At 69.2% G+C, this 54,835-nt stretch carries 61 protein-coding genes, 1 tRNA gene and 1 pseudogene (1 of these 63 cut by a window edge); 36 read left to right on the forward strand and 27 right to left on the reverse strand.

The window, feature by feature from the left end; all coding sequences use genetic code 11:
• From ACWDX9_RS04635 to ACWDX9_RS04655, 5 genes are all read left to right on the forward strand, one after another.
• Positions 1 to 344, forward strand: a 344-nt coding sequence (locus ACWDX9_RS04635; RefSeq protein WP_449949050.1) for an ATP-binding cassette domain-containing protein, incomplete at its 5' end; no start/stop codon positions are given.
• A complete protein-coding gene (locus ACWDX9_RS04640) occupies positions 341 to 1,333 on the forward strand; it encodes a putative FMN-dependent luciferase-like monooxygenase (RefSeq protein WP_449949053.1) in 993 nt (330 codons plus the stop codon). The genes ACWDX9_RS04635 and ACWDX9_RS04640, both read left to right, overlap by 4 nt.
• Entirely contained in the window at positions 1,330 to 1,920 is a 591-nt protein-coding gene (locus tag ACWDX9_RS04645; protein ID WP_449949056.1) for a CMD domain protein, read from the forward strand. The genes ACWDX9_RS04640 and ACWDX9_RS04645 overlap by 4 nt, the downstream gene beginning before the upstream one ends.
• Positions 1,917 to 2,492: an alkylhydroperoxidase domain protein gene (locus ACWDX9_RS04650; protein WP_355191013.1), complete on the forward strand. Its 576-nt coding sequence runs from the start codon at positions 1,917 to 1,919 to the stop codon at positions 2,490 to 2,492. Before ACWDX9_RS04645 ends, ACWDX9_RS04650 begins: the two co-directional genes overlap by 4 nt.
• Positions 2,489 to 3,109 (forward strand): VOC family protein, encoded by a 621-nt coding sequence (locus ACWDX9_RS04655; RefSeq protein WP_449949060.1) that lies wholly within the window; start codon positions 2,489 to 2,491, stop codon positions 3,107 to 3,109. Before ACWDX9_RS04650 ends, ACWDX9_RS04655 begins: the two co-directional genes overlap by 4 nt.
• A 49-nt stretch (positions 3,110 to 3,158) precedes the next feature.
• Here the strand turns inward: ACWDX9_RS04655 and ACWDX9_RS04660 are convergent, their stop codons facing one another.
• The 4 genes from ACWDX9_RS04660 to ACWDX9_RS04675 are packed head-to-tail and all read right to left on the reverse strand — an operon-like array spanning position 3,159 to position 5,470.
• Entirely contained in the window at positions 3,159 to 3,605 is a 447-nt protein-coding gene (locus ACWDX9_RS04660; RefSeq protein WP_449949062.1) for a hypothetical protein, read from the reverse strand.
• A 37-nt stretch (positions 3,606 to 3,642) separates the two neighbouring features.
• Positions 3,643 to 4,398, reverse strand: coding sequence for a MauE/DoxX family redox-associated membrane protein (locus ACWDX9_RS04665; RefSeq protein WP_449949063.1), 756 nt, complete (start codon positions 4,396 to 4,398; stop codon positions 3,643 to 3,645).
• Between the two features lie 15 nt (positions 4,399 to 4,413).
• A complete protein-coding gene (locus tag ACWDX9_RS04670; RefSeq protein ID WP_225963969.1) occupies positions 4,414 to 5,010 on the reverse strand; it encodes a cell wall protein in 597 nt (198 codons plus the stop codon).
• A gap of 10 nt (positions 5,011 to 5,020) precedes the next feature.
• Positions 5,021 to 5,470 carry a hypothetical protein gene (locus ACWDX9_RS04675; RefSeq protein WP_449949064.1) on the reverse strand — a complete coding sequence of 150 codons (450 nt, stop codon included), beginning with the start codon at positions 5,468 to 5,470 and terminating at the stop codon, positions 5,021 to 5,023.
• 169 nt (positions 5,471 to 5,639) lie between these two features.
• On the opposite strand from ACWDX9_RS04675, the gene ACWDX9_RS04680 reads away from it, so the two are divergent.
• The 9 genes from ACWDX9_RS04680 (at position 5,640) to ACWDX9_RS04720 (ending at position 13,477) form a co-directional block, all read left to right on the forward strand.
• On the forward strand, positions 5,640 to 6,473 hold the full coding sequence (locus ACWDX9_RS04680; RefSeq protein WP_449949066.1) for an alpha/beta fold hydrolase: 834 nt from the start codon (positions 5,640 to 5,642) through the stop codon (positions 6,471 to 6,473).
• 100 nt (positions 6,474 to 6,573) lie between these two features.
• Entirely contained in the window at positions 6,574 to 7,449 is an 876-nt protein-coding gene (locus ACWDX9_RS04685; protein ID WP_449949069.1) for a siderophore-interacting protein, read from the forward strand.
• A gap of 18 nt (positions 7,450 to 7,467) precedes the next feature.
• On the forward strand, positions 7,468 to 7,752 hold the full coding sequence (locus ACWDX9_RS04690; protein WP_449949071.1) for an iron chelate uptake ABC transporter family permease subunit: 285 nt from the start codon (positions 7,468 to 7,470) through the stop codon (positions 7,750 to 7,752).
• Between the two features lie 10 nt (positions 7,753 to 7,762).
• Positions 7,763 to 8,188, forward strand: a complete 426-nt coding sequence (locus ACWDX9_RS04695) for an iron chelate uptake ABC transporter family permease subunit (RefSeq protein WP_449949074.1) — start codon at positions 7,763 to 7,765, stop codon at positions 8,186 to 8,188.
• 129 nt (positions 8,189 to 8,317) lie between these two features.
• The gene (locus ACWDX9_RS04700) at positions 8,318 to 9,703 is read left to right on the forward strand and encodes a family 2B encapsulin nanocompartment shell protein (RefSeq protein WP_449949077.1); all 1,386 of its coding nucleotides are present in this window, start codon (positions 8,318 to 8,320) and stop codon (positions 9,701 to 9,703) included.
• 38 nt (positions 9,704 to 9,741) lie between these two features.
• Positions 9,742 to 10,908: a family 2 encapsulin nanocompartment cargo protein terpene cyclase gene (locus ACWDX9_RS04705; protein WP_449949080.1), complete on the forward strand. Its 1,167-nt coding sequence runs from the start codon at positions 9,742 to 9,744 to the stop codon at positions 10,906 to 10,908.
• Between the two features lie 17 nt (positions 10,909 to 10,925).
• Positions 10,926 to 11,771 carry a geranyl diphosphate 2-C-methyltransferase gene (locus ACWDX9_RS04710; protein WP_350728557.1) on the forward strand — a complete coding sequence of 282 codons (846 nt, stop codon included), beginning with the start codon at positions 10,926 to 10,928 and terminating at the stop codon, positions 11,769 to 11,771.
• 78 nt (positions 11,772 to 11,849) lie between these two features.
• Positions 11,850 to 12,350 (forward strand): SigE family RNA polymerase sigma factor, encoded by a 501-nt coding sequence (locus ACWDX9_RS04715; RefSeq protein ID WP_350728558.1) that lies wholly within the window; start codon positions 11,850 to 11,852, stop codon positions 12,348 to 12,350.
• Positions 12,347 to 13,477 (forward strand): hypothetical protein, encoded by a 1,131-nt coding sequence (locus ACWDX9_RS04720; protein ID WP_449949082.1) that lies wholly within the window; start codon positions 12,347 to 12,349, stop codon positions 13,475 to 13,477. Before ACWDX9_RS04715 ends, ACWDX9_RS04720 begins: the two co-directional genes overlap by 4 nt.
• 42 nt (positions 13,478 to 13,519) lie before the next feature.
• On the opposite strand, the gene ACWDX9_RS04725 is transcribed toward ACWDX9_RS04720, so the two are convergent.
• The 3 genes from ACWDX9_RS04725 to ACWDX9_RS04735 all read right to left on the reverse strand — a co-directional run bounded on the left by ACWDX9_RS04725 (position 13,520) and on the right by ACWDX9_RS04735 (position 15,677).
• On the reverse strand, positions 13,520 to 14,617 hold the full coding sequence (locus tag ACWDX9_RS04725; RefSeq protein WP_449949085.1) for a hypothetical protein: 1,098 nt from the start codon (positions 14,615 to 14,617) through the stop codon (positions 13,520 to 13,522).
• The gene (locus ACWDX9_RS04730; protein ID WP_363962615.1) at positions 14,614 to 15,120 is read right to left on the reverse strand and encodes a SigE family RNA polymerase sigma factor; all 507 of its coding nucleotides are present in this window, start codon (positions 15,118 to 15,120) and stop codon (positions 14,614 to 14,616) included. Before ACWDX9_RS04730 ends, ACWDX9_RS04725 begins: the two co-directional genes overlap by 4 nt.
• A gap of 122 nt (positions 15,121 to 15,242) precedes the next feature.
• Positions 15,243 to 15,677, reverse strand: coding sequence for a CBS domain-containing protein (locus ACWDX9_RS04735; protein WP_449893749.1), 435 nt, complete (start codon positions 15,675 to 15,677; stop codon positions 15,243 to 15,245).
• Positions 15,678 to 15,793: 116 nt separating this feature from the next.
• On the opposite strand from ACWDX9_RS04735, the gene ACWDX9_RS04740 reads away from it, so the two are divergent.
• The 3 genes from ACWDX9_RS04740 (at position 15,794) to ACWDX9_RS04750 (ending at position 18,155) form a co-directional block, all read left to right on the forward strand.
• A complete protein-coding gene (locus ACWDX9_RS04740; RefSeq protein WP_449949087.1) occupies positions 15,794 to 16,141 on the forward strand; it encodes a hypothetical protein in 348 nt (115 codons plus the stop codon).
• A gap of 12 nt (positions 16,142 to 16,153) precedes the next feature.
• A complete protein-coding gene (locus ACWDX9_RS04745; RefSeq protein ID WP_449949090.1) occupies positions 16,154 to 16,996 on the forward strand; it encodes a universal stress protein in 843 nt (280 codons plus the stop codon).
• A 118-nt stretch (positions 16,997 to 17,114) separates the two neighbouring features.
• Positions 17,115 to 18,155 (forward strand): cellulose binding domain-containing protein, encoded by a 1,041-nt coding sequence (locus tag ACWDX9_RS04750; protein WP_449949093.1) that lies wholly within the window; start codon positions 17,115 to 17,117, stop codon positions 18,153 to 18,155.
• Here ACWDX9_RS04750 and ACWDX9_RS04755 read toward each other — a convergent pair.
• The 5 genes from ACWDX9_RS04755 to ACWDX9_RS04775 form a co-directional block, all read right to left on the reverse strand.
• The gene (locus tag ACWDX9_RS04755; RefSeq protein ID WP_449949096.1) at positions 18,152 to 18,637 is read right to left on the reverse strand and encodes a YbaK/prolyl-tRNA synthetase associated domain-containing protein; all 486 of its coding nucleotides are present in this window, start codon (positions 18,635 to 18,637) and stop codon (positions 18,152 to 18,154) included. The two genes, ACWDX9_RS04750 and ACWDX9_RS04755, sit on opposite strands and share 4 nt — an antisense overlap.
• The gene (locus tag ACWDX9_RS04760) at positions 18,627 to 18,929 is read right to left on the reverse strand and encodes an ArsR/SmtB family transcription factor (protein ID WP_185071156.1); all 303 of its coding nucleotides are present in this window, start codon (positions 18,927 to 18,929) and stop codon (positions 18,627 to 18,629) included. Before ACWDX9_RS04760 ends, ACWDX9_RS04755 begins: the two co-directional genes overlap by 11 nt.
• Positions 18,930 to 18,965: 36 nt before the next feature.
• Positions 18,966 to 19,628 (reverse strand): AIM24 family protein, encoded by a 663-nt coding sequence (locus tag ACWDX9_RS04765; RefSeq protein WP_363962621.1) that lies wholly within the window; start codon positions 19,626 to 19,628, stop codon positions 18,966 to 18,968.
• A gap of 76 nt (positions 19,629 to 19,704) precedes the next feature.
• The gene (locus ACWDX9_RS04770) at positions 19,705 to 20,343 is read right to left on the reverse strand and encodes a hypothetical protein (RefSeq protein WP_350728567.1); all 639 of its coding nucleotides are present in this window, start codon (positions 20,341 to 20,343) and stop codon (positions 19,705 to 19,707) included.
• A gap of 48 nt (positions 20,344 to 20,391) precedes the next feature.
• Positions 20,392 to 20,781 carry a response regulator transcription factor gene (locus ACWDX9_RS04775; protein WP_350728568.1) on the reverse strand — a complete coding sequence of 130 codons (390 nt, stop codon included), beginning with the start codon at positions 20,779 to 20,781 and terminating at the stop codon, positions 20,392 to 20,394.
• Between the two features lie 116 nt (positions 20,782 to 20,897).
• Between ACWDX9_RS04775 and ACWDX9_RS04780 the strand changes: the two genes are divergently transcribed.
• The 6 genes and pseudogenes from ACWDX9_RS04780 (at position 20,898) to ACWDX9_RS04805 (ending at position 24,006) form a co-directional block, all read left to right on the forward strand.
• A tRNA-Arg gene (locus ACWDX9_RS04780) sits at positions 20,898 to 20,969 on the forward strand.
• Positions 20,970 to 21,429: 460 nt separating this feature from the next.
• Positions 21,430 to 21,840: a hypothetical protein gene (locus ACWDX9_RS04785; protein WP_449949100.1), complete on the forward strand. Its 411-nt coding sequence runs from the start codon at positions 21,430 to 21,432 to the stop codon at positions 21,838 to 21,840.
• A gap of 175 nt (positions 21,841 to 22,015) precedes the next feature.
• On the forward strand, positions 22,016 to 22,186 hold the full coding sequence (locus ACWDX9_RS04790) for a hypothetical protein (RefSeq protein ID WP_449949102.1): 171 nt from the start codon (positions 22,016 to 22,018) through the stop codon (positions 22,184 to 22,186).
• The gene (locus ACWDX9_RS04795; protein ID WP_449949105.1) at positions 22,170 to 22,682 is read left to right on the forward strand and encodes a toll/interleukin-1 receptor domain-containing protein; all 513 of its coding nucleotides are present in this window, start codon (positions 22,170 to 22,172) and stop codon (positions 22,680 to 22,682) included. Before ACWDX9_RS04790 ends, ACWDX9_RS04795 begins: the two co-directional genes overlap by 17 nt.
• A gap of 41 nt (positions 22,683 to 22,723) precedes the next feature.
• Positions 22,724 to 23,065 (forward strand): annotated as a pseudogene (locus ACWDX9_RS04800) (transposase); the annotation flags it as partial.
• A gap of 503 nt (positions 23,066 to 23,568) precedes the next feature.
• Positions 23,569 to 24,006 (forward strand): winged helix-turn-helix domain-containing protein, encoded by a 438-nt coding sequence (locus ACWDX9_RS04805; protein ID WP_449949304.1) that lies wholly within the window; start codon positions 23,569 to 23,571, stop codon positions 24,004 to 24,006.
• 55 nt (positions 24,007 to 24,061) lie between these two features.
• Here ACWDX9_RS04805 and ACWDX9_RS04810 read toward each other — a convergent pair whose 3' ends face one another.
• From ACWDX9_RS04810 to ACWDX9_RS04835, 6 genes are all read right to left on the reverse strand, one after another.
• Positions 24,062 to 24,979 carry a DUF4231 domain-containing protein gene (locus ACWDX9_RS04810; RefSeq protein WP_449949108.1) on the reverse strand — a complete coding sequence of 306 codons (918 nt, stop codon included), beginning with the start codon at positions 24,977 to 24,979 and terminating at the stop codon, positions 24,062 to 24,064.
• Entirely contained in the window at positions 24,970 to 25,575 is a 606-nt protein-coding gene (locus tag ACWDX9_RS04815; protein WP_449949111.1) for a TIR domain-containing protein, read from the reverse strand. The genes ACWDX9_RS04810 and ACWDX9_RS04815 overlap by 10 nt, the downstream gene beginning before the upstream one ends.
• A 45-nt stretch (positions 25,576 to 25,620) precedes the next feature.
• The gene (locus tag ACWDX9_RS04820; protein WP_449949114.1) at positions 25,621 to 26,454 is read right to left on the reverse strand and encodes an AlbA family DNA-binding domain-containing protein; all 834 of its coding nucleotides are present in this window, start codon (positions 26,452 to 26,454) and stop codon (positions 25,621 to 25,623) included.
• A gap of 272 nt (positions 26,455 to 26,726) precedes the next feature.
• On the reverse strand, positions 26,727 to 27,353 hold the full coding sequence (locus ACWDX9_RS04825; protein ID WP_449949307.1) for an IS630 family transposase: 627 nt from the start codon (positions 27,351 to 27,353) through the stop codon (positions 26,727 to 26,729).
• Positions 27,263 to 27,805: a winged helix-turn-helix domain-containing protein gene (locus tag ACWDX9_RS04830; protein ID WP_449949117.1), complete on the reverse strand. Its 543-nt coding sequence runs from the start codon at positions 27,803 to 27,805 to the stop codon at positions 27,263 to 27,265. Before ACWDX9_RS04830 ends, ACWDX9_RS04825 begins: the two co-directional genes overlap by 91 nt.
• A gap of 431 nt (positions 27,806 to 28,236) precedes the next feature.
• A complete protein-coding gene (locus ACWDX9_RS04835; RefSeq protein WP_449949120.1) occupies positions 28,237 to 31,449 on the reverse strand; it encodes a BTAD domain-containing putative transcriptional regulator in 3,213 nt (1,070 codons plus the stop codon).
• A 102-nt stretch (positions 31,450 to 31,551) separates the two neighbouring features.
• Between ACWDX9_RS04835 and ACWDX9_RS04840 the strand changes: the two genes are divergently transcribed.
• Positions 31,552 to 32,193 (forward strand): hemerythrin domain-containing protein, encoded by a 642-nt coding sequence (locus tag ACWDX9_RS04840; RefSeq protein ID WP_449949123.1) that lies wholly within the window; start codon positions 31,552 to 31,554, stop codon positions 32,191 to 32,193.
• A 42-nt stretch (positions 32,194 to 32,235) separates the two neighbouring features.
• The gene (locus ACWDX9_RS04845; protein ID WP_449949126.1) at positions 32,236 to 32,646 is read left to right on the forward strand and encodes a DUF4267 domain-containing protein; all 411 of its coding nucleotides are present in this window, start codon (positions 32,236 to 32,238) and stop codon (positions 32,644 to 32,646) included.
• A 53-nt stretch (positions 32,647 to 32,699) separates the two neighbouring features.
• Here the strand turns inward: ACWDX9_RS04845 and ACWDX9_RS04850 are convergent, their stop codons facing one another.
• On the reverse strand, positions 32,700 to 32,879 hold the full coding sequence (locus ACWDX9_RS04850) for a hypothetical protein (protein WP_449949129.1): 180 nt from the start codon (positions 32,877 to 32,879) through the stop codon (positions 32,700 to 32,702).
• Between ACWDX9_RS04850 and ACWDX9_RS04855 the strand changes: the two genes are divergently transcribed.
• Positions 32,869 to 34,179: an FAD-binding protein gene (locus ACWDX9_RS04855; protein WP_449949132.1), complete on the forward strand. Its 1,311-nt coding sequence runs from the start codon at positions 32,869 to 32,871 to the stop codon at positions 34,177 to 34,179. The two genes, ACWDX9_RS04850 and ACWDX9_RS04855, sit on opposite strands and share 11 nt — an antisense overlap.
• Before the next feature lie 293 nt (positions 34,180 to 34,472).
• Here ACWDX9_RS04855 and ACWDX9_RS04860 read toward each other — a convergent pair whose 3' ends face one another.
• From ACWDX9_RS04860 to ACWDX9_RS04880, 5 genes are all read right to left on the reverse strand, one after another.
• On the reverse strand, positions 34,473 to 34,874 hold the full coding sequence (locus ACWDX9_RS04860) for a DUF1801 domain-containing protein (protein ID WP_449949135.1): 402 nt from the start codon (positions 34,872 to 34,874) through the stop codon (positions 34,473 to 34,475).
• 284 nt (positions 34,875 to 35,158) lie between these two features.
• Positions 35,159 to 35,983 (reverse strand): phosphotransferase enzyme family protein, encoded by an 825-nt coding sequence (locus tag ACWDX9_RS04865; RefSeq protein ID WP_449949138.1) that lies wholly within the window; start codon positions 35,981 to 35,983, stop codon positions 35,159 to 35,161.
• A 371-nt stretch (positions 35,984 to 36,354) separates the two neighbouring features.
• Positions 36,355 to 36,522 carry a hypothetical protein gene (locus ACWDX9_RS04870; RefSeq protein ID WP_449949141.1) on the reverse strand — a complete coding sequence of 56 codons (168 nt, stop codon included), beginning with the start codon at positions 36,520 to 36,522 and terminating at the stop codon, positions 36,355 to 36,357.
• A 1-nt stretch (position 36,523) separates the two neighbouring features.
• Positions 36,524 to 37,285 (reverse strand): hypothetical protein, encoded by a 762-nt coding sequence (locus tag ACWDX9_RS04875; protein WP_449949144.1) that lies wholly within the window; start codon positions 37,283 to 37,285, stop codon positions 36,524 to 36,526.
• Positions 37,282 to 37,995 carry an ABC transporter ATP-binding protein gene (locus ACWDX9_RS04880; protein ID WP_449949147.1) on the reverse strand — a complete coding sequence of 238 codons (714 nt, stop codon included), beginning with the start codon at positions 37,993 to 37,995 and terminating at the stop codon, positions 37,282 to 37,284. Before ACWDX9_RS04880 ends, ACWDX9_RS04875 begins: the two co-directional genes overlap by 4 nt.
• A gap of 160 nt (positions 37,996 to 38,155) precedes the next feature.
• Between ACWDX9_RS04880 and ACWDX9_RS04885 the strand changes: the two genes are divergently transcribed.
• On the forward strand, positions 38,156 to 39,274 hold the full coding sequence (locus ACWDX9_RS04885; protein WP_449949150.1) for a sensor histidine kinase: 1,119 nt from the start codon (positions 38,156 to 38,158) through the stop codon (positions 39,272 to 39,274).
• A 4-nt stretch (positions 39,275 to 39,278) separates the two neighbouring features.
• Positions 39,279 to 39,926: a response regulator gene (locus ACWDX9_RS04890; RefSeq protein WP_449949153.1), complete on the forward strand. Its 648-nt coding sequence runs from the start codon at positions 39,279 to 39,281 to the stop codon at positions 39,924 to 39,926.
• 74 nt (positions 39,927 to 40,000) lie between these two features.
• Here ACWDX9_RS04890 and ACWDX9_RS04895 read toward each other — a convergent pair whose 3' ends face one another.
• Positions 40,001 to 40,417, reverse strand: coding sequence for a RidA family protein (locus ACWDX9_RS04895; protein ID WP_449949155.1), 417 nt, complete (start codon positions 40,415 to 40,417; stop codon positions 40,001 to 40,003).
• 131 nt (positions 40,418 to 40,548) lie between these two features.
• Between ACWDX9_RS04895 and ACWDX9_RS04900 the strand changes: the two genes are divergently transcribed.
• Positions 40,549 to 40,929, forward strand: coding sequence for a winged helix-turn-helix transcriptional regulator (locus ACWDX9_RS04900; RefSeq protein WP_350728579.1), 381 nt, complete (start codon positions 40,549 to 40,551; stop codon positions 40,927 to 40,929).
• A 64-nt stretch (positions 40,930 to 40,993) separates the two neighbouring features.
• On the opposite strand, the gene ACWDX9_RS04905 is transcribed toward ACWDX9_RS04900, so the two are convergent.
• Together ACWDX9_RS04905 and ACWDX9_RS04910 are read right to left on the reverse strand one after the other, a co-directional pair.
• Positions 40,994 to 43,897 (reverse strand): tetratricopeptide repeat protein, encoded by a 2,904-nt coding sequence (locus ACWDX9_RS04905; RefSeq protein ID WP_449949157.1) that lies wholly within the window; start codon positions 43,895 to 43,897, stop codon positions 40,994 to 40,996.
• A gap of 211 nt (positions 43,898 to 44,108) precedes the next feature.
• Entirely contained in the window at positions 44,109 to 45,113 is a 1,005-nt protein-coding gene (locus tag ACWDX9_RS04910; protein ID WP_449949160.1) for a LacI family DNA-binding transcriptional regulator, read from the reverse strand.
• Between the two features lie 196 nt (positions 45,114 to 45,309).
• On the opposite strand from ACWDX9_RS04910, the gene ACWDX9_RS04915 reads away from it, so the two are divergent.
• The 7 genes from ACWDX9_RS04915 to ACWDX9_RS04945 form a co-directional block, all read left to right on the forward strand.
• On the forward strand, positions 45,310 to 48,855 hold the full coding sequence (locus ACWDX9_RS04915) for a hypothetical protein (protein WP_449949164.1): 3,546 nt from the start codon (positions 45,310 to 45,312) through the stop codon (positions 48,853 to 48,855).
• Positions 48,856 to 49,037: 182 nt separating this feature from the next.
• Positions 49,038 to 49,955 carry an NAD-dependent epimerase/dehydratase family protein gene (locus ACWDX9_RS04920; protein ID WP_449949167.1) on the forward strand — a complete coding sequence of 306 codons (918 nt, stop codon included), beginning with the start codon at positions 49,038 to 49,040 and terminating at the stop codon, positions 49,953 to 49,955.
• Positions 49,952 to 51,217, forward strand: a complete 1,266-nt coding sequence (locus tag ACWDX9_RS04925) for an enolase C-terminal domain-like protein (protein WP_449949170.1) — start codon at positions 49,952 to 49,954, stop codon at positions 51,215 to 51,217. The genes ACWDX9_RS04920 and ACWDX9_RS04925 overlap by 4 nt, the downstream gene beginning before the upstream one ends.
• Positions 51,218 to 51,261: 44 nt before the next feature.
• On the forward strand, positions 51,262 to 52,626 hold the full coding sequence (locus tag ACWDX9_RS04930) for an ABC transporter substrate-binding protein (RefSeq protein WP_449949173.1): 1,365 nt from the start codon (positions 51,262 to 51,264) through the stop codon (positions 52,624 to 52,626).
• A 149-nt stretch (positions 52,627 to 52,775) separates the two neighbouring features.
• Complete coding sequence (locus ACWDX9_RS04935; protein WP_449900969.1) at positions 52,776 to 53,615, forward strand: carbohydrate ABC transporter permease; 840 nt, start codon at positions 52,776 to 52,778, stop codon at positions 53,613 to 53,615.
• Positions 53,612 to 54,508 (forward strand): carbohydrate ABC transporter permease, encoded by an 897-nt coding sequence (locus ACWDX9_RS04940; protein WP_397373429.1) that lies wholly within the window; start codon positions 53,612 to 53,614, stop codon positions 54,506 to 54,508. The genes ACWDX9_RS04935 and ACWDX9_RS04940 overlap by 4 nt, the downstream gene beginning before the upstream one ends.
• 36 nt (positions 54,509 to 54,544) lie before the next feature.
• Positions 54,545 to 54,835, forward strand: the 5' end (the start) of a protein-coding gene (locus ACWDX9_RS04945) for an acetylxylan esterase (protein ID WP_449949176.1). It continues 678 nt past the right edge of the window; the window shows 291 of its 969 coding nt (coding positions 1-291); it begins with the start codon at positions 54,545 to 54,547; its stop codon lies off the right edge, out of view.

The following is a 54,835-nucleotide window of genomic DNA, read 5'->3' on the forward strand; positions in this document are numbered from 1 at the left end:
GCAGGCCGCGCGAGCTGTCCGGCGGGCAGCGGCAGCGGGTGGCCGTCGCCCGCGCGCTGGCGGCCGGGCCCGAGGTCGTCGTGCTCGACGAGGCCGTCTCCGCCCTCGACGTCACCGTGCAGGCGCAGATCCTCGACCTGCTCGAACAGCTCCAGCGCGACCTGGGGCTGACCTATCTCTTCATCTCGCACGACCTGGCCGTGGTGCGGCAGATCTCGCACACCGTCTCCGTCATGAACAAGGGAAGAATCGTGGAATCAGGAACGACCCGGCGGGTCTTCACCGACCCCCGGCACGAATACACCCGCGAGCTCCTGGCCGCCATCCCGGAGCCCGCGATATGAGGCTCGGCTTCTTCACCCGGCTGCTGGACGACGTTCCCGCGGGCGAGCGCTACCGGCTGGCCACCGAGCAGATCGCGCACGCCGAGGCGTACGGGTTCGACACGGCCTGGGTCGCGCAGCACCACTTCGACGGCGCGGAGGGCGGCCTGCCCGCGCCGCTGGTCTTCCTCGCCCACGTGGCCGCCCGGACCAGCCGCATCAGGCTCGGCACCGGGATCATCACGCTCCCGCTGGAGCAGCCGGTGCGGGTGGCCGAGGACACCGCCGTGCTCGACCTGCTCACCGGCGGGCGGCTGGAGGTCGGCGTGGGCAGCGGCGGGACGCCCGCGTCGTTCGCGCCGTTCGGGCACGACAGCGCGGAGCGCTCGGCCGTCTACGCCGAGCATCTGGCGGTGCTGCTCAACGCCTGGTCCGGGGGCGACCTCGGCGGCGGCAACCGGCTCTACCCGCCCGCGCCGAGGCTGCTGGAGGCGGTCTGGCAGGCGACGTTCTCGGTCGGCGGCGGCGTACGCGCCGGGCAGGCGGGCCACGGGCTCATGCTCTCGCGCACGCAGCCCCGCCCGGCCGACGACCCGCAGGCCACGCTGGCCCAGATCCAGCGGCCCATCGTGGACGCCTACCTCGAACACCTGCCTGCCGGCACGGCCCCGCGGATCATGGCCTCCCGGACCGCGTTCGTGGCCGACAGCCGGGCCGAGGCGCTGCGCTACGCCGAACTCGGGCTCGGGCGGGGGCGGCTGCCGTTCGAGCTGCCGGACAGCGACCTCGACCGGCGCATCGCCGCGTTCGACGTGCACGTGGGCACGCCGCAGGACGTCATCGAGAGCCTCAAGGCCGACCCGACCCTCGAACGGGTCACCGACCTGGTCCTCCAGGCGCACTCGGTGGACCCGCCGCATCCGCTCGTCCTCCGCTCGATCGAGCTGCTGGCGACCGAGGTCGCGCCCGCGCTCGGCTGGGTTCCCTCCACAGAATTGAGCACCACATGATCGCCGACGTCATCGACCACCTGGCGGGCATCCAGCCCGGCTCGTCGCTCGACCGGCTGCGCGCCCGCCGGCCCGCCGCCCGCGAGCACGCCCAGCGCAGCTACGACGCGCTGTTCAGCCCCGAGACGGAGGAGGAGATCACGCTCGTCGAGCGGGACGCGGTCGCCGCCTTCGTGGCCGGGCTGCACGACGACCCCGGCATCGCGCGCTTCTACGCCGACCGGCTGGCCGAGCTCGCGCCCGGGCTGCTCGCGGCGGTCGAGTCGGAGGTCTCGGCCGGGGCCACGACCGGGCCGTACGGGGTCTACCCGGGCGAGGGCCCGCTGTCGGTGGAGAGCGACGAGGGGCTGCGCTACCGGGTGCGGCGCCCCGGCGACCTCGGCGTACGGCTCGCCGCCGCGTTCGAGCACGCTCACCTGCTCGTGTTCCGCCCCAGGGAGGCCGGCCGGGAGTCCCTGGACGCGCTGGCCAGGGCGGGCTGGAGCGCCACGGGCGTCGTGACGCTGTCGCAGCTCGTCGCCTTCCTCACCTTCCAGATCCGCGTGGTGGCCGGGCTGCGTCACCTGCAGAACGGAGTGACCTCATGACCCCATTGGCGTTCACGCGGGATCAGCTCGGGTGGGAGCCGTGGCTGACGCCCCTGGAGACGGACGAGCTGACCGACGAGCACTACGAGGCGCTGGTCGACAAGGCCCGCGCGAAGTCGCCGTACTTCCTGCTCCTGGCCAGGGACCCGGCGATCCTGCAGGCCAGGACGAGGACCGACAACGACATCTTCTACAACGCCGACGGCGGGCTGCCGCGGGCCGGGCGCGAGCTGGCCGCGACGGCGACCTCGCGCCGCAACGGGTGCGTGTTCTGCGCCTCGGTGCACGCCCGTTTCGCCGCCCACTACTCCAAGCGGGCCGACGACGTGCAACGGCTGCTCGACGAAGGGGTCAACGCGCCCCAGGACGGGGAGTGGCAGGCGATCATCGACGCCTCGGTGGCCCTGGCCGCCACCCCGGCCGAGTTCGGCGCGAACCACGTGGAGGCGCTGCGCGCGGCCGGGCTCGACGACCTGGCGATCAGCGACGTCATCCACGCGGCCGCGTTCTTCAACTGGGCCAACCGCCTCATGCTCTCGCTCGGCGAGCCCGTCGAGGAGCCGGCGTCATGACGGCGGAGCTCGACCACCTCGTCTACGCGGTGCCCGACCTGGCCGCGGGTGTCATCGCGTTCGCCGAGGCCGCCGGCGTGACTCCGGCGCCGGGCGGCAGCCACCCGGGCGGAACCGCCAACTACCTGGTCGGCCTGGGCCCCACCGCGTACCTGGAGATCATCGGCCCGGATCCGGCGGCGCCGGGCGCGCGGCCACGCGCGTTCGGCCTGGAGACCCTCACCGCGCCCCGGCTCGCCGGGTGGGCGGTGCGGCCCGCCGACATCGACGAGACGGTACGGCGGGCCCGCGCGCTCGGCGTCGACCCCGGCGAGGTCCAGCCGCTCTCGCGCCGCACGCCTGCGGGCACGCTGCTGGAGTGGCGCCTGACCAGGTGGGCCGACCCGGCGGCGATCAACCCGGTGCCGTTCCTCATCGACTGGGGCCGGACGGCGCACCCGGCCGCCTCGGGGCTGCCGCAGCTGGGGCTGGCCTCCTTCACCGCCACCCACCCCGACCCCGACGCGCTGCGCCGCGAGCTGGCCGCGATCGACGCGGAGCTGGAGGTCTCGAAGGGGCCGGAAGCGGCGTTGCGGGCGGTGCTGGACACGCCCCGCGGCTCCGTGAACCTGATTTGACGATCACCCGTGCCCGTCCCCGCGCGGACGGGCACGGGTGTCTCATGGCTCAGGGCACCTTGTACTCGGCGGCCCTGCCGCAGTAGCTGATCCCGACCGGGGTGCTGCTGAACCGGCACACCTGCACGACCACGCGATTGATGGCCGCGACCCCCGCCGGGTCGGACAGCGCGAGGGCGATCGTGAACTGGCTGTCGTCCGCCTTGACCACCTCGGAGTCGACGAGGGTGGTGCCCTTGTAGGCGAAGAAGGTGGCCTGCGAATACATCTTGTCCGGGGCGCACGACGAGATCGACGCGTCGTCGGCCAGGAAGCCGTCCACCTTGACGACGGGCTCTTCGGCCCAGTCCAGGGTCCCCTCCGTGACCCCGCGCAGGCACTGGTCGCCGGAGTCGGCGTGGAAGGGGACCGCGGCCTGGGCCGCGATCGCGGGTTGAGCCGTCAGCAGGCCGGCGGCGAGCACCGCCCCTGACGCGAGCCAAGCTCGTAATCGCATGGCGTCGACCTTTCGGGTGATGGATGGTGGTGCCGGGTCACGCGCCCACGAGGGTGACCAGGACGCGCGAGGGGTCGTTCCCGGCGAGGGGGACGGCGAAGACCGCCGTGCGCTCGCGGGCCCCGAAGACGACGAACCGCAGGCCGTCCTCGTCCCAGGTGTCCTGGACGTCGGAGGTGATCTGCGCGGACGCCGAGCAGTACGCGGGGCTGCGGTAGAGCAGGTGCAGCGAGGCGCCCAGCGGGATGTGCTCCGACGGTTGCACGGCGAGCGGGCCGCGCAGCCGTACGCGCAGCTGCCGCAAGGGGGTGAGCCAGTAGCGGTCCAGCTCCGCCGAAAGGGCCATCAGGGCCACGGCCTCCGCCAGGCCGAGCGCCACCAGGGGCGGGCCCGGGTCCGCCGGGACGGCCAGCAGGCTCGCGGCCAGCAGGAGCCCGGCGCGGGCGAAGGCCCGCACGTCCACCGGCTTGGAGTGGGCGCCGAGGCAGCCGCACGACGCGGTGGGCGCGGCCACGTACGAATAGGTGAGATACGCCAGGAACCCGGCGGAGAGCAGCGCGGCCACCGCACCCTCCCAGGGCGAGACGGGCGGCAGCAGCAGGACGGCGGCCACCGCGAGCTCGGTCACCCCGACGATCCGGAGCGCCGGGACCGCGCGCGCCGCGCCGACCAGCCGGGCCAGGGCGGTCTGCCCCGCCTGCACCCGCATCCGCCGGCTGAACAGCTTCGTCAGGCCTGCCCAGGCGAGGAACAGGGCGATCACGTACGGCTGCGTCGCGGCGATCCCGTGCATGCTCAATGCTCCTTCCTAGTGCGGGGAGAAGACGGTGGCGATGTCGACCTCGTTCGTGTCGGGCCGCCAGGCGCCGAGGATCTGCACGTGCTGGGCGACCCTCAGCATCGACAGGTCCGAGGTGGCCGGCGACTCGGAGTGGATCGCGACCGACTTGCCGGCCACGACGTGGCACAGCACCTCTTTGCCGTTGTGGTCGAGGTGGATGGTCTTGTCGGTGATGTTCTTGATGTGGCCCTTGATGTTGACGATGTTGAGCCAGACCGACTCGGCGGCGAGGGTGCCGTCCGGCATCCGCACGCCGCGGGCGTACAGGCCGTCGCCGGGCTTGGCCGCGTCGAACGCCACGGGGCCGAGCTTCCACAGGCTCGTGCCGTCCACGACCTTGATGTTGTGGATGACCATGTTCGAGCCGAGGACGAGCAGCGTGTTGTCCTTGATCGAACGGATCCGGCCCTCGGCGAAGTTGGGGTCGGGGGCGCCCGGGTCGACGTCGAGCGCGGTGTTGGCGAAGGCCGCCTCGGGGCCGAGCGAGCCCATCGCGCTCGCGGCCACGACCGTGGCGCCGCCGCCGAGCAGGGCGGACCTGAGCATGTCTCTTCTGCTGGTCATCGTCGTCCCCTCACGCCGCGTCGATCGAGCAGGGACGCAGGCCGGTGGAGAGGCTGGCGATCTTGCTGTACGCCGCCGGCGTGAGGTCGATGATCCGGTCGGTGGCGCAGGTCGAGCCGCAGCAGCTGCGCTCGCCGCAGAACAGGTCGGTCTGCGGGCCGCAGTCGGCGATGGAGGTGACGACGCTGACGCCGCTGCACAGGTTGGTGGTGCGGTGCTGGAAACCGCAGGTCCGGCGGGAGAGGTTGAAGCCGCAGGTGTCAGGGTGGGTGATGGCCCAGCAGGCGTCGGAGGTGTTGGGCCAGGCGTGCTGGAGGCTGCCGGAGTTGCAGGTGCCACAGGCGCCCTTGCCTGTGGTGCTGCACGGTCCCCAGGCGGTGCCGCAGCAGAACCAGGAGACCTCTCCTCGGACGGCGGCGTATAAGTCGATGGGGGTCTCGGGGGGCTGGGTGCGCGCCATGCGCGTCCTCCTCGGGTGAGCTCTGGACGGTCTCGGTGGGGGGTCCTGAAACTTTCCGACTCGATCTATGAGTACCATGTAAGGATTTTTCGTCAATGCCCCTATTTTTGGCGCTTTATGGGGTCACGGGATCGTCCCATGATCTACTGAGCCAATGAATGCGACGGGCGTGGCAAAGGTCGACGGAATCCGGTTGCACTACACGCGGGCCGGCGACGGGCCCCTGGTGGTGCTGCTGCACGGCTGGCCGCAGACCGGTCACTGCTGGCGGCACATCGTCGAGCCGCTGGCGGCCGAGTTCACGGTGGTGGCCCCCGACCTGCGGGGGTACGGGCTGAGCGACAAGCCGGCCGGCGGCTACGACAAGCGGCGGATGGCCGCGGACATGGCGGAGCTGGTGGACGCGCTCGGGTTCGGGCGGGCCGCGGTCGTCGGGCACGATCGCGGCGCGCGGGTGGCCCACCGCTGGGGGCTCGACCGCCCCGACCAGGTCGGCAAGGTCGCGGTGCTGGACATCGTCCCCACGCGCGAGATGTTCCGCCGCCTGGACGCGACCGTGGCCGCGGGCTACTGGCACTGGCTCTTCCACCTGCAGCCCGACCTGCCCGAACGCCTGGTGGGGCACGACGTCCGGGGCTATCTGGAGTACTTCTTCGAGCGCTGGACGTACAACCGGCACGGCCTGCCCGCCGAGGCGGTCGACGTCTACGTCCAGGCGTTCGGCCGTCCGGGGGCCCTGCGCGCCGGGTTCGACGACTACCGGGCGCACGAGCGCGACCTCGCGCTCGACGACGAGGACGCCGCCGCGGGGCGCCGACTGACCATGCCCGTGCTGGCCCTGTGGGGGTCGGTGGGGCTGCCTGCGCGGTTGCCGTCGGAGGAGATCTGGCGGGAGTACGCCGCCGACGTCACCGCCGCCGAGATCCCCGAGTGCGGGCACTTCATCGCCGAGGAGCGCCCAGAGGCCCTGCTCGCCCACCTGCGGGAGTTCCTGCGCCGCTGACCGGGACGCGGGCCCGGCGTGGCGTTCGCGATCGTGATGGGTTAGGTTAGCCTCACCTAATTGTTGCGGCGGGAGGCTGGCGCTGGTGGAGCCCTATCGCATGTTCGACGTGCGTGTGGCCAGGTTGGAACGGTTGAGCCCATCGTTCCTCCGGGTCACCTTCGCCGGGGAGGACCTGGGCATATTCGCCGACAACGGCTACGACCAGCGGATCAAGCTCATCCTCCCCCTCCCCGGTCACGGCCTCGCCCACCTGCCCACCGGCTCCGACTGGTTCCCGCGGTGGCGCGAGCTGGACGACGACAGGCGCAACCCCATCCGCACGTACACGGCCAGGCTGGTCAGGCAGGCCGAGCGCGAGGTGGACGTCGACGTGGTCATGCACCCCGGCGGCGACGGGCCGGTGGCGCGGTGGGCGCAGGAGGTGCGGCCCGATGACGTCGCGGTGCTGTTCGGCGGCGACGCGCGGCACCCCGAAGCGCACGGGAACGTGGTGTTCCAGCCGCCGGCCGGCACCGGCACGGTGCTGATCGCCGGCGACGAGACGGCGGTCCCCGCGATCTGCTCCATCCTCGAACGGCTCCCGGACGGCTTCACGGGCACCGCGCTCATGGAGGTGCCCTGCGAGCAGGACTTCCTGGAGGTCCGGACGGCCAGCCAGGTGAAGATCCAGTGGCTGGCCAGGGGCGACGCCGAGCGCGGCGCCCTGCTGGAGCCGGCCCTGCGGTCGGCCGCCGGCCGGCTGCTGCCGCCGCTGCCCGTGCCCGACACGTTCGACGACGTGGACGTCGACGTGGAGGAGCTGTGGGAAGTGCCGGAGGAGGAGAGCACGGAGCCGCTGTACGCCTGGCTGGCCGGCGAGGCGGCGGTGATCAGGTCCCTGCGGCGGTACCTGGTCGCCGAGCGCGGCATGGACCGGCGCGCGGTGGCCTTCATGGGCTACTGGCGCCAGGGCCGCGCCGAGCACAACGAGTGAGGAGCGTTCCCATGACCCGTGGCCAGAGGGCTGGGCCGCCGGGCGGGCCTGGCCGTGGTCGCGGGGATCGTCATGGGTGCCGGCGGGCTCCAGGTGCTGGGCTTCGCGGGCGCGGTGGTCGTGGCGCTGCTGACGTACCTGCTGGCCTGGCGGCGCGGCGCGAGCGGCTACCGGATCGTGCTCGTCGGGGTGGGCGTGTCGTGGATGTGCACGAGCGCCACCGAGTACCTCATGGTCACCACCGGGAACTTCCAGGCGCAGCAGGCGCTGGGGCTGGCTGTTCGGCAACCTGAACGGGCGTGACCGGGGCCACGTGGCGCCGCTCGCGCCGGCCCTGGCCGTCCTCGTGCCCGCCGCGCTCCTCCTCGGCCGCTGGACGCGCGCGCTGCAGCACGGTGACGAGGTGGCCGTCGTGCTCGGGGCCCCGGTGCAGGCGGCGCGGCTGACGCTGCTGCTGACCGGGGTGGCGCTGGTCGCGTTCGGCACCGCGGCGGCCGGTCCCGTCGCGTTCGTGGCGCTGGCCGCGCAGCAGATCGCGCCGCAGATCGCGCAGCGGCCGGCCCGCACCGCCTGGCCGCCGCCGCTGGCCGCCGGGCTCGCCGGCTCGTTCATCGTGCTGGCCGCCGACGTCGTCGCGCGGCTGCTGATCCCGGACGTCGAACTGCCGGTCGGCGTGGTCACCGGCGTGCTGGGAGCGCCCCTCCTGCTGTGGCTTTTGGCCCGCGCCCGCCGCCGTTAGATCGCTACCGCAGCGGGGTTAGCAGTACGTGACCATCAAGACACTCTACGGATTGTGTCAGCCTGACTACGTTCAGTGGTGAATGCCTCACGGACATCTGCTGTCACAGGCGAGCGATTGCGAGGGAACATGTCGACGGAGCCTCGGTTGAGCTTGGACACCCGGGCCGCGCGCAACCTGGCCACCACCACCAAGACGCGCCCGCAGATGCAGGCCATCACCTCCCGCTGGCTCCTGCGCAGGCTGCCATGGGTCGACGTGCGCGGCGGCACCTACCGGGTCAACCGCCGGCTGACGCACCACATCGGGCGCGGCCGGGTGAGCGTGGTGCTCAACGGGGCGGACGACGTGCTCATCGTCCCGCAGACGCTCCAGGAGATCCCCCTGCTGCGCGGTTTCGACGACCTCGACGCGCTGGCGGCGATCGCCTCGACGTTCGCGCCGCGGGAGTTCCAGGCGGGGGAGGTGATCGCCGCGGCGGGCACGCCGGTCACCGACACGTACGTGATCGCCCACGGCCGGCTCGAACGGCTGGCCGCCGGCGCGTACGGCGACGCGCAGCTCCTCGGCGTCATCACCGACGGCGCGCACCTGGGCGACGACGCGCTCGTGCAGGAGAGCCCCCGATGGCCGTTCACGGTCAGGGCCGCCACCTCCGGCACGATCCTGGTGGCGCCGCGCCACGAGATCCAGCAGCTGCTCGGCGACACCCCCTCCCTGCGCGAGCACGTCGTCCGCTACCTGGAGGGGACGCGCAAGCCGGTCAACCGCCGCGGCGAGGCGGCCGTCGCGCTCGCGTCGGGGCACGTGGGTGAGCCGGTCATCGACGGCACGTTCGTCGACTACGACATCCGGCCCCGCGAGTACGAGCTCAGCGTCACGCAGACCATCCTGCGGGTCCACACCCGCGTGGCCGACCTCTTCAACGACCCCATGAGCCAGCTCGAACAGCAGCTGCGCCTGACGGTCCACGAGATCCGCGAGCGCGAGGAGTGGGAGCTGGTCAACAACCGCGAGTTCGGCCTGCTGCACAACACCGACTACGACCAGCGGATCAGCACCTGGTCCGGCCCGCCGACCCCCGACGACATGGACGACCTGATCAGCATGCGGCGCAAGACCAAGATGCTGCTCGCCCACCCCAAGGCGATCGCCGCGTTCTTCAGGGAGTGCAACAAGCGCGGGCTGGTGCCGGGCAGCGCCGACGTGGACGGCCACGAGATCCCGGCCTGGCGCGGCATCCCGATCTTCCCCTGCGGCAAGATCCCGATCTCCGAGCACCAGACCACCTCCATCCTGGCCATGCGCACGGGGGAGGAGGACCAGGGGGTCGTCGGCCTCTACCAGACCGGCCTCCCGGAGGAGCACGAGCCGGGGCTCAACGCCCGCTTCATGGGCATCAACTCCCAGGCCGTGATGTCGTACCTGGTCAGCGCCTACTACTCGGCGGCGATCCTGGTGCCCGACGCCATCGGCATCCTCGAGAACGTCGACGTCTCCGCATCGCGTTCCTGACCGCTCGACTCCGGCTCGACTCCAGGAAGGGGCGTGTCATGCCCGAGATCGCAGCAGGTCCCACCGGTCTGGGCACCTCCGCGCTGCGCCTGCCGCTCTTCGACCGCGATCCCGTGCCACGGCCCGACGAAAGGGACGGGCACGAGCCGCCCAGGCCCGCTCCGATGGATCCCGCGCAGGCGGCGCGCAGCGCCGCCTACCGCCACAGTCTCGCCCCGCTGCCCTACCGGGAACGGCAGTGGGGCGACGGGACCTATCCGCCGCTCTACTGCCCCGAGCTCGTCAGGAACGACCAGGAGCTGGGCGACGAGGTGGACCGGCGGCTGGTGGCGTGGGCGGAGCGGATCGGCCTGCACGAGGGGCGCATGGAGGAGTTCGGCGCGACCGGCTACGGGCGGCTGGCCATGCTCGCCCACCCCGACGCCGACGACCCCGACCTGCTGCTGATCGCGGCGCAGACCAACGCCGCCTGGTGGGCGGCCGACGACTACTACGCCGACGAGACCGAGCTGGGCGCCACGCCGACGGAGCTGCCGCCGCGGCTCGCCCTCGTGACCTCGGCCATGGACCCGCCTCCGCCCGCGGGCGACTACACGCGCCAGCTCGAGGAGGCGATCGAGGCCGACCCCGTCCTGGTCTCCCTGCGGGCGTCCGTCAGCCACATCACCCGCCACGCCACCCCGTCGCAGGTCATGCGGATCTGCAACATCACTTCCCAGATGTACGTGAGCTGGGCCGCCTACGCCGCCTGGCGCTACCTGGAGACGCCGCCGCCCGTGTGGCGCTACCTCGCGGCCCGGCAGCACGACAGCTTCTACACGTCCATGACGCTCATCGACATCGTGGGCGCGTACGAACTCCCCGCCAATCTCTTCTTCGACAGGAGGTTCCACACTGCGCTCATGCAGGCGGGCACCGCCAGCGTCCTCGTCAACGACCTGCACTCCGTCGCCAGGGAGGCGGCCGACGAGCTCCCCGACTCCAACGTGATCCTGCTGATCGCCGCCGAGGAGGGCTGCCCCATCCGTGAGGCGACCGAACGCGCCGTGTCCATGCACAACGACTTCGTCAGAGGTTTCGAGGCCAGCCGGTTGGCGCTCGACGCCGTACCGTCCGTCGAGCTGAAGCGGTTCCTGCGCGGGGCGCAGGGCTGGATGGCCGGCTGCGTCGAATGGCACGACACCACCAGCCGCTACAAGTCCTAGAGAGAGGAGCATTGCCGATGACGGCCAGTCCCGTACTCAGCACCTACTACCAGCACTCCGTCGCCGACTACTGGAACACCGAGAAGAACCCGGTCAACCTCCGCCTGGGTGAGGTCGACGGGATCTACCACCACCACTATGGCATCGGCGAGGTGGACTGGTCGGTCCTTGAAGGCCCGGAGGACACCCGCGAGAAACGCATCATCGAGGAGCTGCACCGGCTCGAGCACGCGCAGGCCGACCTCCTCATCGGCCAGCTCGGCGCCCTGCGGCCCGAGCACCGGGCCATGGACGCCGGCTGCGGCCGCGGCGGCTCCAGCCTCCTGGTCAACCGCAGGTACGGCTGCCAGGTCGACGGCGTGTCCATCTCCGAGTCCCAGGTGGCCTTCGCCAACGAACAGGCGGAGAAGCGCGGTGTGTCCGACAAGGTGCGCTTCCATTTCCGCAACATGCTCGACACCGGCTTCGAACCTGGAACGTTCCAGGCGATCTGGAACAACGAGAGCACGATGTACGTCGAGCTGTCGCTGCTGTTCGCCGCGCACGCCCGCCTCCTGAGCCGCGGCGGCCGGTACGTGTGCATCACCGGTTGCTACAACGACGCCTACGGCCTGCCCTCGCGTGCCGTGAGCCAGATCAACGCCCACTACATCTGCGACATCCACCCCCGCAGCACCTACTTCAAGGAGATGGCGGCCAACCGCCTCGTCCCCATCGACGTCATCGACCTCACCGCCGCGACCATCCCCTATTGGGAGCTGCGCGCCAAGACCCACCTCGCGACGGGGATCGAGCAGGCGTTCCTCGACGCGTACAAGGACGGCAGCTTCCAGTACCTGCTCATCGCCGCCGACCGCATCTGACGGTGATTCCCCCTCCATTCAACAAATCCACCGCCAAGTCCGTCTGAGGGGAGACCGATCACGGAAAGGCGATGGTAAGTGGAAGACGACCCCCGGTTCGCGGAGTTCGTCGCCGAACGCGCCAACGCGCTGCTGCGCTACGGCTACGCCCTGAGCGGCAATCCGCACGACGCGGCGGACCTGACGCAGGAGGCGCTGGTCAGGTTGCACCGGGCGTGGGCGCGCGTGCGCAGGAAGGAGGACCCGGAGCGCTACACCAAGGCGATCATGGCCAGGCTGCACATCAGCGCCTGGCGGCGCCGCCGCCGCGAGCAGCTCGCCTGGGCCCTCCCGGAGACGCCGATCGAGGACGTGCTGCCCTCCGACGCCGACCAGGAGCTCTGGCAGGCGCTCGAAGGGCTGCCACGCAAGCAGCGCGCCGTCCTCGTCCTGCGCTTCTACGAGCAGCTCCACGACTCGGAGATCGCCGGCGTGCTCGGCATCTCCCAGGGGACCGTACGCAGCCACGCGTCGCTCGGCCTGGCCAAGCTCCGTTCCGCGATCGCCCACCGTACGCCCGCGAGGAGGAGCGCCCCATGAGCACGGATCTGGAAGACGACCTGAGCCGGGTGCTCGGCCGTGCCGCCGAGGGGGCGCCGCAGGCCCCGACCGGCTTCCCCGGCCGGATCGCGGCCCGCTCCCGCCGCCGCAGGACGCGTACGCAGGCGCTGGTGGCGGCGGTCGCCATGGTGATCGCCGGCGTGACGGTACGCGGCATCGACGGGGCGCAGGTGGCGCAGACCAAGCCGCCCGAACCCGTCGAGACAGTCTGGCCCGGAGCGGTCTGGAAGATACCCCGGCAGCTCCCGGGCCTCCCGGACTTCCTTCCGGCGATCTTCATCGACGACCGCACGGTGCTCCTGTGGACGTCGAAGAGCGGCGAGCGGACCGACGCCATCCACGCCTACGACCTCGGAACCGGCCGGACCCGAAAGATCGCGGACGTCCCCTCCGGGTACGCCTTCACGGTCGGCGCGGGCCGGATCGTCTGGCAGACGATCGACAAGGACGACGACACGCGGTTCTGGTCGGTGCCGGTGTCCGGCGGGAAGCCCGCCGCCATCGACACCGGCGGCCCGGTCAAGGGGCGCGGTGAGAAGCTCGCCGTGGTCGGCGACCGGGTGGCGTTCTCACTCGTCGATGGCGGAGTCTTCACGTTCCCTTTGAGGGGCGGGCGCGTGACCTCCGTCGCCGGCGCGGAGCGGCACCACATCCTGAGCTGGCCGTGGGTGGCGACCCCGAGCGAGTCCACGCAGGACCGCGAGCCCAGCTTCCGGGACCTGCTCAACGCCGAGACCGGGCAGGCGAGCAGGGCGGTCGTCCGGCCGGGGGAGAGGTACGTCAGGTGCGGCGTGACGACGTGCGTCGGCATGAGGCCCGACGACACGCGCTTCTACCGGCTGCGCGACGGCTCGCGGGAACGGGATCTGCCCGGCTCCCCGGTGCTCGGGCTGGGCGACGACCGGTTCCTCGCCGCCGATCCGCCCGGTCCCGCAAGCGGTCAGACGCTGCTCGACCTGGCCACCGGCAAACAGGGCGACCTGGGCCTGCGGCCGAGAGTCGAGGGCCGGATGACCGGGGTGGAGCCGGGGATCCTCGACGGCGGCCTGGTGTCCTATGCGCTCAAGGACCAGTACGTGATCATCGACCTCGCCAGGATCCGCTGATCTCCGCCTCAGGCGAGGGCGAGAGCTGTCTCGCCCTCGCGGCTACTTCCCGGCGGCCTTTCCGGGCAGGACCAGGCTGTGCCGGGGCCCGCCGGCGAAGTCGGCCAGGCGTCGAGCCTTCCCGGTTTCGATGTTGACCGCATACGTGCCGGAAATCTTGCCGTCGCCGAGGATCACGACCTCGGACGGGCTCTGCCAGATGGTGGCGCCGTGGAAGCCGCCGCCCTTCGGCAGGCCGCGGATCGGCACCTTCCGCACGATCCGCCCGGTCTTGGCATCGAGGACGGTGAGAGCCGGCTCCTTGTCCTTGAAGTCGCGGGCGACCACCGTGCGGCCGTCCGGAGCGACCTCGCTGAAGAGGATGAACGTGCCGTTGAAGCGCACCGGCTTGCCGCCGCCGGTGACGGGCATCAGCCACATGTCGGTCTTGACGTAGCGGAGCAGCTCGGCGACGCCGCCCTTGATGCTGATGATCTCGAACTTGTCGGGGACCCGCACCGTCTTGCCGGTGCGTACGTCGATCAGCAGTCCGGTGTCCTTCTTGCTCCCCACGCGCGGATCGAAACCCACGTACCGGCCGTCGTCGGAGACGACGAGCTGGGTGCCGATCTGGATCTGCTCCTCCTTCACCTTGAAGGGGGAGGTCGACACGGCGCCGGTCGTCAGGTCGCGGACCACGTGGGCCTGGGCCTCGCGGCTGTAGTAGGCGAGCATGCGCCCGTCCCGGCTGATCGCGATGGGGCTGAAACCGCCCTTGCGGGTGGCCACCAGCGCCTGCGGCACCCGGTACGTCGTGCCGGCGCGGGTGACCACCCGCCACTCCTGGACGCGGCAGTTGGTGACCTGAAGATCGTCGGACACGTCGCAGGGCGTCTTGTACCCGTACGCGATCGCCCCCACCTTCCCGTCGGGCAGGTCGGCCACCGTGTCGGCACTTTGCGGGGCGGCCGGATAGGCGTCACGGGGCCAGACCACCGTCACCACCGCCGCCGACGCCACCAGCGCCGCGACGGTCGCGACCGTGGTCGCCGCCATCGTGGTGCGCCGCCTGCGCCGGTGGCCGGCGATGGCCGCGTCGGCCAGGCTCACCAGCGGTGCCTCCTCCGCGAGACCGCTCAGCGCCTCGCGCAGCCTGGTCATCGAACTACCTCCTGAAGGTACGGGTCAGCCAGCTCGGGCGCGAGCGCGCGCAGGCGGGCGAGGGCATGATGGGTCTGGCTCTTGACGTTGCCGATCGAGCAGCCGAGCGCTTCGGCCGTCTGCGCCTCGGTGAGGTCCTCCCAGTAGCGCAGCACGATCACGGCCCGCTGCTTGCGGGTCAGCTTGGCCAGCGCCTGGCGCAGGACGATCCGGTCGAGCGTGGCGTTGTCATGGGAGGCGGCCTGTTCCGGCGGTGCGGCGCTCAGCACCTCGGGCCGGGGGCGGCGGCGCCAGGCCAGGTACTGGTTGACCAGGGCCTTGCGCGTGTATGCCTCAGGATTGCCCTCCTTGGCGAGCTTGGGCCAGTGCTTCACAATCTTGGTCAAGACGCTCTGCAGCAGGTCCTCGGCAAGGTGGGCGTCCCCCACGAGCAGGTACGCGGTCCGCATCAGCGCCTGCTGGCGGGCGAGCACGAACTCGCGGAAGCCGTCGTGACGATCCAATGTGCTGTCTCCTCTCGCCCCTTACCAATGCGGTCCCGGGACGAAAGGTTGCACATCCGGCTCTGCTTTCACATGGTGAGAGGGCCCCGCCCTGGGACCCCCTCGCATCTGATAGGTCGCGTTTACGCGGGTGCGTACACGCGGTGGACGAACTCGGCGAGCTTGTTGTCCGGCAGCTCCTTCGCCAGATCGGCCTCGGTGACCATGCCCACGATCCGGTGGTTCTCGATCACGGGCAGCCGCTTGATCTGGTGCTGTGTCATCTTCTGCAGCGCCTCCTCGACGCTGCTGCGGGCGTCGACCCAGACCAGCCCGTGGGCGAGCTCGCTCGCGGTGGTCTGGTCGATGTCCTTGCCCTCGGCGCAACACTTGATCACGATGTCGCGGTCGGTGATGATCCCTTTGAGCCGGTCGTCGTCCCCGCAGATCGGCAACGCGCCGACCGACAGATCACGCATCATCTGCGCGGCCGTGCGGAGGCTGTCGTGTTCGCCGACGCACTGCGCTCCGCGGTGCATCACGTCCTGGACTGTTTTTCCGACTCCCGATGTGCCCATTTCTACCTCCTCCGAGAGAGGTCGAAGGAATCTTCAATCTGAGCCCTACCCCGCCGGCGGGAGATCGCACGAGGTTTGGCGAGGGCCCTGGGCGGTATGCTCCCATCAGGGGACATATGAAAAAGATCGCCGCTGTCGCAGGACTCGTGGTCATGGCCACGTCCGGCGTGACCGCCGCCTTCGGAGACGGTACCGCTCAACGAGAAGTGAGTCAGCAGCAGTACGACACCCTCATCTCCCAGTGCCGCTATGCCGACCAGGGCAAGGCGAAGTGCCGTGAGGCGGTCAAGGAGATGTACCGCATCGGCAAATACGACAAGACGCTCGACTGTCGCACGTATTCCGGCGTGACCCTATGCGGCACGCTCAAGCTCAGTAAGGCCGAACGCCAGTGCGTTCGCGAATCCGTCTCCGCGGGGCTGACGTACCGCCGCGCCGAGGTGGAGTGCTACGCCTTCGCCTGAGGAGCCAGTTCCATGATCATCGTCGGCGTTGACGGCTCGAGAACCGGGTTGGACGCCGCCGGCTGGGCCGCCACGGAGGCGGCGCTGAGACAGGTGCCGCTTACCGTGGCGCACGCCGTTCCGAAGTGGGTGTGCGAGGAGACCGACGGCCACTACGCCGAGGTCGGACGGTGGCTGCGCGAGGGCGCGAAATCGGTGCTGATCTCCGCGCGGGACCGCGCGCTGCGGGAGCGGCCGGAGATCACGGTGGAGACCGTCCTGCTGCCGGGCGATCCCCGTTCCGCGCTGGTCAAGGTCTCGGAGAACGCCGAACTGCTGGTCGCGGGCAGCCGGGGCGTCGGCGGCGTGCGCGGGCTGCTGGTGGGGTCCGTCGCGTACGGTATCGCCGCGCACGCGGTCACGGACGTCGTGCTGGTACGCGCCCGCCCTTCGACCCCGCGCGGTGAGATCGTGGTGGGGGTCGACGGTTCTCCCGGGGGCGTGCGGGCGCTGGGCTTCGCGTTCGCCGAGGCCGAATTGCGCGGTACGAAGCTGCGTGCCGTACACGCGTGGGCCTGGCCGCATCCGAGCGGGTTCGAGCCGGCCGACCGCGACAGCGAGCTGGACCTGTCGCGCGAGCTGGACGAGCTCCTGGCGGGTCACCGGGAGCGGCATCCGGGGGTGGAGGTGGTGGCGGAGGTCGTGCACGGCCACCCCGTCGAGGTGCTGCGGGAGGCGGCGGCCGAGGCGGACCTGCTGGTGGTCGGCACGCACGGGCGCAGCCAGTTCGCCGGGATGCTCATGGGCTCGATCAGCCAGGCCATGCTCCACCACGCCCCCTGCCCGCTCGCCGTGGTCCGCCGGGACCGGGTCTGAAAGTTACACGCCGATCCCGGCGTTCGCGCAGGTCGCCGCCTCGCGCGGGGCTCGCCGCCTTCCCGTCGTACCGGCGCCGTCCTTACGATCTGCGCAGGCTACGACGGGAGAGCAGACGATGCGCAGGACCAGCACCTTGCTGGCGGCGATGCTGGCGTTCGCCGCGGCGGTGTTATTCGCGACGACCACGCAGGCCAGCGGTGCCGCCGCCACCCGGATCATGCCTCTGGGCGACTCGATCACCGGCTCTCCGGGCTGCTGGCGGGCCCTGCTCTGGAACCGGCTCCAGAGCACCGGCTACACCAACATCGACTTCGTCGGCACCCTCCCGCCGCAGGGCTGCGGCGTCTCGTACGACGGCGACAACGAGGGCCACGGCGGCTACCTGGCCACCAACATCGCCAACCAGAGCCAGCTGCCCGGCTGGCTCTCGGCGACCAAACCCGACATCGTGCTGATGCACCTCGGCACGAACGACGTGTGGAGCAACATCGCGCCGGCCACGATCCTCAGCGCGTTCACCACGCTCGTGAACCAGATGCGGGCCGGCAATCCCAACATGAAGATCCTCGTCGCCAAGATCATCCCCATGAACCCGTCCACCTGCGCCGACTGCGGCCAGCGCGCCGTGAACTTCAACAACGCCATCCCCGCCTGGGCGGCCGCGACCACCACGCAGCAGTCGCCGATCACGGTGGTGGACCAGTGGACGGGGTTCAGCACGAGCACGGACACCTACGACGGCGTGCACCCGAACTCGACCGGTGACCAGAAGATGTCCGACAAGTGGTACCCACCCCTGGTGAACGCGCTGTCGGGGATCACCCCCACCTCGACGCCCACCCCCACCCCCACTCCCGGTGGCGGGTGCACGGCGACGTACAAGAACGCCAACCAGTGGCAGGACGGCTTCCAGGGTGAGGTGACCGTCAAGAACACCGGCGCCTCGGCCATGAGCGCGTGGACGGTGCAGTGGACGTTCGCGAACGGGCAGCGGATCGGCCAGCTCTGGAACGGCACGCTGAGCGCGAACGGCTCCGCGGTGACCGTGCGCAACGTGGCCTGGAACGGCTCGCTCGCGCCGGGGGCCTCGACCACGTTCGGCTTCATCGCCTCGTGGAGCGGCACGAACGCCGCCCCCACGCCCACCTGCTCCTAGTTCGCTGTGATGGGGGCCATTCTGGGCTCGGCCAGCCGCACGTAGTCGTCGGTGGCCAGCGCGACGGACCGGTCGAGCCTGGCGGCGTTGAAGTACAGCTCGGGCTGGTCGAGCAGCGCCGGGTCGGCGATCAGCTCGAGCCGGGGGTCGTAGCTGAACGGGAGCACGGTCCCGCTCATGCTGCCGGCCAGCTCCTCGGCCTTGTCCTTGGCGGCGAAGGCCACGTACGTGCCGTCCAGCAGCGACTTGACCGCCTGCAGGTCGAGCCGGGCGTTGCCGGGCACGACGGCCAGCACGTGCCGGGTCTGCTTCTTGCCGATCTTGACCATCACGACGAGGCACTTGGCGGCCTGCGCGACGTCGTGCCCGCGCAGGGCGCTGACCTCGTCGGTCCGCCCCTCCGGCGCGTGCTCGATCACCCGGTAGCGGGCGCCGGCGGCGTCCATCTCGGAGATCAGCCGCTCGTACAGCTCACCAGCCACTGCTCAACAACTCCTTCGCCGCGGCGATCCGGTCCTCGTCGCGCTGGTAGAACACCCACTGCTTGATCTTCTTGCCGCGGATCAGGCCCGCCTTGGCGAGCACCTTGAGGTGCTCGCCGCAGGTGGGCTGACTCACGCCGAGCTTCTCGGCGATGAAGAGCGAGCAGACTCCGTCGCGTACGAGGTCGCCGTCGCGCTGCGGCGGGAAGTGGCGCTCGGGATCACGCAGCCAATCGAGGATCAGCAGCCGCTTGTCATTGGCCAGCGCCTTGACCAGGTCGACGTCCAGCACAAAGGTATTATGGCAATTAGCTAATTACCTGTCCACCTAGGACTGGGTCACGACGGGCGCCCCTTCGCTGGCCTGCACCAGCACGAACCCCTGCCCGCTGAACGCCAGCTGCATGGCCTCCCCGCTGCCCCGCCCGATCAGCGCCCCCACCTTCATCGTCCGGTTGACGCCGACGTGCAGCCCCGTGCTCCAGCACACGGCGGACTGGCCGTCGGCGTACGTGGGCATGCGGGCGGCATCGAGCAGCACCGGCGTGCCGTGCGTGGTCACCGCCACCCACCCGGTCCCGGTGACCGTCGTGTTGAACAGCCCGCCCGCCGCGATCCCGGCCCCCTGCACGCGCTGGATGTCCCAGGTGAGCTGCGGCTGGAACGCCAGCAGGTTGCGCCCGTTGACGGTGATCCCCTCGTTCTCCAGGTAGAACAGGTGGATGTCGTCGGCGTTGTCGGCGAGGTAGAGCAGCCCTTCGCCGCGTACGCGCATGAGGGACGCGCCTTCGCCCGTCACGGCCTTCTTGAACAGCTTGCCGAGCCCGCCGCCCTCGTAGTCGAAGTCCATCTTCCCCTGGAAGGCGACCATGGAGCCCTGCTTGGCCAGGACCTCGTGCGGCAGCTGCACGCGCAGCATCTTGCCGTTCTGGAGCGCGAAGCCGGGTGGCAACTGCTGGGACTCGAGATTGCCGAAAATGGAGCTACGCACGGTTGGGACCTTCCTAGGCTCGGGAGGGGACGCTACGGCCCACCGTACGCAAACTTTTCACAAAAGAAGCGGCCGGCTAGAACTGGCCTCGGGCCTCTTCCACCCACGCCAGCACGGTTGCCGCTTTCTCGGCACCGGCGATCTCAGCGGCCTCGTCCAGCACCGCCACGGCGTCCTCACGCCGCCCCTCCGCGGCAGCGATGTACGCCAGTCCCACCAGGTTGGCCGCCACCCCGGCCATGAACCCGAGCTCCCGGCGCAGCCGTACGGACTCCTCCAGCCGTTCGCGCGCCGCCGGCAGCCGTCCGGCCATGTGCTCGGCGATGCCCAGGTGGCGCAGGACGTACGAGAGGGTCAGCTTGTCGCCGGCCTGCGTCGCCAGCTCATGGGCCCGCTCCAGAGCCGCCGCCGCGGGAGCCTCGTCCCCGCGGACGACCTGATGGAAGGTCCCCACCCAGAGCAGCGCCTCACCCTCACCCCGGACATCCCCGAGCGCCCGGTAAAGCTCCGCGGCCCTCTCGAACAGCCTCAGCTCTTCGTCGCCCTGCTCGCCCTGCCCATCGAGAAACCGGCCGTGCATGATCCGCCCTCGAACCAGCGCAAGATCGGCCTCCACGCCGTCCAGCCCCCGATCGGCGGCCTCCAGCCCGGCCACATCCCCGCCGAAAACGGCCCGCTCATAGAGCTCCTTGGCCCGCTCAAGCCGCCCGTCCATGCCCACCACTCCCATCAGATCCGGGGGAGCGAGGAAATCGGGCCGCCTTTATCCCTTGCCGGCCGCCGTCGCCAGATCCCGTACGACCTGGATCAACTCGGCCGGATCGAACGGCTTGGTCAGATAAGCGTCGACCCCGATCCCCAACCCCCGCCGCCTATCATCGTCCTGCGCCCGCGCCGTGATCAACACCACCTTGATATGGCTGGTGGCCTCCTCGGTCCGCAACCTCTGCGCCGTCGTCCACCCATCCAGGCACGGCATCATCACGTCCAACGTGATGACGTCCGGCATGACGTCGAGCACACGATCAAGGCAGTCCTGCCCATCGGTGGCGGTCGCGACCTCGAACCCCTCCAGGTTCAGGTTGACCGCGATGAGCTGCCGGATGACCTCGTCGTCGTCCACGACCAGTACTTTCCCAAGAACCTCGCCCACGGGCGCCAAGGTAACCTGTAGCGGGGTTGTCACGGGTGGTTTTCGCTGGATGTGTTCAAGGACCTTTATCGTGTGCCGAGTGGTGCCGGGATGCTGATAGCCTTATCACTCGTCGAGCCCCCTTAGCTCAGGGGATAGAGCACCGGCCTCCGGAGCCGGGTGCGTAGGTTCGAATCCTACAGGGGGCACTCGATCTTGATCAGCGGCTCCGGCCGCTGACCAGGGCAAACATCGCAGGTGCGGGCGGGCCTCCAGTCCCATGGAGTCCCGCCCGTTCCCGTTGAAGCTCGCTGGTTGTGGGCCAGCTGTGGGCCGCCACCACAGCACTCAGTCGAGCGAGGCGGCCCAAGCAGACATGCATTCGGGGCCGGCCCGGCCCCCACCGTCGGCCCAAGCGGACCTTCACATGACGTGCCTTTCGGTCCGCGGCGGGATGCGGCAGGGACCGTGACGTAATGGTTGGTCGCGTATGCCCGCCTCGCCCGGCTTGACGGTAGGGCAGCCCAGCGGGCAAGAGGCGTGGCGACCTAGCCTCGGCTATTCAACCGGGGCGGCAGCCGTGCTCTAGAACATGTGAAAGGTGTCCCTGAACTGCAAGGATTCGGGCGTCGAAGCCATGTCCGCTGCAGAAGCAGGTGCACCTTTCTGGTGAGTGAGCGTATCGGGTGGGACCGCCGGTTATCTGTCACGACCGACGGAAAAGGGCTGGTCGGTCACGCGGGCGCGGTCCTGCTGCACAAGATCGCCGATCGCGTGGGACTGACCGCAGCGCTCGCCGGGCTGTGGCCGGACGGACAGAGCGCGACCTGGCGCGACCGCGCGCATGTCCTCATCAGCCTGGCCGCCGCGATCGCGTGCGGCGCACGCAGCCTGCTGGAAGCCGAGCGACTGCAGGCCCAGCAGGCGGCACTGTTCGGGATGGCGCGGTCGGACTCCAACTCACCGCACGCTGGCCGGCCTGGACGAGCAGATGCTCGCCCGCATCGCCAAACCCGGGCGAGAATACGCCGCCACGGCTGGCACCTGCTGCACCTGCGCAGGCGGCTTCCCCCACCCTGAGCGACGTCTGGCAGCGCTGGTTCGACGCCTGGTGGCGTGCCCCGCCCGGCTGAACAACTCCACCCACAGCGTCACCACCACCGACACCGCGCACCAACTACAATCTGGCCATGAGTAGGTGCACAGCCCCGGTCCAGGGCCATCGAACCGCCAGCGGAGCTGCGGCCTGCCCTGCATGCGGCGGCCGAAACTACGGGTACTACTCGCCGTCTCCGACCTACCCGTCGTCGAGCTACACGCCGCGCAGCAGCGGGGGAGGCGGCACGAGCGGTGGGGGTGGGTCCATCGGCGGCAGGACGCGGCCGAGGTGGTCGCCGAGCAGCTCGGCCGTGACCTACACGCCTGAACAAGTCCGTGCGCTGACTCCTTACCGCCGCACGGTCGAGTTGCGGGGTCAGCAGCCTGAACTTCGCGACCTCTTCCTCTGCCATGCGTGGGACGACCGGCGCGGTGTTGCTACGGAGCTACACGACCTGCTCGAAGCCGAAGGTGTGTCGGTCTGGTTCAGCGAGAAGGACATCCTGCTCGGCCAACCGTTCATGCGAGAGATCGACAGGGGCCTGGCGAAGTCGCGGGTTGGTCTCGTCCTCATTACCCCTGCGCTACTAAAACGCGTCGACAATCGGGGGGTCTCTGACAAGGAGCTCTCGGAGCTTCTGGCACGCGACCTGCTAATTCCTGTCGTACATGGGACGACCTACGAAGACGTCCGGAAAGTCAGCCCATTGCTTGGCTCCCGAAACGGGTTGCACACGGCGGAAGATTCGATGGAAGTCATTGCCACCAAGATCGCTGAGCTGGTCGCACTCAATGACGAGCTGGTATCCGTTGGGAGCGATTGAGGACAACTGAATCGCCTCGGTTCCGGTGGAGACTTGATCTCTTGAAAGGATCGAGTCCATGCCAGGTAGGGTCTCCCTACCAAGCCGAGCTGCGCCGACGAGCGGTGCGGATGGTCGCCGAGGTGCGGCCGGATTACCCGACCGAGTGGGCCACGATCAACGCGGTGGCGACCAAGCCCGGCATCGGCACCGCGGAGATACTACGCAGCTGGGTCCGCCAGGCCCAGATCGACGAGGGCAGCCGGCCTGGCCGCACCACGGATGAGGCGGCCGAGCTGAAGCGGCTGCGCCGGGAGAACGCCGAGCTGCGGCGCGCGAACGAGATCTTGAAGGCCGCGTCCTTAGCTAGCAGCGTTCGGCGGCGTAGCACACCGGCCAACTCCTCCCCGACGATGCAACGGGGTACTACACTTCCTTCAACTTCCTGATTGCATCATCGCGGTCGACCGAGAATAGGGTCGTCAGCATACTGACGCAACAGCTCAATAGTCGTCCGATTTCCCGCCACGCCCAGAATATCAATAAGTCGCCTCAAACGATCAGGGCGTACATGTGGCATGATCGTGGTCATAGAGTCGGGTGCTGCAGTCCCCACTCCAATATATTACGCGACTCTGTCTTGAAGACCTCAACCAATGCGCCGAGCGCTGCAGCTTGATTGGACTCGTGAACAATGCCCGGCTGCGCTAGCCAATAAAACAGGTCGGGGTATGGAAGTCATGCGGAATCGATCTCCCTGTGTTGTGTTGGGCAGGGAAGTCAGCCAAAAACCTTCCCGGGCCGACGTTTGCCCACGTTAAATCTAGGGGCTCATGGCCACAAGGCTCATGGCAATATAGCCGCGTGAAACTTGTGTGTTGTGATCGACTACAGCTCTGGGGCGCCGGTGTATCGGCAAGTCGCCAACGCGATCCGCGACGACATCACCGCTGGCCGCTACCGACCGGGAGCGTGGTTGCCCTCAGAGTCCCAATTGGCGCAGATGTACGAGGTGGGGCGGGACACGGTCCGCGACGCGCTGGCGCACCTCCGAGCCGAGGGACGAATCACAACAGTCCGCAAGCGGGGGTCGATGGTGGCCACTGAGCCAACCCGAGAGCCGTACCGTGTCCCTGCCGGCGCGCGAGTGATCGCGCGCATACCAACTCCAAATGAGCGGCGGGACTTGGCGATGCCAGGGGAACTGCGGGAGTTGGGCGGCATGCCCGAGGGCGTACCCGTTTTCGAGATCATTCCGGGGCAACGCAAGCATAGGCGAGTCCTGCGTGGTGATTGCTTTGAGCTCTCTTTTGAGAATCCGCCCGAACCATCACCCGGCACTTGAAGCGTTAGCTAGTACGAAAACCTCTCCGCAGCATTCGATGCAGGCCCAACAAGTCTCATCTTCCCCTGCGGACACCGGGATGGCCATGGCGTGCGAGCCACATTGTATGTTCGCGAGAAACAGCATCCTCGGCATCGCTCACAAAGGCACTCCATTCAGACTCTTCTGTATTCCGGGCGCGATCTCGAATGATACTCAGCTCTCTCGACGCGACAACATAGGAAGCATAGTTGACTCGGTGCTGGTTCAACTGATTCCAAGCCGTTGCTGCGCTAGCGATTGCGGCTCCCAATCCAAGTACATCGACGTCCAGGGGTCCGATGAATTTCAGAAATCCCATAAGGCAACCGATTGCACTGCTCGCGATAGTTATGGCCGTCCAGGTCCTCGCCGCCTTCCTGTGCTGCTCGGCCCGCTTGCTGTACCATTCCATTTGGTCCGACACCCGATCGCTGATGTAAAAGGATTTTCGATCCTCAAAAGGCAGCGCTCGAATAGCTGCCATATTATCTGTTATCTCTACAGCATTCGGCGAGACCGGAGGTAGCGTGAGGCTCCTCAGCTCAGCGAAAATCTCCTCGATGCGGTGCAGTAGCTCGACACGCACATCCCTATCAATTAACGTTTTTGAGAAAGGGTCGCCGCCTACGGCATAGCGCCAAGCAAGGGTTTTTATAGACTCTGCGGCAGCTCGACCCGCATACCACATATCTTCTGGCCTCTTATAGACGCGCACTGTGCTTACTATAAGCGCGCAACCAAAGGCAATAAATCCTACTGCTGCAAGCACGTCTAATGCTTTATCGCCGACACGCCAGGTGGAAAGACCGGTAGCAGCCGCTATTGCCAGACAAAAAAGCTCACACTTAACCAGATTGCGAGCAAAACGCTGACCGCTTAGAGATGCCTGGTCGGCACTATTGAAAGTTGCTGGAAGGTCATGGTTGTCAAGCTTGACAGATCCTACGGACACGAGGAGTTACGCTGCTTTCTCGCACGAGAGTTGTTTATAAGTGAAGCTCGCGACGTACGGGCCGCAAAGGCATCTTCTATGAGGTTTCTTAGAGAAGCTTCAGTAGTTGGATAACGGTAGTAGCGCGCATAGGCGCCATCCCCATTTCCGCTCTTCAGGTTATCCAACAACCTATCAGGAATGGAAGGACTGGCACCGTCTACAGATGGAAGCTGGATTCCCATCAAACCGCTACGGCGATTCTTGATATCGTTACGCAACGTGGAATATATTTCCCAGTCGACAAACCTGCGTGACCACGTACAGGAGCCAATCAAGACGATAGTAACCGTAGAGTCTTGAAGATATTTCTCGCGAATACAGTCCATCACATAGTCGTTATTAGAACTATTGATGAGCGGGTCATTCTCTGTCACTCCTATCACGCGAGGTATGAAACAAGAACCAAAGGTGTCTATAAACTTCGTTACTTCGTCAGAATCTACAGCATGGTACGAAAGAAAGCATTTTCTCCTTACTGAATACTTTGCGCGATATGCCGCCAGTCGTGCAGCCTCGACCAGGCGTTCACGTGAATTTCTACTCGACGACCACATGGCGGCAACCTTTCTCTCCTGGATATATACTCCCTGTGGAATCGCTCAGCCGTCAAGGACGGCTGCATACGCCACAGGAAGAGCATCGATAAGACTACGTTCGAGTTGAGTAGCATTGGAATACATGAGTACCCGATGTGTACGCAAGTCGAAGGGCAACTCTGTCCCACGCCGAGCACATCTGACGATGTACTTGCCAGCCCCCTTCGCGATCCCTGCTTCATAGTAGACATTCGGGCTATTCAGAGTGAAGTCGGCTATCACGAAATCGCTTTTGATTATCTCTTCCCCGATGGCCGTTGTAATCTCATAATCTCCTTCCATGAGGTCGATTCGCTTGGCTTCAATCTGCAAGCCGGTGCGATCAATAGCGCGCTTGATCGCCTCATAGTAATCGACCAGTGCAGGCTCCTCGTCGAATCGAAAAGACATGGCAACAAACACGCGCAGGCGACGGGGGACACTCACGCCCGGTTGCACGCTCTCGTGAGGGACAATTCGTGTAACGCGGCCATTTTTGCGCCTATAGACGTACCCGTCTGCTACGCGAAGGGGCTTGGCATACGCCGGCGCCTCCGGGATTTCGACCACGACAAGAGGTAGCCCGTCAAGGCGAACTTCGTAAACTCGGACCTGAATCCCTAGTTGACCAGTTATCCCAATCAGCCTTGCTTGAAATCTTCGAGCGGCTTCACTATCAACGCCAATAACTGCACCGTCGACACCAACGCCGATGATAAGCGTTCCACCTTCAGCGTTCGCGAATGCCACTATCTCCTTCGCCATAATCCGTTCATCGGGGATTTTGGTTTTGAATTCGACGCGCTGAGACTCCCCATCCTCAAGAAGGCGCAGCACGTGGGCAGTCAGATCCTGCATGGCACGAGCCTATCGAGCCGAGGTCATCGACAGGTAGCTATCTGGAATATCGACTGGGAAGCGTCAGATCCTCACATAGCGACGGTGAGGACCATGGGAGAAGGACAGCCCGCAAAGTGGATCCATGGAAGAAAGTATGTGGCGTCCGGGCCGTATCGCACATGACCCATGCTTGATGAGACCCTCCGTGCGGATCCATGGGCCAACTGTGGGCCGTACGGAGCATAGTCACACGGTTCAGACGTGTACACAGGCTGAATTCGTAGGGTCGGTCATGTCTTTGCCGGAGGATCGAAGGTGAGTCCGGTCTGCGCCAGGCAGCCGGTGAGCAGATGAGGCCGGTACTGGATCTTCTTCAGTTTGCGTTTGACGATCCGGACGAGTCCAGGCAGGTCGGTGACGGCGAAGTTGGCCAGGGCCCGGCGGAGCAGGGACCAGACGCCCTCGACGGGGTTCAGTTCGGGAGCGTAGGCGGGTAACTGGACGATGCGCAGCCAGTCGGCGTGCTCGGCGGCGAACTCGGCGAGCTGGCCGGCCAGGTGCACGTTGAGGTTGTCCCAGCACCAGACCAGTGGTGGGCCCAGGTGCTGGTGGGTGGCCACGATCAGGTCCCGGTAGTCGATCCAGGAGAACGACTTGGGCTCGCCCTTGCGGCCGCGGTAGATGTGCAGGCCGTAGAACAGGTGCGGGCGTTCGCCGTCTCGGTAGGCCACGACGCCGGCTATGTTGACCCGGCCGGAGCCCTTGCCGCGGACCGTCACCACCGGACGGGTGCCGACCGGCGCCCAGGTGCGTCCCTTCGGTGGCCTCAGCCCTTGCCCGGCTTCGTCTTCGAAGCAGAGGTAGGCGCCCAGGTCCGCTGCGGTGCTTTTACCACCGGCCGCACCTGCTCTTTCCAGGCAGCGATGGCCTCCTCGTCCCGTTCCAGGGCCCGCCGCGCCGGGACCTGGACCGACCAGCCGTGGCGATGCAGCAGCTTGCCCACGCCCTCGATGGTGTAGCCGATGTGGAACAGCCGTCCGATCAGCGTCTTGACCCGGGCCAGCGTCCAGCACTGGTTCTCGTCGTATCCCCAGGCCAGCGGCCCACGCCGTAACTCGGCCTCCAACCGTTGCCACTGCCGGTCCGACAGCTTCTCCTTCGACACCGGCCCCTTCGAGCGCAGCGCCTGCGTCCCGCCCTCGCGCCAGGCCTTACGCCAGCGGGTCACCGACCGCTCGTGCACCCGTAACCGTGCGGCGACTGTCTTGGTCGACTCACCGGCCTCGAACCACTCGGCCGCTTGCAGCCGTACACGCTCTCGCCGTTCCTGCTCGGCAGGTGTGTACCCGCCCCTTTGCCCGTACCGCATACCACGGTCGTATCGCACCGAGCGCTATCCGGCACGGCCTGAAGACTCTACGCATTCAACCTGTGTAGTCGCTGGTCAGCGGCGTTTGACATGAAGAACCTGTAATCCTCTCCGGAGCCGGGTGCGTAGGTTCGAATCCTACAGGGGGCACTCGCGATCTCCATCGAAAGATGGGCAAGGACCTGCGGAAACGCAGGTCCTTCTGCGTTCCGGGTGTGCCACCCAATGGCAAGCATGTGCCGCTGCTCATCGATCCCGCCATCGCCGACGAGCAGGTCGGCGGGGTGTTGCGGGAGCGAATCGGGATGAACGAGCTGCGCCAGGTCGCCGCGCTGAGCTGGAGGCCTCTGCCTCGCGATCATGGGCGGCCGCCAGTGTTGGAGGCGTCCTGCACCTTCTGTGTCACCGGCGTGCGGCGCCGTGGGCGGAGGCTAGGTGGTCGTTCGCAACCGGGCCTCGGCGGCCCAGTGGGGTGCGTTCCACTGGTCGGCGATCGTGGCGGCCTGGGTGAAGTGGGCGGCGGCCTCGGTGCGGCCCAGGAAGAGGGCCAGCTCGCCGAGGGTGTGGGCGACCGGGCGCAGCGCCACCGCCAGGCTCGCGGCGCCCGCCGGGGGGTCGTTGCGGTGCGGAAGCAGCGTCGCGTAGATCTCCTCGGCGGCGTCGCGGTCGTTCAGGGCGATGATGGCCATCGCGCGCAACGTTGTGAGGAAGGTGAAGAAGAAGTCGGGGCGGATCGGGCTGGATGACGCGCGGACCTCGCGGGCTTCGGTGTCCAGGCCGTTGGCGTGGAGGGCGAGCGCGAGCAGGTCGGAGGTCATGGCGCCGAGCACGGTGTGGAGGGCGCGCACGTCGTCCAGGTGCGCACCGAGCGTGCCGTCGTTCAGCCAGATCGTGGCCAGGGCGAGTTGGAGAAAGCCCGTGGCGTGCACCGATCCGGCGCGCTGCATGCCCTCGTCGGCCTTGATGTAGAGGCGCTCGGCGTCGGCGAATCGGCCTTCGACGAGCGCCAGGGTCGCCAGCGTGATCTCGGTGACGGCGATCGCCTCGCGCATTCGGTAGGTGCGCGCGAGGTCCAGGGCCTCGGTGGTCGCCTGGTGCATGGTCACCGGGTCGTTGGCGGCGGCGGCGACGGTGGCAAGGTTGATCAGCCCGGTGACGCGGTAGACGGGCAGGTCGTGCTCGGTGCCGATCGCCACGAGCTCTCGGCAGAGCTCGGCGTCGCCGTGGACTCGGGCCAGGCTCTGGAGCGCCGCGGCCCGCAGCCTGGGTCCGGTGGCGAGGTCGAGTGCCTCCTGCGCTGCCTCCAGAACGGTCGGGTCGTCCTCGCCGGCCAGTTCGTCCACGTACGCCATCAGGAGCCGGGACCGCACCGGAGGGGTCAGGTCGCGCTTCAGCAGGCGGCTCAGGCGGTCGACGATGGACCGATCGACCGTGCCGTACATACGGGCCTGCCAGGTGGTCGGCTCCGTCCACGCGGTGAATGCGGCGATCATCAGGTCGTCGCGGCCCAGGGACTCCGCGTACTCCACAGCTTCACGGCGTGTCTCGCGGGCGGCTCCGACGGCTCCCGCCCGGATCTGCGCGCGCAGCAGCCTGCCGAGCAGTTCGACGCGTTCGTCCGGTCCGGTCGAGTTGGTGACGGCGTCGGTGAGGAGAGCGGCCGCCACGTCGTGGGCGTAGCGGGCCTCGGCAAGCTCGGCGGCCTGGACGCAGTAGCCGACGGCCTTTGGTGAGCCGGCGCGCGCATAGTGGTGGGCCAGCGCCGCGATGTCGTCGGTGCCTTCAAGAGCGGCGGCGATCCGGGCGTGCATGCGGGCTGTGCGGAGGCGGCTGAGGTCGGCGATGAGCGTGTCCCTGACGAGGGCGTGGACGAAGCGGACGCGTCCGGGGGCGGGCTCGTTCAGCAGCCCGGCGATGACGCCCGCGTCCAGCGCGTCCATCACGCCGTCCTCGTCGGTGTCGGCGGCCTTCACGAGGACGTCCACGGAGCTTTCCCGGCCTGCGACCGCGGCCAGCCGGAGGATGGACACGCCTCCTTCGGGCAGGCGCGCGAGCCGGCGGCGGAGGACGTCCCGTACGCCTTCGGGGACCTCGGAGAGGGCGACCAGCGCGCCTTCGCCATTCAGCAGCCGGGCGCTTTCGCGCACATAGAACGGGTTTCCGCCGGTGCGCTCGGCGATCCCTGCGATGGTCTTCTCGTCGGCCTCGCATTCGGTCCGTACGAGCTCCGCGACGGCCTCGTCGTTCAGCCCCGGCAGCGCCAGGCGGAGGGGCGTGGCGCGCGCGAGGGAGGCCAGCGTTTCGGTGAGGTGTCCGCTCTCGTCCGCGCGGTACGCGGCGACGACCAGGATCGGGGCCCGCATGCCGAGGCCGCCGCCGAGCAGCTCCAGCGTGGCGGCGTCCGCCCAGTGCAGGTCGTCCAGCACGACGGCGACCGGGCGTTCCGCGGCGACCGCCGCGAGCCATCTCCACACGGCCCGGCGCAGGCGGAACCGTCCCGCGGTGGCGTCGGCGTTCACCGGCTCGGTGTCGGTGAGCAGCGGCGCGAGGCCGTCGGCGAACTCGCCCGGGGGAGTGGCGGCGGCAACGGCTCCCAGCGCCTCGGTCCAGGCCCACGCGGGCGGCGCGCTGTCGACCCCGGGGCAGTGGCCGACGGCGACCAGCCATCCGTCACGTTCGAGCCGCCTGCCCAGGTGTTCCAGCAGCGTCGACTTGCCGAGCCCGGCCTCGCCGGTGACAAGGGCGATACGGGCGCCGTCGGTGGCGGCCTCGGCGGCGGCCGTGACCAGTGCCGACAGTTCCGCCTCGCGTCCGACGAACGGCGCCTCGGTGATCGGAGCCGGCCGCGGCAGCGGTGCGGTCGGCGGTGGCGGGGGCACGGTCTCGCGCAGGACGTCCGTGCGCTGGGTGAGGATCGCCTCCTCCAACGCCGTCAGGTCCGGGCCGGGGTCGAGGCCGAGCTCCTCGGCGAAGATGCCGCGGGCGCGGCGGAGCGTCGCCAGCGCGTCGGCTTGGCGGCCACTGCTCCACAGCGCCAGGGCGTGCAGCCGCCAGCCCTCCTCGCGCAGCGGCTCATCGCGGGTGAGCCGCTCGGCCTCGGGGACCACCGCGGCAGCGTCGCCGATCCGCAGACCCGCCGCGACGTGCAGCTCGGTGGCGACCAGGCGCAGCTCGTTCAGCCGGGCCGTCTCGGCGGCGGCCCACGGCTCGTCGGCGACCTCGGCGAACGCCGGTCCCTGCCACAGCCCCAACGCCTCGGCGAGTTGAGACCGGACGGCACGCGGGTCGGTGACCGTACGGGCCTGGTCGAGCAGGTCCTCGAACCGCCACGCGTCCACCGACTCCGGCGGCAGTCGCAGCGCATAGCCGGGCGGCGAGCTCACCAGCAGCCGGGCCGACGTGCGCGGCGGGCGCCCGGGCTCCAGCAGCCGGCGCAGGTTGGACACATACGCCTGCAAGGACATCAGTGCCCGCGCCGGCGGCTCCCCGCGCCACAGATCCTCGATCATCCGATCGACCGGCACGACCTGCCCACGCGCCGCCACCAGCAACGCCAGCACGCCCCGCTGCCGCGGCCCGCCGAGCTGAACGGTCGCGCCGTTCACCTCGGTCGCGAACGAGCCCAGCACCCGGATGAAAACCATGATTCGGACATCGTACGTGGGCGGTTCCAAATCGGCTCCAAGTCCCCTCCAAATACCCGGGAGCAGCCTGAACACATCGCCACCGATGAAGGGCAGGAACAGATGAGCGTCAACACCCGGGACATGGAGATCGTCCACCGCGTCCTTCGCCGCGAGTCACGGCTGCTGATGGAGCTCGTCGCGGCCGTCGCCCCGGGTGACACCGCTCGCGCCAAGGTGATCGCCGGCCACTTCCGTATATACCGGCTGGGCCTGCACAACCATCACGAGGGCGAGGACGAGCTGCTGTGGCCGCCGCTGCTGTCCCGGGTCGATCTGGAGGCCGACATCGTCCTGCGCATGGAGGCACAGCACGAGCGCGTCGCGGCCACGCTGACCAGGCTGGACGCCGCGGTCCCGGCGTGGGAGGCCGCCGCCGGGGCGGACGAGCGCGACACGCTCGTGGCCGCCCTCGCCGACCACCGGGCCGTGCTTCTCGAGCACCTCGACGACGAGGAGGCCACTCTCCTTCCGCTCGCGGCCGAGCACATCACCGAAAAGGAGTGGGCCTCCCTGGGCGACCACCTGGTGGCCAACACGCCCAAGCTCACCCTGCTCACCCTCTTCGGCCTCGTCCTGGAGGACGCGAACCCGGCCGAGCGCGCCACGCTCCTGTCCGCCCTTCCCGCTCCGGTACGCGGCATCTGGCACATCATCGGCCGCCCCCGCTACGCCCGCCACATCAGCCGCGTCCGCGCCGCCTGACCAGACCCCACAGAACTCCCAAGCCCTCGCAGGAGAAGAACGATGTCACTGAAGAAGATCAACACCGTCCTGGCCGCCGCCTTCATCCTCTTCATCCTCTGGTTCGGGACGGATTTCATCCTGAGTCCGGAGACGACGGCGCCGACGTTCGGCCTGCCGAGCTGGCCGTCCGGCGACGGCGGCGGCTTCCTGATCATCAAGGGAATCCGCGACGTCGTCCTGGCTCTGGTCCTGGGCATCCTGCTGGTGACGGGCCACCGCCGGGCACTGGGCTGGGTGCTGCTGGTGGAGGCCCTCGCCGCGTACGGCGACATGACCACCGTGCTGGCCCACCACGGCTCCGTGGCCACCGCGCTCGGCGTCCACGGCCTGACCGCGACGCTGATGGTGGTCAACGGCCTGCTGATGATGCGCGAGACCCGCAAGGTCGCGGCCGCTCCGCAGCCCGCCTGACCCCACCTTGGCGCGTGTCGGCTGCTGCTCAGCAACGGTCCCAGGGCGGTCGCCTACGGCATCCACGGCACCACCGCCGCGGTGATGCCGGCGATCAGCGCGCTCCTGCGGTCCGGCGGCCGAAGCCCTTCGGCGCGTCCCGCCATCCAGCAGCCGGTCGAGCCGGACCAGAACAGCACGGTATTCCTCCGCATTTGTGAGAGCTCGAAAAAGGAGACGACGATGACGATCAACGATCTGCGCGGTGTTCTCAAGGGGCGCGTGCTCCTGCCCGATGACGACGGCTTCGAACAGGCGGCCACCGCGTGGAATCTGACCGTCAGGCAGTCCGTGGCGGCCGTGGCAGAGGCCGCGGATGCCGATGACGTGGCGGCGGTCGTGCGTTACGCGCGGCGGGCGGGTATGACGGTGACCGCGCAGCCGAGCGGGCATGGCGCCTCGGGTGATGTGGAAGGCCTGATCCTGTTGCGTACCGGCCTGCTGAACGAGGTGGAGGTACGCGCACAGGAGCGCGTGGTCCGGGTGGGCGCGGGCGTGAAGTGGGGGCAGGTGCTGGCAGCGGCCGGTCCCCTGGGTCTGACCGGCCTGTCCGGCAGCGCGCCGGGGGTCAGCGTGACCGGCTACACCCTGGGCGGCGGGGTCGGCTGGTTCAGCCGTAAGTACGGCTTCGCCTCCGACAGCGTGCGGGCCATCGACATCGTGGACGCCGATGGCGAGCCGGGCCGGGTGACCGCCGAGTCCGATCCCGAGCTGTTCTGGGCGCTGCGCGGCGGTGGCGGGGACTTCGCGGTGGTGACCGCCCTCGAACTCGAGCTGTATCCCGCGCCCGTCCTGTACGGCGGGCGCGTGATCTGGCCGGAGCACCGGACCAAGGAGGTGTACGACGCGTTCCTGGAGATCACCGCCGAGGCGCCGCGTGAACTCAGTGTCTGGATCAACCGGTTCCAGCCACCCGGCGCGCCGCCGATGGTCACGCTGGATCTGGCCTACCTGGGTGAGGCGGCTCAGGGGGAGGACCTGCTGGTACGCATCGACAAGATCGAGGGCGCGATCTCCGACAGCCGCGGCGTCGTCCCGGTTGCCGACCTGGGCGCCATCGCCGCCGAGCCCACCGATCCGGCCCCATCCATCGCTCGTGCGGAGCTGCTCACCGGCCTGGACGCGGACGCGGTGGAGCTCCTGCTGGCCAAGCCGGTCGAACCACTCATCAACGTGCAGATCAGGCACTTGGGCGGGGCGCTCGCCGAGCCGGGCGGCGGGGCCGGTGCGAGCGGCGCGGTGGCTGAGCCGTACCTGCTCGGCCTGCTGGGGCTCGGCCTGCCGCACGCGGCCGATGCGACGCGCGCCAAGCAGGCCGAGGTCGTGGCCGACCTGGAGGCCTACATCAGCGGCCGCAAGCCGTACACCCTGCTGTCCCCGGGTGACACGGCGGCGAAGTCCTTCTCCGGCAGCGCGCTCGCGCGGCTGCGGGAGATCAAGCGGGCCCGTGACCCGCACAACGTGTTCCGCGCGAACTACCCGGTGCTCGGATAGATCGGTTCCCAGCAGGTCACGGCCCCTCCGCCCACCGGGGCGGCGGGGCCGCACCGCACTCGCGTGACAGATGTCGCCGCGAGCACTGTCGCGAGCACTGTCGCGAGCACTGTGAAGGGCACACCCACACAGGAAGGACTCGCACAATGAGGGGGTTTCCGGTGGACCGTGGCGATCAGCAGATCCGCCGGCGCATCGTCGTTCAGATCTCCTTGTCGGTGAGCCGGTGGGCGGTGCCGCTCAGTTACCTGAGATGCGAGGTGTACGGCTCAGTCCGGAGTCATGAGCTACCGCTATTGACCGCGGTCGGCGGCCTGGTCAACGCCCTTGTGCACCCGCACCGTGCGGTCGATGAGCTCGCGCAGCGCGCTCTCGTCGACGTCGTCGAGCCGTTTCAGGTAGAGGCATCCCTTTCCAGTCTTGTGCGGACCGAGCCGGGCGAGCACGGACGCGTGCCGCTCCTCGAACCCACCCACCAAATAGACGACGAGATGCTGCTTGCGTGGCGAGAAGCCCGCCAAGGGCCAGTCACCTGTGCGCCCACTCGCGTAGGTGTAGCGGTAGCTGCCGAAGCCGACGATGCTGGGACCCCACATCACCGCAGGCTCACCGGTCACCTCGCACAGGATCGTGCCGAGGCGCTCCGCGTCGGCCCGCCGGCGTTCGTCAGAGACTGCGGCCAGGAAATCGTCCACGCTGGCGTCGGTCGGGACCGTCACCGGCTGTTTTGAGGTCGCCATGGCGTCATGTTCCCACGCCGGTACGACAAATGGCGGTGGGCATAGTGGGAACCCCGATCCCGGCCGTCGCGAACCCCAGTACGTCCTGCTAGCAAGATCGCAAAGCGAGGCCTGACCTTCGTGGCTACCGCGCTGCAACAGTCAGTCGCCACGGCCATCTTCAGGAGGCCGGTCAAGGCCAGGATCACGGTAGATCCCGACATCAACGGCCGGTCGGCTACGACCTCGGAGGCCCGCGATCAGCCGTGGGTGTCCAGCCCTTTGCGATCGAGCGCTGCTCGGATCTGGCTGAGCCACTCTTGGCCCAACCGGCGCCCGTTGGGGAGCTGGTCGCCTCGATCCCAGCGCCACGTTGTGATCATCGCCAGCACGAGGATTCGGCACTCGCGCAGCAAGTCTTGATCGACACCCGGATAGTGCTCGCTGACTTCTTCGGGTGCATGGGCGAGGTCGAATTCGACAGGCCCACGGCAACATGTCTCGAAGTCAATGAACAGGAGCCCGTTCTTCGTGGTGAGCACGTTGCCCGGGTGTAGCTCGCCGTGCAGCAGCTGCTCGGCGCCGCCGCGCTCGCCGATCACTCGTCTCAGGCTTCGTAACGTGTCGCCGAGCAGTTCCCGGTCCGCGTCGGCGAGCGCCGGAGTTTGGTCGCGGTTCGCCAGGAGTTGTTGAGCCTGCTCGACTCGATCCGTGAAATGCGGCGTCGGGACATCGAGTTCGCGCATGCCGGTATGCAGCCGTTGGAGCGCATTGGCGTAGTCGGCTGCTGAGACCTCTCGAGGCGTCACGGGTTCGTAGTAGGTCCACAGCGTGACCGCGAAGCCATCACGCTCATAGACGCGTGGCTCCACTCGAGGCTCGAGAGCAGCCACAGGGCACCCGGAGTCGGCGAGCCGCTGGGCAAGCTCGACTTCGAACTGTGCGACCTGATGCGCCACAGGTGCCACCCGGGCCAGGACGTCACAAGGCAGCAGACGCAGAGTGAGCTTGTTCGAGTCATGAAGCACGATCGCGTCGTCGGCCGTCAGGCCGAGTGAGGAGGCGGTCGACATGGCCGCGGCCACCGCACGCGGGACCTCTGACGCCTGCATCGTCGCCCGGTGTCCTCTCCCTTGAGCGCTGCCGTACTCTCCAAAGTGGTGCAACCTGCGCACCATACCAAGTTGTCGATAGAGCCGCGGTGGCGCGAAGTCCAGCTGCGCCCGGGAAGGCATTCGGCCGCCAACTGCAGGCCCTCCTGCTGCAACTCGGCACCGCGTGCCGTGCCGCCGACGACCCGCCGAAGCCACCAGCGGGGCCTTTCACCAGAACCCTGACGCCGCCATCATCACCGGCTTCCCCGGCCTGGCCGACCCGACGGGCGCTCGCGTGCTTGCCGAGATCGATCCGGTGCGCAGTTGGGGGATGGCCAGTTCCAGATCGCCCGCGGTGGTGGTCAGGGCGCGCGGTCGGTCCCGTTGCGCTGCGCCAGGCGGGTCGGGGCGCGCTCGTCCGGGGCGGCGCCGGTCACGATCAGGGCCTGGTGGATGGGCTTGGCGCTCGCTCGCCTCGGGGGTCCTGAGTACTTCCAGTACCTCTGACAGGGCAGACCAGTCCAGGTCACGTCAGCTCACGTCCTTCCTGACGACGCGCAGAACCCCGAGCCCGCCGGGGATGACGATCCAGGCCAGCACCGACGTGACCAGACGGGCGGCGGCCTCCCACGTCCAGGCCCCGCCCATGAGCGGGTCGGTCGTCGCGTTGAGGTCCAGCCACGCGGCCAGGGTCTCGCCCGCCCCGCCGAGTTGCGCGACGAAGCTCCACAGTGCCGTACCGGCCATGCAGATCACGATGGCCGCCGGGGCGTTGAGCAGCAGCAGGCCCATGGCCAGGCCCTGCGCGGTCATCAGCACCATCACCGCGATCCACCCGAGCACGGTCTGGGGGGCGACGTACCAGGATGCCTCCACGCCCCGGGCCGCCGCCGCGACGGCCGTCGCCGGTACCGCCGCTACCAGCGCGAACAGGCACGCCACCACGGCCGTGCCCAGTGCCGGCAGGCACTTGGCCGCCAGGACCCGCGCCCGTCGCGGTTCCAGCGCGAACGTGGTCAGCGCCGTACGGTGGCTCCACTCCGCCGTCACCGTCAGCACGGCCAGTACGGGCAGCAGGATCCCCAGTGCGATGGCCGCGCTGCCGGCCAGCGTGAACAGCTTCGGCGGCCCGGTCTGCACGACGGCCCGGCCGGCGACGAGCGCGACCGCCAGGACGGCCAGGACCCCCGTCATGATCATGCTGCTGCGCGTGTCGAACAGCTTGCGGGTCTCGGCCCGCAGCAACCGGCCGAAGGGGATGCGGCCCGTGCCGGGCTCCGGTTCGCGAGTCATGCGGGGCTCCTGTCGGCGTCGGAGGTCAGGTCGAGGAAGGTCCGTTCGAGGCCGTGGCCCCGGCTCAGCTCGGCGACCGTGCCCTGGGCCAGCACCCGGCCACGGCCGATCATGACGACGTGGTCGGCGACCTGCTCGACCTCGTGCAGCAGGTGTGAGCTGAGCAGCACCGCGCAGCCGCCGTCGGCCAGGTCGCGCAGCAGCCCGCGCATCCACTGGATGCCCTGCGGGTCGAGGCCGTTGACCGGCTCGTCCAGGACGAGCGCCCGCGGCCGGCCGAGCAGCGCGTGGCCGATGCCGAGCCGCTGGCGCATGCCCAGCGAGTAGCCGCCGACGGCCCGCCCGCCCTCGCGCCCGGACAGGCCTACCAACTCCAGGACCTCGCCGACGCGCGATCTGGGCAGACCGAGCATCAGCGCACCCAGGGTGAGCACCTCCCTGCCGCTACGGCCGGGATGGTGAGCGCCGGCGTCGAGCAGCGTGCCGACGTCGTAGCCGGGGCGGTCGAGCCGCGCGTACGGCCGGCCGAGCACGGTCGCCGAGCCAGACGTGGGCCGGGTGAGCCCGGTCAGGATGCGCAGAGCGGTGGATTTTCCGGCCCCGTTGGGGCCGAGGAAGCCGGTGACGGCGCCCGGCGGCGCGGTGAAGGACACGTCGTCGAGGGCCTTCACCCCTTTGTACGCCTTGCTGACGCGCTGGAATTCGATCACGGTGCAAGTCCACAGGAACGGGACCCGCCCGCTCATCGGACCTGGGGCGACGACCAGACCACCCCGGGTCCAGACCTCGCGGACGGATGTGGGCCCAGGTCTGCACGACGGTAGACCCAGGTCGCTAAAACCGCAGGCCGGAGCTCCTTAGGCTGGAGGCGTGCACGATTCGTCCTCCGACCGCACGGCCGCCGCGCTGCCCTACCTGCTCGCCGCGCTGCCGCTCGCCCTGCCGCTGATCGTGCTGGCCACCCGCGCGTCCTCGAGCACTCCCCCCAGGATGTTCGTCGACATGGCCGTGGGCGTCGCCGCGCTCGTCCTGCTGCGCTGGCGGCATCGCGGGCCGTGGCAGACCGCGCTGGCCACGGCGCTGGCCACCGCCTTCTCCTTCACGGCGCTCGGCCCGGCCGTCGTCGCGTACGGGTCGCTGGCCGCGTACCGGCGCTGGCGGCAGACGGCGACGGTGGCGGTCGTGTTCTGGCTGTGCGTCGTGTCCTCCACGCGGTGGTCGGACAACCGCCTGCTGACTCTCGTGTACGCGGTGGCCGCGGCCGTGATCCTGGCCGGGAGCACCCTGTTCGGGCTCTACCTGGCCGGCCGGCGCGACCTGGCCGCCGCCCGGCAGGCCGCCGTGGTCGCGGCGCAGGCGCAGTGGGTGGAACAGGCCAAGCTGGAGGAACGGCTCAAGATAGCCCAGGAGATGCACGACGTGCTGGCGCACCGGATCTCGCTGCTGGCGATGCTGGCGGGCGGGCTGGCGTACCGCGAGAACCTGTCTCCCGAGCAGACCCGCGAGGCCGCGCTGGCCATCCAGGAGAACGCGCACCAATCGCTCAACGAGCTGCGCGCCGTGCTCGGCACGCTGCGGCGCGAGGACGGCCTCGCGCCTCCGCAGCCGACGCTGGCGCACCTGGACGCCCTGTTCGACGAGGTACGGGCCGCCGGTCAGCGGGTGGAGGTGGACGACGCCATCTCCTGCCGCGACGCGCTGCCGGCGCAGACGGGGCGGCACGCGTACCGGATCGTGCAGGAGGCGCTCACGAACGCGCGCAAGCACGCGCCGGGCAGCCCCGTGACGGCCGAGCTGGGCGGACGGCCCGGCGAGGGCCTGCGGATCCGGGTGAGCAACGCCGCCCCGCCGGGCGGTCCCACGGGGCCCGGGGGGCGGCTGGGGCTGGTGGGGCTGGCGGAACGGACCCGGATGGCCGGCGGCACGCTCACGCACGCCGTACGAGATGGGCGGTTTGTCCTGGACGCCCGGTTGCCGTGGGAGGCTTGAACCCGTGATCAGAGTGGTCATCGTGGACGACGACCCGATGGTGCGCACGGGGCTGCGCCTCATCCTGGGCGGCGAGCCCGATCTCGACCTGGCCGGCGAGGCCGGGAACGGGAAGCAGGCCATGGACGTGATCCGCGACCTGCGGCCCGACGTCGTGCTGATGGACATCCGCATGCCGGAGCAGGACGGCCTCGTCACCACCGAGCTGCTCCTCAGCCGGCCGGCGCCGCCCCGGATCCTGGTGCTGACGACGTTCGACGCCGACGACCTCGTGCTGCGCGCCCTGCGGCTCGGCGCGCACGGCTTCCTGCTGAAGGACGCGCCACCGCCGAAGATGATCGAGGCCGTGCGGGCCGTGGCGCGGGGTGAGCCGGTGCTGTCGCCGAGCGTGGCGCGCCAGGTCATCGCCGCCGCCACCGGCGGCCACGAGCCGCGCCGGCCGCGGGCGCTGGCGGAGCTGGCCGTGCTCACCGAGCGGGAGCGGGAGGTCGCGATCGAGGTGGCCAGGGGCGCCTCGAACGCCGAGATCGCCGCGACCCTGTCGGTCAGCGTGGCGACCGTGAAGGCCAACATCACCCGCATCTTCGCCAAACTCGGCACCGACAACCGGGTCCACGTCGCCATGAAGATCCGCGACGCCGGCCTCCTCTGACGCTGACATGCCCCGCATGACGCCGGCACGGCGGTGACGCTTTCGGCCGCCGCCAGGATCCGGGGCTACGTCCCTCAATCGATGATGGCGGTGACCTCGGCCTCGATGAGAATGCCGGGTTCGAAGAGGATGTCGACCCCGATCAGCGCGAGCGGCGGCGTGGCGAGATCGAATTCGAGGGCCGCCTGTTCGATTCCCGCGGTGAAGGCGTCGTACATCTCTCTCTTCCAGCCTGCGGCGTACCACGTGAAGCGGACGACGTCGTGGAACGTCGCTCCTGCCGCGTCCAGCGCCTTGGCGACGTTGCGGTAGACCTGGGCGACCTGTCCGGCGAGGTCGCCCGGTGCCACGAGCTCGCCGTTCTCGTCCCAGGCGACTTGTCCGGCGATGTGGACCTGCCTGCTGCCCGTCGCCACCGCGACGTGGTGGTAGATCGGGACTCGGACATGCCGGTCAGGGTTGATGAGCGAGACGGCCATGAGATTTCCCATCGGTCTTTTCGTGGCGTCGGCTGAGCGCAAAGCGGACAACTTGCCTTCGTGGTCTCTTGCGGTTACTGGGAAACCATAGGAGAGTGTTCGCTGACGTGGAAGAACGAACTTTTCAGTGACTGGGGAACCCGATGGTGACCAAGCAGTTCATGGGCTCGTCCGATGAGGCGGATCTGAGGCGCGCGGACTCCCTGGCGCGGGAGATCTTCTCGGATGTCGCCAACAAGTGGGCGTTGCTGATCATCGAGGCGCTCGGTGAGCGCACCCTGCGCTTCAGCGAGCTGCGGGACGAGGTCGAGGGCATCAGCCACAAGATGCTCACCCAGAACCTGCGCATGCTGGAGCGCAACGGCCTGGCCGAGCGAAAGGTCTACCCCACCGTGCCGCCGCGGGTGGAGTACACCCTCACCGAGCCGGGCCAGGCCCTGCGGGCGACGGTCGACCTGATCTGCGGCTGGACCCACCAGTACTTCGGTCACATCGAGGCCGCCCGCCGCGGCTTCGACGCCTGACGGCTCACGTACGGCGGGGACGAGGTGCCCATGGCGAGAAGTCGTGTGCACGGCGCCCGGTCGTTCACAGATCAAAGGTGATGTCGTGTTCGTCGCCGGGTTGAGGGAGCAACCGCCGTAGAGCGGCGCGGTTGTCAACATATGGCTGCTGGAACAGTTCGGGGTCGTGGGCGGCGAGTTCCCGGTACAGGTCGACCACTTCCCGCGCCACCTGGATCTGCTCGCGGTGCTCACCCACCCACTCCAGCGCGGCCGACAGGTTGCCAAGGGCATGGGCGAGGCCGGGCCGGTAGCCGGGGTTGCCGTCCGCCAGCCCACGGAACACGCCGACCGCCTCCCGCGCCACCTCCACCTGCTCTTGACGCTCACCCGCCCTGGCCAGCGCGACCCCGAGGTGGCCCAGGGCGCGGGCGAGGTCGGACCGGAGGGCGGGGTTGCCGTCCGCCAGTCCGCGGAGCAGGCCGACCGCTTCCCGCGCCACCTGCAGTTGCTCCCGGTGCTCACCTATCCCATCCAGCGCTGCCGACAGGTTGCCCAGGGAGTGGGCGAGGTCGGGTCGGTGGGCGGGGTTGCCGTCCGCCAGTCCGCGGAGCAGGCCGACCGCTTCCCGCGCCACCTGCAGTTGCTCCCGGTGCTCACCTATCCCATCCAGCGCTGAAGACAAGTTGCCCAGGGCGCGGGCGAGGCCGTGCCGGTGGGCGGGGTTGGCCTCCGCCAGCCCACGGAACAGTCCGACTGCTTCCCGCGCCACCTGCACCTCCTCGCGGCGCCTACCCACCCTGGCCAGCGCGTTCGCGAGGTCGGTCAGGGCATAGGCCAGGCCGAGTTGGTGGATGAGGTCGCCATCCACCAGTCCACGGCACAGGTCGACCGCCTCCCGTGCCACCTGCAGCTGCTCCCGGTGCTCACCCACTCCGTCCAGCGCGACCGCGAGGTCGGTCAGGGCGCGGGCGAGGTCGGGTCGGTGGGCGGGGTCGCCGTCCGCCAGTCCGCGGAGCAGGCCGACCGCTTCCCGTGCCACCTGCAACTGCTCCCGGTGCTCACCCACCCTGGCCAGCGCGACCGCGAATCTGATCAGGGATCGGCCGAGAACGGGTCGGTGGGTGGGGTCGTCGTCCGCAAGCCCGCGGCACAGGGCAAGCGCTTCCCGCGCCACCTGCATCCCCTCGCGGTATTCACCCACTCCATCCAGCGCGACCGCCAAGTTGCTCAGGGCTCGGTTGAGGGCGGGTCGGTGCACGGGATGGCCGTCTGCCAGCCCGCGGCACAGGGCAAGCGCCTCCCGCGCCACCTGCACCTCCTCGCGGTGCTCACCCACTCTGTTCAGGGCGACCACGAGGTCGGTCAAGGCATCGGCGAGTTCTGGTGAGGTACCGGTGGCGCGGGTGTGATGCAGGTGGCGGCGGGCCAGGGTGAGGGCGCAGCGGGGCAGGGCGTAGGCGGGGGTGAGCTGAATGAGCCGGGTGGTGGTGTCAGAGTCGAGGTCGGCGGCGGCAAGAGCGGTGGCGGTGGTGTGATCCAGCTCGCCACGGTTCGTGGCGGTGGTGAGGGCGGCGTAGATCGCGTGGTGGGCCAGCCGCACCGGGTCGCCGGCCAACAGTTGCTCGAACAGCAGCCGGGCGGGTGGATGATGTTCGCCGACGCGGGCCAGCAGGGTCAGGATCCGGGCGGCCTGCTCCTCGGTCGGGTCGTTCAGCAGGTGGCGGGCGAAATGGCGGTCGTCCTCGGTTCGGGTCAGGCTGGTGGTGACGAACCAGTCGGTCAGCAGGTTCGGGCCGATCCGCAGTCCCGCCCCCGTGGTGGGCGGATAGAGGGCGTGAGCCCAGCGGACCAGGTTGGTGACCCGTTCGGCGGGCGCGTCGGTCAGTTCCGGGACGCGCCGCAGCACTCCGACGGCGGTCGGCTCGTCGGCGGGGGCGAACAGGGCCAGGCCGGCCATGACCCGGGCCAGCAGCATGTCGGTGACCGGGCCGAGCGCCCACCGGTCCAGGGCGGCGGTGCCGCGCCACCAGCGTGCCTCGTGCTCGAACAGTACCTCGGCGACCTCATCCAGGGGTGCGGGTGAGCCGGTCGGCGAGGCTCGGCGTAGCACCGTCACCATCGCCTGGGCCAGCATCTCTGCCATGGTCTGGCCTTCGCGGACCGGCGCGTTCGTGTCGGAGACCGGTGGCGCCGGCGTCCCCCACGCGGATGCGAAGGCGCGTACGGCTTCGCCGTACCAGCGGATCAGGTCGGAGGTCTCACCCAACGGCAGCAGCGACATCGCCGGGGCGCTCTTCACCAGCTGCGCGTGTCGTTCGGGGATGTGAGCTTGGAGCGCCTGGCCGAGTTCGACGCCGTGCCGGGTGATCAACACCACCCGCAGCAGGGCCCGCCCCTGGTACCGCGCCAGCGCGCCCAGCAGGTTCGCAAGGTCGGTCCGGGTGTCGGCGTTGTCGACCAGGACCAGCACCCGGCGGTCGGCCACCGCGGCGGCCGCGTCGACCAGGTCGGCGGCCTTGCCCTCGCGCAGCCATCCGGTCACCCACCCATTCGCGGCGGCCTCTTGGGCGGCCCGTAATGCCAGCCGGGTCTTGCCGCACCCGCCCGGACCGTCCACGACCAGGAGCCCCGACACCGCCTCCTCCTGGCACCAGGCCCGCCACCGGTCCCGCTCGCCGCGTCGCCCCCAGAACGGGGTCGGGCACGACTGCGGGAGCAGCAACTCGAACACGCTGCGCTCCCCGCCGGCCGGGCTCTGCGGGTGGTGGAGCTGCGGAGGGTTCAGCGGGTCGAGAACCAAGTGCAGCGCCTCGACGGCCGCCGCAGCGCCCTCGGCCCGGGTCAGCACCACACCGAAGTACGATCCGCTGGCGCCGGCCAACGCGGCCGCCACGGCCGCGATCAGTGCCCGCCACGCGAACGGCCAGTCCCCCGGCACCACCAAGGGCGTTACCCCGGCGCCGAAACTGGCCACTGTGCCCAACACCAACGGGCTCTTCAGAGTTGTCAGGTTCTTGAGCCGACGCCCCATCACACCAGCATCGCGCCAGAGCACGCCGTATCAACGGAAAGGCTGGGATTGATGGCATCCGGTTACCAGGTCCCGGTGATCAGCAACGGGCTTCTTACCAGAATACGATCAGGCGCCGGCTGGAGCCGCCCCCGATCAACTGGATCAGGGGCGGAAAAATACGTGATTAAGACGACGGGCCGAGCACGAGTGTGGGAGGGACGAAATGTTCCCCCGGAGTGCGGTCGTCGGCGAGAACGTTCGCGGCGGCGAGTTGTCCCATGGACCTGAGCTCGAGGTCAATTGTCGTCAGCCGCCGGACCCCTTGGTCGACGATGATTCCCTCCCAGTTGTCGACTCCGACAACTGACAGATCTTGCGGTACGCGTAGACCCTTGGCCTCACAGACATCGAGTACGCCGCGCGCGATGTGGTCATTGCCGCAGAACACCGCGTCGACCTTCGCACCGGAGTCGAGCAGTTCCTGCATGGCCTTGACCCCGGACCCCTCGGTCCAGGAGCCATAACGGGTCGGAGCGGCAGGGCGGAGCCCGGCCTCGTTCAGCGCGCTGAGCATGCCGCGCTCCCGCAGGCCTACGGCGATACTCGACGGATTGCCGGTGAGGTGGGCGATATGTGTGCGCCCGCGTTCGATCAAATGGCGAGTGGCGAGAGCTCCCGCGCCCTCGTTGTCCGGCAGGAAGACGACGTCTTCGGGATGATCGGAGGCCGCGAAGGCGTATGTCACCGGCACGGTGAAATGGTGCGTGATCGACGGTGATCGGCGCTCGTGCCCGTCCCCGATGACGATGAGTCCGTCAATTTGGCGAGCCTGGAACTGGCGGATGCTTTCGGTTATCTCGCGATGGACGAGAACGTCTTCGTCGAAGACGAGGGCGGCTTGTTGGAGCCTGCCGAGTTGCAGGACCGCGCCTATGACCACGGGCCCGGAAAACGTACTGTCCGCGCGGTGGGTGAGCACGCCGACCGTGCGGCTGCGGCCCAGCGCGAAGGAACGCGCGAGCGCATTTGGCCTGAAGTCGAGGCGTTCGGCGACGGCGAGCACCCGCGCGCGCGTCGCCTCGGAAATCCGGTCCGTTCCGTTGAGCACTTTCGAGGCAGTCGAGAGCGACACTCCTGCAATCGCAGCCACGTCACTCAGCCGAACACTGCCCTTGCGGTTGGACGGCACCGGCCGATTGTACCGAAGGCGCGTCAATGACCCGCTCCGGCTGGAGGCGCGGGGGAGGCCGGGCGGCGTCCCGCGGGCGTGCGCGTCGTCCGGAAAGTGTGCCTTGACAGTGACCTTGGCCGCCGCTCACACTTCGGCCAATGCGAAATCGGTTTCGCAACCATGGTCAGGTCGCCGTCCAGCGAGGAGAGTGAGCATGTCGATTGGCCCCACCCCCGCCCGCCGATTGACAGGGAGTCCATTACGCCGAGCGGTCGTCTCCGGGCTGGTCGCGCTCGGCGTCGCCGTCGCGACACTCGTCGCACCGGCCACACCGGTCCAGGCCGCACCGGGCGACGTCGTACTCGGAGACTTCGAGAACGGCGTCACCCCTTGGTTCACGGCGACCAGCGGCAGCACGACCGCGTCGCTGACCGTGACCCCGGACGCGCCGGCCGGCGGCAGCGGCTCCGCCCGTCTCCAGGTGAACGCGCCCAGCGGGACCGCGGAGATGGCGCGCGGCATCCCCTCGATCGACGCTCGCTCGCTGACCTTCGCCCTGCGCAGCACCCAGCTGAAGGGCATCGTCGTCCGGATGATCGACAGCACCGGGCAGGCGCATCAGCAGACTCGCCCGCTCACTCCCGGATCGCAGTGGCAGACCGTCACGGTGAGTGATTTCGCCCCGGCCGGCGCGGCGGAGTACATCCACTGGGGCGGTGCGAACGACGGCGTCTGGCACGGGCCGCTCAAGCACCTGTCGCTCCTGGTCGACGCGTTCCGCGTCGTCAACGGCCCGGCCGCGACGATCGACGTGGACGACGTGACCGCGCGGGGCCCCGCGCCCGACCTCGCGATCGTTCCGACGACGACCGGTAACGCGTTCACCACCGGGCAGGAGGTGTCGTTCGGCGTCCACACCGCGGCGAAGTCCCTGGAGTGGACCGTACGCGACGTCGACAACGCTGTGGTGACCTCCGGTGCGAAGGAGACCTCGCAGCTGGGGGGCACGCTGACGCTCGGCGAACTGCCCACCGGCTGGTACTCGGTCGATCTCGTGGCCGTGCAGCCGGACGGTCGGCGCGTCGCGGGCGGCACCGACGTGTCGGTGCTCCCCGCGTCCGACGCGCGCGAGGAGCGCATCGGAGTCGCGACGCATTACGGGCAGGCCTGGTCCACCGACACGATCCCGCTCATCGCCGACGCGGGAGCCGGTTTCGCCCGGGACGAGGCCTATTGGGCCCAGGCGGAGAAGGTCAAGGGCACGATCGACTTCCCCGCGAAGGTGGACGCGTACACCGCCGCGCTGTCGAGGAACAACCTCCAGTTCTTCGACATCCTCGCGTACGGCAACAGCCTCTACCACGAGGGCGAGGCGCCGGCCACGCAGGCCGGGCGGGACGCGTTCGCGAACTACGCCGACGTCTCGGTCGCCACGTTCGGCACGGACGACACCTTCTACGAGGTCTGGAACGAGTGGAATCTGCGCGACCGGACCGGGCCCGCCGGCGCGACCGCGGCGAACTACGCGGCGCTGCTGGCGACGACCGCCGATCGGGTCCGCGCGGCTCATCCCGGCGCGAAGCTGGCCGGCCCGGCGCTGGCCCCGATGGACGAATGGTCCAAGTGGGTGGACGACTTCATCGCCGCCGGCGGCCTCGACGACCTCGACGCGTTCACCACGCACCCTTACGACTTCGCCGCCGAGCCGGAGTCGTTCATGGATCACGTGGGGGTGATCCGGGCGAAACTCGACGCTGCCGGGCGCCGCGACATGCCGATCTGGCTCAGCGAGCACGGATGGCACACCTCCGACACGCCGCTCGGCGCCGACGAGAAGTCGCAGGCCCGCAATCTGTCCCGTGCGGAACTGCTGGCCCTCGGCAAGGGGATCGGCAAGTACACCGTCTACGACTTCAAGGACGACGGCACCGACCCGAAGAATCCCGAGCACCGCTTCGGCATCATCCGCAACGAGAACGACCCCCGAGGCGCGTACACCCCGAAGCCGGCCTTCGTCGCGCAGGGCATCCTGACGCGCCAGACCGACGACCGCGAGGTCCGGCAGGTGCCGGCGCTCGGCAGCGGGCGCTTCGGCGTGGAGTTCGGCGCCCGCCCCGGCGAGCCCGCCGCCACGCGCATGCAGGCCCTGTGGGCGCTGAAGCCGGAGACCTGGAGCATCAAGGCGGCGGGCGAGGTCAAGGTGACCGACCTCTACGGCGCCGAGGCGACGCTGCGGCCGGACGCCGACGGCCGGGTCCACGTCGCCGTGGGCAAGGACCCGGTGTATCTCACCGGAGAGGTGGGAGAGGTGTCCGCGCAGTCGCCGTACGCGCTCACGGTCGGCCAGGCCATCGAGGGTCTCGCGCCCGCGGCGAAGTGGACGGTCGCCGCGGGGGACCGGGCGCTGGACGTGTCCCTGCGAACCGGCGCCGGCACGACGTCGGCGCAGGTGGCGAAGGGTGAGACCCGGTCGGTCGCCGTCACGCTGCCGCCGGCGGGCGTGGGCACGCGTACCTGGACCGCCGAGGTCCGCGAGGGCGATCGCACGGTCGGGCTGCTCGCGGCGACCGCCGACGTGGTGGCCCGGCTCGGGCTCACCGGTACGCACGCGCTCAACGCCACCGGGGCCGGCCTGCTGCGCCTCACCCTCGTGAACCGCGGCGCCGAACCGGTCAAGATCGACGGGATCGACTGGACCGTGGGCTCGTCGAGCGGCCGGGCGCTGCCCGGCACCACTGTCGCCGGCGACGACAGTGTCTCCGTCGACGTGCCGCTGTCCGAGCTCGGTGCCTGGTCCGCCACCGCCACCGGTGACGCGACCGCCACCGCGCGCGGGACCCTCGTCGGCGCGGATCCGGTCGATGTGGCGTTCCGCCCGGTGCGGGTGGACGGCAAGCTCGACGATGCCGTAGCGGTCCTTCCTGCGCAGACGCTCGGTGCGGCCGAGCAGGTGATCAGCGGCTGGGCGGGCGATGAGGATCACAGCGGCCGTCTCTGGCTCACCCACGACACCGGGCGCCTGTACCTGACCGCCGTGATCACCGACAACGCGCACGCCCAGCCCGCTCGGGCCATGAACATCTGGCAGGGCGACAGCGTCCAGCTCGGTACGACGCCGGGATGGCCCGGCGAAGGCGCCGTACCGGTCAGCGAGATCGGCACGGCCCTCACCGGCGCCGGTCCGGTGGACCTCGCGCGCTGGTTGCCCGCGAACGCCACGACCGAGGGGCTCGCGTCGGCGGTGACGCGTGACGAAGTCGCGAAGACGACCACGTACGAGCTGTCGGTTCCGTTCGGCGCGATCGGCGTGAATCCCGGCAACGGGATCTTCTCGGCGACCGTCGCCGTCAACGAGAACGACGGCGCCGGCCGGCGCGGATGGAGCACGTGGGGCAAGGGCGTGGCGGAGTCGAAGGACCCCGCGAAGTTCCGGCCGTTGCGCCTGCTGGCGGCCCCCGCGGGCAACGTAAAGGTGAAGGCCACGGCGCTGTCGTCCTGCCTGTCGTCCCCGCCGCGCCTCACCGTCGTGGCGGTGAACCAGGAGAAGGTGCCGATCGACCTCCGCCTCGTGACGCCGCTCGGCGAGAAGGCGTACCCGCGGGTCGCGCCGGGCCGTGCGGTCCTGCACACGTTCTCCGGCACGGGCAAGGAACTCGCGGGCGGAACCGCGGTGGTTTCCGCGTCGTACCTGGACGCCGGCGGGAACTTCGCCTATCAGGACCGTGAGCTCGACTACCGGCGAGTCACCTGCCGGGTCTGAACGCCTGGCAGGGCCATCCCGGGTTCGCCCCAGAAAGGCGAACCCGGGATGGCGCGCGCCCTGAAAACCGCGAATTCGGCGGCCGATACGGGATAACGCGGTGATTGACACGCTCCGCGATCTTATGGTCTGCTACGAAAGCGGTTTCGCAACTGACTTTGCTGAGATCTTTAGGACTGCTCTTGACTGATTCCGCCTCGCCCGTGAAGCCCGCGCGCGTGCTGGTCACCGGTGCGGACGGCACCATCGGCCGGCCGGTCGTGGAGGCACTGCTGAGTGCGGGCATCTCCGTGACGGCACTCTCGACCGCATGGTCAGGGCCGTCGCGGGCCGACCGGGTGTTCACCGGTGACGCCGCCGACGAGACTCTGGTCCGGCAGGCGCTCGAGGACGTGGACGCCGTCGTGCACCTCGCCGCCATACCGCACCCCGGCCTGGGGACCGCGCGCGAGGTGTTCGTGGGCAACACCTCGGCCACCTTCACCGTGCTGAACGTCGCCGGCGAGGTCGGCGTGCGCCGCGCCGTCATCGCGAGCTCGATCAACGCGTTCGGCGTTCCCTTCAACCGGCACGATCTCACTCCCGCCTACTACCCGCTCGACGAGTTGTCGCCGGTCGCGCATGACGACGCGTACTCGCTGTCCAAGTGGGTCGATGAGCAGACCGGGGCCTGGGCGCACAGCCGCTGGGGGATCGCGGTGGTGGCGTTGCGCTTCCCGCTAGTGAGGGATCTTCCCGAACTGCGGGAGATCGCCGCGCGGTTGAGCCGGAACCCGGTCGAGCAGGCGCGTCTCGCCCGGGAAGGATGGGCGTACCTGGCGATGGCCGACGCGTTGGACGCGGTGCTGCGCGGGCTGACGCACCCGATCTCCGGGATGCACACCTTGCTCCTGGCGGCGGAGGACACCATCGTGGGGGAGCCGACGGACCTCCTGCTCGATCGCTTCGCCCCCACGAGCGAACGCCGCCGCGACTTCCCGGGGCGCACCGCCCCCATCGACACCGCTGCCGCCCGCCGCGTCCTCGGATGGGTGCCGCGGCACCGGCTCGGCGACCCGAGCGGCCCGATCAACGCGACCTTCCAGGAGACGCCGGCATGAGCGACGACACGACGGCATTCGCACAGCCGTGGGACGCGCCCGACGACGTGCGCATCACGGGCGTCCGGGCGATCGCCACCGCCCCCGAGGGCATCCCGCTGCTGGTCGTGAAGGTGACCACCAGCGACGACGGCCTTTACGGGCTCGGCTGCGCCACGTACACGCAGCGGTGGCGCGCGGTCGCCTCGTACGTCGAGGATCATCTCGCCAGGCTCGTCGTCGGGCGATACCCCGGTGACATCGAAGACCTGGTGCGGCTGGCCCGCTTCGCCGGCTACTGGCGTGAGGGGCCGGTGGGCAACAACGCGATCTCCGGGCTCGACCAGGCGTTGTGGGACATCGCCGGCAAGCGGGCAGGGAGACCCGTTCACGAGCTGCTGGGAGGCAAGGTACGCGCCGCCGCCGACACGTACCTGCACGCGGGCGGGTCGTCGATCGAGGAGACCCTCGACCAGGCCGAACGCCTCCGCGAAGCCGGGCTGCGGCACATCCGGCTCCAGGTCGGCCAGTCGGGCCGTGGCACCTACGGCGCTCCTCCGACGGCTGAGGTCAGCGAGGCGTCCGCGCCGTACCCGGGCGGGTGGCGCGTGCCGGAGTACCTGCGGCGTACGCGGGAGCTGTTCGCCGCCGCCCGTGAGCGCTTCGGCGAGGAGATCGAGCTGCTCCACGACGTGCACTCCCGGCTGACCCCGAAGCAGGCGATCGTTCTCGCCCGCGCGCTCGAGCCCTATCGGCTCTTCTTCCTCGAGGACGTCATCGCCCCCGAGCACTGGGATCGCCTGCCGGAGGTGCGTGCCGCCTCTCCCGTGCCGCTCGCGGTCGGCGAGCTGACGACCTCGGTGACGGATGCCGCGCGCCTGGTCCTCGGGGGCGGCGTGGACTTCATCCGCTCCCATGTGTCGGACATCGGCGGGCTGACCGCCGCGCGCAAGATCGCCGCAGCCGCCGAGCTCGTCGGCGTCCGTACGGCCTGGCACGGTCCAGGCGACACCTCGCCGATCGGCGCCGCCGCCAATGTCGCGCTCGACGTGACGAGCCCGGCCTTCGGCATCCAGGAAGGGCACGTGTACGGCGAGCCCGTGCACGAAGTGTTCCCAGGTACCTTGCGCATCCAGAACGGCTGGTTGCGCCCGAACGAAGCTCCCGGCTGGGGCATCGATCTCGACGAGTCCGCCGCCGCCCGCCACCCCGCGGGGCTGTCGGGACACGATGCCTGGGCTGCCCGCGTCCGAGGCCTGGACGGAGGACTCATCGCCCCCTGACCGCAGCACCGCGACAACACCAGCACAAAGTACTGAGGAGACCCATGCCCCCCACAAATGTCCGGAAATTTGCTGCCGCCCTCAGTGCCAGTGCTGCAGCGTTCGCTCTCACTACGGGTTGTGGCGCCGAGAGCCCGTCGCAGCCCGGCTCCGTTTCCATCACCGTCGCCGGTCAGCCCACCCAGGAAAACCCCGATCAGCTCAAGGCGTTCAAGCGTAAGATCACCGACTTCACCAAGGCCAACCCCGGCATCACGGTCACCGGTGACGAGTCCTCGTTCGACGTGAACACCTTCCAGGCGCTGGTCGCGGGCGGGAAGCTGCCCACGGTGTTCTACGTGCCCTTCACGGAGATGCAGGGGATCATCGCCCGGCAGCAGGCCGCGGACATCACCGGCTACGTCGGCGCGGACGCCGCCGTCAAGCGGGTCAACCCGTCGATCCTGAAGGTCGCCACGAGCCCGGACAGCCATGTCTACGGCGTTCCCGTCCAGGCCTACAGCATGGGGCTGCTGTACAACCGCGCCCTGTTCACCAAGGCCGGGCTCGACCCCGACGCGCCGCCGAAGACCTGGGACGAGGTGCGGGCCGCCGCGAAGGCCATCCATGCCAAGACCGGCGTGCAGGGCTTCGGCGCCATGACCAAGGACAACACCGGGGGCTGGGTGCTCACGACCATGAGCTACGCCTTCGGGAGCAAGATCCAGTCGGATGACGGCAAGCAGGCCAACCTCAACAACAACGCCACCCGCGCCGCGCTGGAGTTCTACCGCTCCCTGCGCTGGGACGACGACACCTTCGGGTCCGACTTCCTCATCGGGTACAAGGACATCACGAACGCCCTGGCCAGCAGCAAGGTCGGCATGATCGTGCAGGGTGCGGACACGTACACCCCGGTCGTTCAGTCTCTCGGGATGAAGCCGGACGACTTCGGCCTCGCCCCGATGCCGCAGGCGCCCGGGGGCCTCGGCACTCTGGGCGGCGGGTCCGTGGCCATCATCAATCCGAGGGCCTCGGCGGAGGAGATCAAGGCCGCGCTCAAGTGGATCGAGTTCGCCGAGTTCAACAAGTACAACAACGAACAGGCGGCCGTCACGGGCGCCAAGGCCGCCGTCGCCGACAAGCTGCCGGTGGGCGCACCGGTGCTCCCGCTCTTCGACCAGGCCACCACCGACCGGTATCTGACGTGGGTGAAGGATTACGTCAACGTGCCGCGCGAGCACTTCGCGGCGTACTTCGACTCGGCCAAGACGCTGCCGCTCGTGCCCGAACCGGCGGCGAAGGCGCAGGAGACGTACGGAATCCTCGACAACGTCGTGCAGGCGGTGCTGACCCGACGGGACGCCGACATCACCGCCCTGCTCGACGACGCTCAGAAGAAGGTCCAGTCCGCGATCGACGCGGGCTGAACCGTCGCCTCCCGTCGCGCCGGCCGGTGCGACGGGAGACGACAGTGCAGAAAGGCGCCTCCGGAACGATGACGGACGCAACCATTCCCCCGACGACAGAGCGTTCGCGCGGTGTCGTGCGCTGGGTCCGCCGCGGCGGACTCTCGACATTGATCTTCTTCATCCCCCTTCTCGCGTCATTCGGGCTGTTCTCCTGGTGGCCGATTCTCCGCTCCCTGCTGCTCAGCCTGCAGCGCACGAACTTCCTCACCTCCGAATGGGTCGGGCTCGACAACTTCGCCCGCGTCCTGAAGGACCCTCTTCTGCTGACGGCGACCTGGAACACCCTGTGGTTCTCGATCCTGGCCTTCGTGATCGGGTTCCCTGTCCCGGTGCTTCTGGCGGTCTTCATCGGCGAGTTGCGGCGCGCGCGCAGGATCGCGTCCGCGCTCGTCTACCTGCCGGTGATCTTCCCGCCGGTCGTCGCCGTGCTGCTGTGGAAGGCGTTCTTCGACCCCAGCCCCAAGGGGGTGTTCAACACCGTCCTGGGCTGGTTCGGCCTCGGCCCTGTCCCCTGGCTGAACGACGGCGATCTGGCCATGCCGTCGATCGTGCTGCAGGCGACGTGGGCGTCGTTCGGCACCGCCACGATCATCTACCTGGCGACGCTGATGAGCATCCAGACCGAGTTGTACGACGCCGCCGAGGCCGACGGAGCAGCGGTGTCGCGCCGGTTCTGGCACATCACCCTGCCCCAGATGCGGGGTGTCCTTCTGGTGATGTTCCTGCTCCAGGTCATCGGCACGTTCCAGGTCTTCACCGAGCCGTACATCATGACGAACGGCGGTCCGGAGAACCGCACCGTCACGATCTTGATGCTCATCTATCGTTACGCCTTCATCTCGGGCGACTACGGCCGAGCCACCGCGTTGAGCGTCCTGCTGGCAGTCGTCCTCTCGGCCCTGTCCGCCGTGTACCTCTGGGCGACCAGACGCTGGAGCACCTCATGACCACCGAAACCGCTACGTCCGAACGCGGCATCCTCTCCTTCCTCGATCGTCGCAGACCTGTCGTCCGCGTCTCGGTCGCGGCGATCGGCACGCTCGTCATCGCCGGCCTCGTGATCCTCTGCGCGGGCCCGCTCTTCTGGCTCTTCAAGGCCGCCACGTCAACCACCACCGAGACGCTGTCGGCGCCGTTCTCCCTGTGGCCCAGCGGCATCCACTGGGACTCGTTCGTTCAGGTGTGGACACGCGTCGACTTCGGGCGATATTTCTGGAACACGCTCGCGCTCATGGCCGGGTCGCTGTTCCTGGGGCTCCTCGTCGCCACGACCGGCGGCTACGGTCTGGCGGTTCTCCGGCCGAAGTACGCCAAGGCCGTGTTCGCGGCGCTCCTCGCCACCCTGTTCATTCCCGGCGTGATCTCCCTTGTGGCGCTCTACCTGACCGTCATCGACATTCCGCTCGTCCATGTCAGCCTGCTGGGCTCGATGTGGGCGGTGTGGCTCCCGTCCTCGGCCAACGCCGTCAACGTGCTGCTCATGCAGCGATTCTTCGCCAACATCCCCCGGGAGCTCTTCAACGCGGCCCGCATCGACGGAGCAGGACCTTTCAGGATGTTCTTCTCCATCGTCCTGCCGATGTCACGCCCGATTCTCGGCGTCGTCAGCCTCCTCACGCTCGTCGGCTCCTACAAGGAGTTCCTCTGGCCGCTGCTGGTCCTGCCGAACCCGCAGGACCAGCCGATCTCGGTCGCGCTGCCGAGGCTGCAGAGCTCCATCGACTTCTCACAGTTCATGGCCGCGCTCTTCATCTCGGTCATCATCCCCGTCGGTCTCTTCCTCGCCCTCCAGCGCCAGTTCCTGCAGGCGGCAGGCAACGCCGGCGCGCTCAAGGGCTGAGCCGACGCCTCGTCCGCACCCGCTCCAAGGACACCGATGCCCCACTTCGACCTGCCCATCGACCAGCTCCGCGCGTACCGGCCAGAGGTCCGGGTCCCCGCCGGCTTCGACACCTTCTGGCGGCAGACGCTCGCCGACGCCCGGAAGGCGGGCGGAGATCCGCACTTCACCCCGGCCGCGACGCCGCTCGTCGGATGCCACGTCCTCGACGTGCGTTTCCCGGGGTTCGCCGGCGACCCGATCGCCGGCTGGCTGCTCCTGCCACCCGGCGACGGGCCCCACCCCGCCGTCGTGCAGTTCCTGGGTTACGGGGCAGGCCGCGGACTG

The sequence above is a fragment of the Nonomuraea sp. NPDC003201 genome (genome assembly GCF_053590415.1).

Excerpts from the sequence above, each read along its gene's own strand:
- ACWDX9_RS04685 (WP_449949069.1), top strand. The coding sequence starts at position 6,574 with ATGTTCGACGTGCGTGTGGCCAGGTTGGAACGGTTGAGCCCATCGTTC.
- ACWDX9_RS04830 (WP_449949117.1), bottom strand. The coding sequence starts at position 27,805 with ATGCGGTACGGGCAAAGGGGCGGGTACACACCTGCCGAGCAGGAACGG.
- ACWDX9_RS04940 (WP_397373429.1), top strand. The coding sequence starts at position 53,612 with ATGACCACCGAAACCGCTACGTCCGAACGCGGCATCCTCTCCTTCCTC.
- ACWDX9_RS04735 (WP_449893749.1), bottom strand. The coding sequence starts at position 15,677 with ATGGGCACATCGGGAGTCGGAAAAACAGTCCAGGACGTGATGCACCGC.
- ACWDX9_RS04725 (WP_449949085.1), bottom strand. The coding sequence starts at position 14,617 with ATGACCAGGCTGCGCGAGGCGCTGAGCGGTCTCGCGGAGGAGGCACCG.
- ACWDX9_RS04750 (WP_449949093.1), top strand. The coding sequence starts at position 17,115 with ATGCGCAGGACCAGCACCTTGCTGGCGGCGATGCTGGCGTTCGCCGCG.
- ACWDX9_RS04655 (WP_449949060.1), top strand. The coding sequence starts at position 2,489 with ATGACGGCGGAGCTCGACCACCTCGTCTACGCGGTGCCCGACCTGGCC.
- ACWDX9_RS04770 (WP_350728567.1), bottom strand. The coding sequence starts at position 20,343 with ATGGACGGGCGGCTTGAGCGGGCCAAGGAGCTCTATGAGCGGGCCGTT.
- ACWDX9_RS04855 (WP_449949132.1), top strand. The coding sequence starts at position 32,869 with ATGACGATCAACGATCTGCGCGGTGTTCTCAAGGGGCGCGTGCTCCTG.
- ACWDX9_RS04900 (WP_350728579.1), top strand. The coding sequence starts at position 40,549 with ATGGTGACCAAGCAGTTCATGGGCTCGTCCGATGAGGCGGATCTGAGG.
- ACWDX9_RS04820 (WP_449949114.1), bottom strand. The coding sequence starts at position 26,454 with ATGCAGGATCTGACTGCCCACGTGCTGCGCCTTCTTGAGGATGGGGAG.
- ACWDX9_RS04840 (WP_449949123.1), top strand. The coding sequence starts at position 31,552 with ATGAGCGTCAACACCCGGGACATGGAGATCGTCCACCGCGTCCTTCGC.
- ACWDX9_RS04835 (WP_449949120.1), bottom strand. The coding sequence starts at position 31,449 with ATGGTTTTCATCCGGGTGCTGGGCTCGTTCGCGACCGAGGTGAACGGC.
- ACWDX9_RS04660 (WP_449949062.1), bottom strand. The coding sequence starts at position 3,605 with ATGCGATTACGAGCTTGGCTCGCGTCAGGGGCGGTGCTCGCCGCCGGC.
- ACWDX9_RS04790 (WP_449949102.1), top strand. The coding sequence starts at position 22,016 with ATGCGGCGGCCGAAACTACGGGTACTACTCGCCGTCTCCGACCTACCC.
- ACWDX9_RS04875 (WP_449949144.1), bottom strand. The coding sequence starts at position 37,285 with ATGACTCGCGAACCGGAGCCCGGCACGGGCCGCATCCCCTTCGGCCGG.
- ACWDX9_RS04710 (WP_350728557.1), top strand. The coding sequence starts at position 10,926 with ATGACGGCCAGTCCCGTACTCAGCACCTACTACCAGCACTCCGTCGCC.
- ACWDX9_RS04670 (WP_225963969.1), bottom strand. The coding sequence starts at position 5,010 with ATGACCAGCAGAAGAGACATGCTCAGGTCCGCCCTGCTCGGCGGCGGC.
- ACWDX9_RS04675 (WP_449949064.1), bottom strand. The coding sequence starts at position 5,470 with ATGGCGCGCACCCAGCCCCCCGAGACCCCCATCGACTTATACGCCGCC.
- ACWDX9_RS04815 (WP_449949111.1), bottom strand. The coding sequence starts at position 25,575 with ATGTGGTCGTCGAGTAGAAATTCACGTGAACGCCTGGTCGAGGCTGCA.
- ACWDX9_RS04745 (WP_449949090.1), top strand. The coding sequence starts at position 16,154 with ATGATCATCGTCGGCGTTGACGGCTCGAGAACCGGGTTGGACGCCGCC.
- ACWDX9_RS04740 (WP_449949087.1), top strand. The coding sequence starts at position 15,794 with ATGAAAAAGATCGCCGCTGTCGCAGGACTCGTGGTCATGGCCACGTCC.
- ACWDX9_RS04640 (WP_449949053.1), top strand. The coding sequence starts at position 341 with ATGAGGCTCGGCTTCTTCACCCGGCTGCTGGACGACGTTCCCGCGGGC.
- ACWDX9_RS04720 (WP_449949082.1), top strand. The coding sequence starts at position 12,347 with ATGAGCACGGATCTGGAAGACGACCTGAGCCGGGTGCTCGGCCGTGCC.
- ACWDX9_RS04930 (WP_449949173.1), top strand. The coding sequence starts at position 51,262 with ATGCCCCCCACAAATGTCCGGAAATTTGCTGCCGCCCTCAGTGCCAGT.
- ACWDX9_RS04895 (WP_449949155.1), bottom strand. The coding sequence starts at position 40,417 with ATGGGAAATCTCATGGCCGTCTCGCTCATCAACCCTGACCGGCATGTC.
- ACWDX9_RS04915 (WP_449949164.1), top strand. The coding sequence starts at position 45,310 with ATGTCGATTGGCCCCACCCCCGCCCGCCGATTGACAGGGAGTCCATTA.
- ACWDX9_RS04665 (WP_449949063.1), bottom strand. The coding sequence starts at position 4,398 with ATGCACGGGATCGCCGCGACGCAGCCGTACGTGATCGCCCTGTTCCTC.
- ACWDX9_RS04700 (WP_449949077.1), top strand. The coding sequence starts at position 8,318 with ATGTCGACGGAGCCTCGGTTGAGCTTGGACACCCGGGCCGCGCGCAAC.
- ACWDX9_RS04925 (WP_449949170.1), top strand. The coding sequence starts at position 49,952 with ATGAGCGACGACACGACGGCATTCGCACAGCCGTGGGACGCGCCCGAC.
- ACWDX9_RS04650 (WP_355191013.1), top strand. The coding sequence starts at position 1,917 with ATGACCCCATTGGCGTTCACGCGGGATCAGCTCGGGTGGGAGCCGTGG.
- ACWDX9_RS04705 (WP_449949080.1), top strand. The coding sequence starts at position 9,742 with ATGCCCGAGATCGCAGCAGGTCCCACCGGTCTGGGCACCTCCGCGCTG.
- ACWDX9_RS04845 (WP_449949126.1), top strand. The coding sequence starts at position 32,236 with ATGTCACTGAAGAAGATCAACACCGTCCTGGCCGCCGCCTTCATCCTC.
- ACWDX9_RS04645 (WP_449949056.1), top strand. The coding sequence starts at position 1,330 with ATGATCGCCGACGTCATCGACCACCTGGCGGGCATCCAGCCCGGCTCG.